53 protein-coding genes and 3 pseudogenes (1 of these 56 running past the window's edge) are annotated in these 57,671 nt (G+C 37.3%); 17 read left to right on the top strand and 39 right to left on the bottom strand.

Annotation, left to right across the window (positions count from 1 at the left end; translation table 11 throughout):
• The 9 genes and pseudogenes from uvrA to BAU28_RS00890 form a co-directional block, all read right to left on the bottom strand.
• Positions 1–26: the start of an excinuclease ABC subunit UvrA gene (gene uvrA / locus BAU28_RS00925; protein WP_071717450.1), read on the bottom strand. 2,845 nt of this gene lie to the left of the window's left edge; 26 of the gene's 2,871 nt are visible here — the first part of the coding sequence; the start codon lies at positions 24–26; its stop codon lies beyond the left edge, outside the window.
• A gap of 5 nt (positions 27–31) precedes the next feature.
• Complete coding sequence (uvrB, locus tag BAU28_RS00920; RefSeq protein WP_071717449.1) at positions 32–2,008, bottom strand: excinuclease ABC subunit B; 1,977 nt, start codon at positions 2,006–2,008, stop codon at positions 32–34.
• Positions 2,009–2,159: 151 nt separating this feature from the next.
• A pseudogene (locus BAU28_RS31650) lies at positions 2,160–2,258 on the bottom strand (DUF4362 domain-containing protein); the annotation flags it as partial.
• Positions 2,259–2,341: 83 nt separating this feature from the next.
• A complete protein-coding gene (locus BAU28_RS00915) occupies positions 2,342–2,962 on the bottom strand; it encodes a hypothetical protein (RefSeq protein WP_048370286.1) in 621 nt (206 codons plus the stop codon).
• Complete coding sequence (locus BAU28_RS00910; protein ID WP_071717448.1) at positions 2,959–3,720, bottom strand: MerR family transcriptional regulator; 762 nt, start codon at positions 3,718–3,720, stop codon at positions 2,959–2,961. The genes BAU28_RS00915 and BAU28_RS00910 overlap by 4 nt, the downstream gene beginning before the upstream one ends.
• 100 nt (positions 3,721–3,820) lie before the next feature.
• Positions 3,821–4,048: a hypothetical protein gene (locus BAU28_RS00905; RefSeq protein WP_048370283.1), complete on the bottom strand. Its 228-nt coding sequence runs from the start codon at positions 4,046–4,048 to the stop codon at positions 3,821–3,823.
• Positions 4,049–4,072: 24 nt separating this feature from the next.
• A complete protein-coding gene (locus BAU28_RS00900) occupies positions 4,073–4,330 on the bottom strand; it encodes a hypothetical protein (protein ID WP_002174194.1) in 258 nt (85 codons plus the stop codon).
• Positions 4,331–4,341: 11 nt separating this feature from the next.
• Positions 4,342–4,530 (bottom strand): helix-turn-helix transcriptional regulator, encoded by a 189-nt coding sequence (locus BAU28_RS00895; RefSeq protein ID WP_071717447.1) that lies wholly within the window; start codon positions 4,528–4,530, stop codon positions 4,342–4,344.
• A gap of 74 nt (positions 4,531–4,604) precedes the next feature.
• Positions 4,605–5,627 (bottom strand): YeiH family protein, encoded by a 1,023-nt coding sequence (locus BAU28_RS00890; RefSeq protein ID WP_002174197.1) that lies wholly within the window; start codon positions 5,625–5,627, stop codon positions 4,605–4,607.
• Between the two features lie 152 nt (positions 5,628–5,779).
• On the opposite strand from BAU28_RS00890, the gene BAU28_RS00885 reads away from it, so the two are divergent.
• The 4 genes from BAU28_RS00885 (at position 5,780) to abc-f (ending at position 9,549) form a co-directional block, all read left to right on the top strand.
• Complete coding sequence (locus BAU28_RS00885; protein ID WP_071717446.1) at positions 5,780–6,673, top strand: LysR family transcriptional regulator; 894 nt, start codon at positions 5,780–5,782, stop codon at positions 6,671–6,673.
• A 51-nt stretch (positions 6,674–6,724) separates the two neighbouring features.
• Positions 6,725–7,093, top strand: coding sequence for a MerR family transcriptional regulator (locus BAU28_RS00880; protein ID WP_048370279.1), 369 nt, complete (start codon positions 6,725–6,727; stop codon positions 7,091–7,093).
• A 4-nt stretch (positions 7,094–7,097) separates the two neighbouring features.
• Positions 7,098–7,643 (top strand): flavodoxin family protein, encoded by a 546-nt coding sequence (locus BAU28_RS00875; RefSeq protein ID WP_071717445.1) that lies wholly within the window; start codon positions 7,098–7,100, stop codon positions 7,641–7,643.
• 271 nt (positions 7,644–7,914) lie between these two features.
• A complete protein-coding gene (abc-f, locus tag BAU28_RS00870; RefSeq protein ID WP_071717444.1) occupies positions 7,915–9,549 on the top strand; it encodes a ribosomal protection-like ABC-F family protein in 1,635 nt (544 codons plus the stop codon).
• A gap of 298 nt (positions 9,550–9,847) precedes the next feature.
• Here abc-f and BAU28_RS00865 read toward each other — a convergent pair whose 3' ends face one another.
• The 9 genes from BAU28_RS00865 to secA all read right to left on the bottom strand — a co-directional run bounded on the left by BAU28_RS00865 (position 9,848) and on the right by secA (position 21,513).
• Complete coding sequence (locus tag BAU28_RS00865; RefSeq protein ID WP_002068307.1) at positions 9,848–10,159, bottom strand: heavy metal-binding domain-containing protein; 312 nt, start codon at positions 10,157–10,159, stop codon at positions 9,848–9,850.
• Between the two features lie 65 nt (positions 10,160–10,224).
• Positions 10,225–11,940 carry an ABC transporter ATP-binding protein gene (locus tag BAU28_RS00860; protein ID WP_071717443.1) on the bottom strand — a complete coding sequence of 572 codons (1,716 nt, stop codon included), beginning with the start codon at positions 11,938–11,940 and terminating at the stop codon, positions 10,225–10,227.
• Positions 11,941–12,168: 228 nt separating this feature from the next.
• Positions 12,169–13,353 (bottom strand): PDZ domain-containing protein, encoded by a 1,185-nt coding sequence (locus BAU28_RS00855; RefSeq protein WP_208610956.1) that lies wholly within the window; start codon positions 13,351–13,353, stop codon positions 12,169–12,171.
• Positions 13,354–13,461: 108 nt separating this feature from the next.
• On the bottom strand, positions 13,462–14,898 hold the full coding sequence (locus BAU28_RS00850; RefSeq protein ID WP_083594444.1) for a S41 family peptidase: 1,437 nt from the start codon (positions 14,896–14,898) through the stop codon (positions 13,462–13,464).
• A 118-nt stretch (positions 14,899–15,016) separates the two neighbouring features.
• Positions 15,017–15,910: a permease-like cell division protein FtsX gene (gene ftsX, locus BAU28_RS00845; protein WP_002174205.1), complete on the bottom strand. Its 894-nt coding sequence runs from the start codon at positions 15,908–15,910 to the stop codon at positions 15,017–15,019.
• Positions 15,900–16,586 (bottom strand): cell division ATP-binding protein FtsE, encoded by a 687-nt coding sequence (gene ftsE / locus BAU28_RS00840; protein ID WP_033795390.1) that lies wholly within the window; start codon positions 16,584–16,586, stop codon positions 15,900–15,902. The genes ftsX and ftsE overlap by 11 nt, the downstream gene beginning before the upstream one ends.
• Positions 16,587–17,061: 475 nt before the next feature.
• The gene (cccB, locus tag BAU28_RS00835; protein WP_033719610.1) at positions 17,062–17,385 is read right to left on the bottom strand and encodes a cytochrome c551; all 324 of its coding nucleotides are present in this window, start codon (positions 17,383–17,385) and stop codon (positions 17,062–17,064) included.
• A 431-nt stretch (positions 17,386–17,816) separates the two neighbouring features.
• Positions 17,817–18,915 (bottom strand): peptide chain release factor 2 gene (gene prfB / locus BAU28_RS00830; protein ID WP_115610299.1). Its coding sequence is split into 2 segments (ribosomal slippage): positions 17,817–18,842 and positions 18,844–18,915, totalling 1,098 coding nucleotides; the frame shifts between segments, so codons are not numbered across the junction.
• 90 nt (positions 18,916–19,005) lie between these two features.
• A complete protein-coding gene (secA, locus tag BAU28_RS00825; protein WP_071717440.1) occupies positions 19,006–21,513 on the bottom strand; it encodes a preprotein translocase subunit SecA in 2,508 nt (835 codons plus the stop codon).
• Positions 21,514–21,796: 283 nt separating this feature from the next.
• Here secA and BAU28_RS00820 point away from each other — a divergent pair.
• Positions 21,797–22,000 (top strand): annotated as a pseudogene (locus BAU28_RS00820) (VOC family protein); the annotation flags it as partial.
• Between the two features lie 110 nt (positions 22,001–22,110).
• Here the strand turns inward: BAU28_RS00820 and hpf are convergent.
• The 7 genes and pseudogenes from hpf to BAU28_RS00785 all read right to left on the bottom strand — a co-directional run bounded on the left by hpf (position 22,111) and on the right by BAU28_RS00785 (position 28,385).
• Positions 22,111–22,653: a ribosome hibernation-promoting factor, HPF/YfiA family gene (hpf, locus tag BAU28_RS00815; protein WP_002174210.1), complete on the bottom strand. Its 543-nt coding sequence runs from the start codon at positions 22,651–22,653 to the stop codon at positions 22,111–22,113.
• A gap of 322 nt (positions 22,654–22,975) precedes the next feature.
• Positions 22,976–23,173, bottom strand: a complete 198-nt coding sequence (gene cspC, locus BAU28_RS00810; protein WP_033719670.1) for a cold shock protein CspC — start codon at positions 23,171–23,173, stop codon at positions 22,976–22,978.
• 126 nt (positions 23,174–23,299) lie between these two features.
• The gene (locus tag BAU28_RS00805) at positions 23,300–24,004 is read right to left on the bottom strand and encodes a ComF family protein (RefSeq protein WP_071717439.1); all 705 of its coding nucleotides are present in this window, start codon (positions 24,002–24,004) and stop codon (positions 23,300–23,302) included.
• A complete protein-coding gene (gene comFA / locus BAU28_RS00800) occupies positions 24,004–25,353 on the bottom strand; it encodes an ATP-dependent helicase ComFA (protein WP_071717438.1) in 1,350 nt (449 codons plus the stop codon). The genes BAU28_RS00805 and comFA overlap by 1 nt, the downstream gene beginning before the upstream one ends.
• Before the next feature lie 127 nt (positions 25,354–25,480).
• A pseudogene (locus BAU28_RS00795) lies at positions 25,481–26,924 on the bottom strand (C40 family peptidase).
• 131 nt (positions 26,925–27,055) lie between these two features.
• A complete protein-coding gene (locus BAU28_RS00790; RefSeq protein ID WP_025148190.1) occupies positions 27,056–27,370 on the bottom strand; it encodes a winged helix-turn-helix transcriptional regulator in 315 nt (104 codons plus the stop codon).
• Positions 27,371–27,542: 172 nt separating this feature from the next.
• Entirely contained in the window at positions 27,543–28,385 is an 843-nt protein-coding gene (locus BAU28_RS00785) for a DegV family protein (RefSeq protein ID WP_048370257.1), read from the bottom strand.
• 239 nt (positions 28,386–28,624) lie between these two features.
• On the opposite strand from BAU28_RS00785, the gene BAU28_RS00780 reads away from it, so the two are divergent.
• On the top strand, positions 28,625–29,260 hold the full coding sequence (locus tag BAU28_RS00780; RefSeq protein WP_071717436.1) for a YigZ family protein: 636 nt from the start codon (positions 28,625–28,627) through the stop codon (positions 29,258–29,260).
• Positions 29,261–29,334: 74 nt separating this feature from the next.
• Positions 29,335–30,462 carry an LCP family protein gene (locus BAU28_RS00775; RefSeq protein ID WP_071717435.1) on the top strand — a complete coding sequence of 376 codons (1,128 nt, stop codon included), beginning with the start codon at positions 29,335–29,337 and terminating at the stop codon, positions 30,460–30,462.
• Positions 30,463–30,570: 108 nt separating this feature from the next.
• Here BAU28_RS00775 and wecB read toward each other — a convergent pair whose 3' ends face one another.
• Both wecB and BAU28_RS00765 read right to left on the bottom strand, forming a co-directional pair.
• Positions 30,571–31,686: a non-hydrolyzing UDP-N-acetylglucosamine 2-epimerase gene (gene wecB, locus BAU28_RS00770; RefSeq protein WP_002174219.1), complete on the bottom strand. Its 1,116-nt coding sequence runs from the start codon at positions 31,684–31,686 to the stop codon at positions 30,571–30,573.
• A gap of 75 nt (positions 31,687–31,761) precedes the next feature.
• On the bottom strand, positions 31,762–33,132 hold the full coding sequence (locus BAU28_RS00765) for a UDP-glucose dehydrogenase family protein (RefSeq protein WP_071717434.1): 1,371 nt from the start codon (positions 33,130–33,132) through the stop codon (positions 31,762–31,764).
• Between the two features lie 452 nt (positions 33,133–33,584).
• On the opposite strand from BAU28_RS00765, the gene BAU28_RS00760 reads away from it, so the two are divergent.
• From BAU28_RS00760 to BAU28_RS00750, 3 genes are all read left to right on the top strand, one after another.
• The gene (locus BAU28_RS00760) at positions 33,585–34,658 is read left to right on the top strand and encodes a glycosyltransferase family 4 protein (protein WP_048370249.1); all 1,074 of its coding nucleotides are present in this window, start codon (positions 33,585–33,587) and stop codon (positions 34,656–34,658) included.
• 219 nt (positions 34,659–34,877) lie between these two features.
• Complete coding sequence (locus BAU28_RS00755) at positions 34,878–35,615, top strand: polysaccharide deacetylase family protein (RefSeq protein WP_048370247.1); 738 nt, start codon at positions 34,878–34,880, stop codon at positions 35,613–35,615.
• Positions 35,616–35,719: 104 nt separating this feature from the next.
• Positions 35,720–38,398 carry a sigma-54-dependent transcriptional regulator gene (locus BAU28_RS00750; RefSeq protein WP_071717433.1) on the top strand — a complete coding sequence of 893 codons (2,679 nt, stop codon included), beginning with the start codon at positions 35,720–35,722 and terminating at the stop codon, positions 38,396–38,398.
• A 92-nt stretch (positions 38,399–38,490) separates the two neighbouring features.
• On the opposite strand, the gene exsM is transcribed toward BAU28_RS00750, so the two are convergent.
• Complete coding sequence (gene exsM / locus BAU28_RS00745; protein WP_071717432.1) at positions 38,491–38,904, bottom strand: exosporium regulatory protein ExsM; 414 nt, start codon at positions 38,902–38,904, stop codon at positions 38,491–38,493.
• Between the two features lie 189 nt (positions 38,905–39,093).
• Between exsM and BAU28_RS00740 the strand changes: the two genes are divergently transcribed.
• Complete coding sequence (locus BAU28_RS00740) at positions 39,094–40,275, top strand: chromate transporter (RefSeq protein WP_071717431.1); 1,182 nt, start codon at positions 39,094–39,096, stop codon at positions 40,273–40,275.
• Between the two features lie 191 nt (positions 40,276–40,466).
• On the opposite strand, the gene chbG is transcribed toward BAU28_RS00740, so the two are convergent.
• From chbG to BAU28_RS00700, 8 genes are all read right to left on the bottom strand, one after another.
• On the bottom strand, positions 40,467–41,171 hold the full coding sequence (chbG, locus tag BAU28_RS00735) for a chitin disaccharide deacetylase (RefSeq protein WP_071717430.1): 705 nt from the start codon (positions 41,169–41,171) through the stop codon (positions 40,467–40,469).
• A 50-nt stretch (positions 41,172–41,221) separates the two neighbouring features.
• The gene (gene celF / locus BAU28_RS00730; protein WP_071717429.1) at positions 41,222–42,547 is read right to left on the bottom strand and encodes a 6-phospho-beta-glucosidase; all 1,326 of its coding nucleotides are present in this window, start codon (positions 42,545–42,547) and stop codon (positions 41,222–41,224) included.
• Between the two features lie 3 nt (positions 42,548–42,550).
• On the bottom strand, positions 42,551–42,874 hold the full coding sequence (locus BAU28_RS00725) for a PTS lactose/cellobiose transporter subunit IIA (protein WP_025148178.1): 324 nt from the start codon (positions 42,872–42,874) through the stop codon (positions 42,551–42,553).
• A 182-nt stretch (positions 42,875–43,056) separates the two neighbouring features.
• Positions 43,057–44,364, bottom strand: coding sequence for a PTS cellobiose transporter subunit IIC (gene celB / locus BAU28_RS00720; protein ID WP_071717428.1), 1,308 nt, complete (start codon positions 44,362–44,364; stop codon positions 43,057–43,059).
• A gap of 16 nt (positions 44,365–44,380) precedes the next feature.
• A complete protein-coding gene (locus BAU28_RS00715) occupies positions 44,381–44,683 on the bottom strand; it encodes a PTS sugar transporter subunit IIB (RefSeq protein WP_048370233.1) in 303 nt (100 codons plus the stop codon).
• 396 nt (positions 44,684–45,079) lie between these two features.
• Positions 45,080–45,397, bottom strand: a complete 318-nt coding sequence (locus BAU28_RS00710; RefSeq protein WP_002174231.1) for a PTS sugar transporter subunit IIA — start codon at positions 45,395–45,397, stop codon at positions 45,080–45,082.
• Between the two features lie 9 nt (positions 45,398–45,406).
• Entirely contained in the window at positions 45,407–46,708 is a 1,302-nt protein-coding gene (gene celB / locus BAU28_RS00705) for a PTS cellobiose transporter subunit IIC (RefSeq protein WP_002174232.1), read from the bottom strand.
• Positions 46,709–46,722: 14 nt separating this feature from the next.
• Positions 46,723–47,025, bottom strand: coding sequence for a PTS sugar transporter subunit IIB (locus BAU28_RS00700; RefSeq protein ID WP_033719674.1), 303 nt, complete (start codon positions 47,023–47,025; stop codon positions 46,723–46,725).
• 224 nt (positions 47,026–47,249) lie between these two features.
• On the opposite strand from BAU28_RS00700, the gene BAU28_RS00695 reads away from it, so the two are divergent.
• The 3 genes from BAU28_RS00695 to BAU28_RS00685 all read left to right on the top strand — a co-directional run bounded on the left by BAU28_RS00695 (position 47,250) and on the right by BAU28_RS00685 (position 50,384).
• Entirely contained in the window at positions 47,250–48,467 is a 1,218-nt protein-coding gene (locus BAU28_RS00695; protein ID WP_048370231.1) for a dicarboxylate/amino acid:cation symporter, read from the top strand.
• Positions 48,468–48,655: 188 nt separating this feature from the next.
• Complete coding sequence (locus tag BAU28_RS00690; protein WP_071717427.1) at positions 48,656–49,813, top strand: acyltransferase; 1,158 nt, start codon at positions 48,656–48,658, stop codon at positions 49,811–49,813.
• A gap of 190 nt (positions 49,814–50,003) precedes the next feature.
• Positions 50,004–50,384 carry a VOC family protein gene (locus tag BAU28_RS00685; RefSeq protein ID WP_071717426.1) on the top strand — a complete coding sequence of 127 codons (381 nt, stop codon included), beginning with the start codon at positions 50,004–50,006 and terminating at the stop codon, positions 50,382–50,384.
• 57 nt (positions 50,385–50,441) lie between these two features.
• Here BAU28_RS00685 and BAU28_RS00680 read toward each other — a convergent pair whose 3' ends face one another.
• Positions 50,442–52,442, bottom strand: a complete 2,001-nt coding sequence (locus BAU28_RS00680) for a YhgE/Pip family protein (RefSeq protein ID WP_071717425.1) — start codon at positions 52,440–52,442, stop codon at positions 50,442–50,444.
• Positions 52,443–52,577: 135 nt separating this feature from the next.
• Between BAU28_RS00680 and BAU28_RS00675 the strand changes: the two genes are divergently transcribed.
• Positions 52,578–53,462, top strand: a complete 885-nt coding sequence (locus BAU28_RS00675) for a LysR family transcriptional regulator (RefSeq protein ID WP_071717424.1) — start codon at positions 52,578–52,580, stop codon at positions 53,460–53,462.
• Between the two features lie 88 nt (positions 53,463–53,550).
• Here BAU28_RS00675 and BAU28_RS00670 read toward each other — a convergent pair whose 3' ends face one another.
• Complete coding sequence (locus BAU28_RS00670; protein WP_071717423.1) at positions 53,551–54,636, bottom strand: transcriptional regulator; 1,086 nt, start codon at positions 54,634–54,636, stop codon at positions 53,551–53,553.
• 88 nt (positions 54,637–54,724) lie between these two features.
• Positions 54,725–54,874 (bottom strand): hypothetical protein, encoded by a 150-nt coding sequence (locus BAU28_RS30275; RefSeq protein ID WP_002174240.1) that lies wholly within the window; start codon positions 54,872–54,874, stop codon positions 54,725–54,727.
• Positions 54,875–55,145: 271 nt separating this feature from the next.
• Between BAU28_RS30275 and cydA the strand changes: the two genes are divergently transcribed.
• Positions 55,146–56,501 carry a cytochrome ubiquinol oxidase subunit I gene (gene cydA / locus BAU28_RS00660; RefSeq protein ID WP_048370217.1) on the top strand — a complete coding sequence of 452 codons (1,356 nt, stop codon included), beginning with the start codon at positions 55,146–55,148 and terminating at the stop codon, positions 56,499–56,501.
• Positions 56,494–57,519: a cytochrome d ubiquinol oxidase subunit II gene (locus tag BAU28_RS00655; RefSeq protein WP_071717422.1), complete on the top strand. Its 1,026-nt coding sequence runs from the start codon at positions 56,494–56,496 to the stop codon at positions 57,517–57,519. The genes cydA and BAU28_RS00655 overlap by 8 nt, the downstream gene beginning before the upstream one ends.
• Positions 57,520–57,671: the final 152 nt, after the last annotated feature.

The following is a 57,671-nucleotide window of genomic DNA, read 5'->3' as shown; positions in this document are numbered from 1 at the left end:
TTTACAACAATAAAATCTTTACTCACTCTTGTCACCCTTCCGCTTTTAATTCTAATAGTAAGTCTCTTAATTCAGCTGCACGCTCGAAATCTAACGCTTTTGCTGCTTCTTTCATCTCTGCTTCCATCTTTGCAATTGTCTTTTCACGTTCTTTTTTCGTCATCTTCTTAGCTGGTACTGCTTCATATGTTTCCGTATCCTCAGCTGCTGTTGTCGCACGAATAACGTCACGTACCCCTTTTTGAATCGTCTTCGGTGTAATACCATGCTCTTTATTGTAAGCTTCTTGCAACTGGCGCCGACGCTGCGTTTCTTCAATCGCAATTCCCATTGATCTTGTTATGCGATCTGCGTACATAATAACTTGACCGTTTTCATTACGTGCTGCACGACCAATCGTTTGAATTAACGAACGCTCTGAACGTAGGAATCCTTCTTTATCAGCATCTAAAATAGCTACAAGTGATACTTCTGGAATATCTAATCCTTCTCGTAATAAGTTAATACCGACAAGTACATCAAACTTACCAAGACGAAGGTCACGAATGATTTCAATACGTTCTAACGTTTTAACTTCAGAGTGAAGATAGTTCACTTTAATTCCTACATCTTTTAAGTAATCCGTTAAATCCTCTGACATTTTTTTCGTTAAAGTCGTAATTAATACACGTTCATTTTTTGCAATGCGATCTTGAATCTCTCCTAATAAATCATCAATTTGCCCTTCAATTGGTCGTATATCAATTGGTGGATCCAAAAGCCCTGTTGGACGAATAATTTGTTCTATTACCTCCGGTGACTGCTCTAACTCGTATGGTCCTGGCGTTGCCGAAACGTAAATAACTTGATTCGTTTTCTCTTCAAACTCATCAAACATGAGCGGTCTATTATCTAAAGCTGATGGCAGACGGAATCCATGATCCACAAGCACTTGCTTACGTGCTTGGTCCCCGTTATACATCGCTCTTACTTGCGGCACTGATACGTGCGACTCATCCATAACAATTAAGAAATCCTCTGGAAAATAGTCTAATAACGTATACGGTGTTGCACCCGCTGGACGAAGTGTTAAATGACGGGAATAATTTTCAATCCCTGAACAAAAGCCCATCTCGCGCATCATTTCTAAATCATAACGTGTACGTTGCTCTATACGCTGCGCTTCTAACAACTTACCGTTATCGTTTAATTCTTTTAAACGCTCTTCTAATTCTTTTTCAATATTTTCAATAGCGACCTTCATTTTTTCTTCACGTGTAACGAAGTGAGATGCTGGGAAGATTGCTACATGATCACGTTCTGCTAACACTTCACCTGTTAATGCATTTACTTCACGAATACGATCGATTTCATCACCGAAAAATTCAATTCGAATACAATGCTCATCAAGTGATGCCGGGAAGATTTCAACTACATCTCCGCGCACACGGAATGTACCACGCTTGAAATCAATATCATTACGTCCATACTGTACATCAACAAGTTCACGAAGCAATTGATTGCGGTCCTTTTCCATACCAACTCGAAGTGAAACAACTAACTCGCGGTATTCTTCCGGAGAACCTAAACCGTATATGCACGACACACTCGCAACGATAATAACATCATCTCGTTCAAATAAAGCAGACGTTGCCGAGTGGCGTAATTTATCGATTTCATCATTAATCTGTGCATCTTTTTCAATAAACGTATCTGTTTGCGGCACATACGCTTCTGGCTGATAATAATCGTAATAACTAACAAAATACTCAACAGAATTGTTAGGAAAAAAATCTTTCAACTCACTATATAACTGTCCAGCTAACGTTTTATTATGAGCCATTACAAGTGTTGGCTTCTGCACTTCTTTAATGACATTTGAAATCGTAAATGTCTTACCCGTTCCTGTCGCTCCAAGCAACACTTGCTTTTTCTTTCCACTATTAATTCCCTCTACAAGCTTCTCTATCGCTTCCGGTTGGTCACCTTGCGGGGAATACGCTGAGATAATTTCAAATTGATGTTCCAAGTAAAATCCGACCTCCTCATAAAAATCTGTATTATTATTTTAACACGAATACCCATAAAAAACCTAAAAAAACGAACAGATATTCGGTAAAGTTTTCGACAAGTTATACATAGAAAAAGGAAGGAGTAAACACTACCTTCCTCTATCAATTTTATTTTATAGGTACATATAATAAGTCATATCCATTGCGTCCATTTTCACTCGTACAATCTATTAACCTATAAACAACCTCTACTTCACGCGACTCTTTTTCCTATTGTCATCCTCTCCTATACAAACTGTTTGTATACCCTAAAAAGAAACCTATACTAAAATTACAAAAGCTACTTTCCTCTATGAAAGTAGCTTCTCTTTCCCTTTCTCCTTCTTAGGAAAAATCACATATGAAAATGAAATAACTGTATCCACTAAAAGAATAATCGCCCACACTTGGCTTACACGACTTGCTGCTTTATTTAAAACGATTCCTGACTCTAACCAATTTCCCCATTGTTCAAATGGGATAAGCCCATACACGAAGAAAAAGAACATATGAACAGCAACGAATAAAATAAGATGCAAAGCCCAATTTTTCATTTCCTGCTTCGCATAAGCCATGCCTGTCAATTCGATTTGTTCTTCAATAATAGGAATCGGTTCATTTCGCCATTTCGCAACTAGTTTCTGCACAAATATATCTAGTTTTCTCAAATCCTTTTTCCCATAAAAAACTGCATATAATAAGATGATTACCGTAATGATCTGGAAATTAGAGAACTTCCCTGTTTGATAATAATCCACTACCCCTAAAGTTAAAATAAATACTTCATTGACTAGCAGCACAATCCCCATAATAAAGCTCGCCTTTTTCAAGCGAAATCCATACCTTAGTAAAAAGAAACCGATAGCGGATAACCAAAATACAATCTCTGCCCCAATTAAAAAATACCATCGATATTCTGCGAGTATACTCATTTATCCTTCTCCCTTTCGTCATATATACGAAAAGCCTCATCCATATATACTAGAAGCTCTTCTTCAATTGGATACATACTCATTTTCTGCGAATCTTCTTTTGACTTTCTTACTTCCCACAATTTATCTAAAAATGCTTCATCACCATTTGCCATCTCTAAACATTTCTGCATTAATTTCTTTGTTGCCCCTTGTACTTCATCACAAGATGCTTCCTTATCGTCTTTCATAAAGTTACGTAATTGCTTTAATAAATCGACCCATTCTAAAACGTTTGGGTCTTCTTCACTCATGTTCGGTAAATTATGAAGCAACTTTTGTTCTTGCTTGGAAAAAACTTCATTTTGAAACATTTCACGTATACGAGGAGACTGTTTCGAAAGCTGAATGAGTTCAAACATAACTTTCCAATCCAGTTCCCCTTCCACATCCACTGAATAAACAACTGCCTGTAAAATACGTTCCATTCGATTGAACTTTTTCTGTTCTTCTTGCACAAACTTAAGTTGCTTTTCAAGCGATACTTTTAAATTGAGCTCACCTGTTATTAACATATTCGTAATCTCTTTTAATGAAAAACCCATTTCTTTTAAAAATAAAATTTGCTGCAAACGAATAACATCTCTCTCGCTATATAACCGATGTCCCCCATCCGTTTTCCCACTCGGATTTAATAAATCGATTTGATCATAATAGCGTAACGTTCTTACCGTAACCCCTGTTTCCTTCGTAAGTTCTTGAATCGAAATCACTGCCATCACCTCTTCTCTTTCATTATAAAAGATGACGTAACGTAACTTTCAAGTGATTTGTAAAAAAAATACAAAAAGCTGTTTATACTTTTTGTATAAACAGCTTTTATGGAAATAACACCTTTTGTATAGCGCACCCACACGATAATATAATCACTCCAATAACAACACTCGTTGCCGTTTTATGATAATGTGCTGAATTTAATAAATAGTACGATAAGCCTACAGTACCAATCATAATACATACACTTGGCACTGGATTACGAGAGAAATTTTGCATTCCCCAAAATAAAGCAAATATAGCCGTAGCGACACATAATATCGGTAATCCCATTCCACTTCCCCTTTATCTATCTATTTACTGGTCTTTGTTGCTAACACACTCGTTGATGCCATACTCATTATCAGCCTCTTTCTTATTTCTAAATTTCCACTTTGGCCAATAATTCACACCGTAATATACAAACTGTCCAACAACAAATAGAATGAACGGTGTTCCAGCGCTTCCGTAAACAATTAAATTATACAAACTCCATACAGCTAAACTAATCGCGAAAAATAACCCTACATATTTAAACGCTTTATCCGATTGAAATCTCTCAAACTCATCTTGCATTTTCTCTCTCCTTACTCCAGCGTAAATATTTCCTCCACTTTCATTCCAAAATATTTGGCGATTTTTAGGGCTAACTCTAGACTCGGGTTATAGTGATGGTTCTCAATCGCCACGATTGTCTGCCGTGTCACTTGCATCGCCTTCGTCATTTCAACTTGTGTTATATGATTTTGTTTTCGCAATTCTTTAATTATAAATATTTTCCAGTTTCAAGTGAAGATATCTTTACAAAAAAAGGTAAAAAAAGAGACATCTATAAGATGCCTCTTCGCTACTACATAAATCCTAACGCATATACAAGAACGTATCCAAGCACCGAAAGACAAACCGAGCCAATCAGCCCTGCCACAAATGCTCTACTTCCTAATTTGCGGAACGTTTTAAACTCTACATTTAAACCGAGCCCTGCCATCGCCATTGCGATAAGCATGTACGCAATTACTACAATATATCCGGCAACAACTTCTGGGATAATCCCAAGCGAATGCACCGCACTCATTGCTAAAAATCCGAAGATGAACCAAGGAATCGGAAGATCGCGCCACGACCCTTTTTCTTTGCTTCCCTCGCTCTTACCAAACCATAATCCAATTAATATCGCTACTGGTACAAGCATTGCAACGCGTGTTAATTTTACGATAACAGCAATATCAACTGCCGTACTTCCTCCTGGAGCCGCGGCCGCGATAACATGAGCGATTTCATGTAGTGTCGCACCTGAGAATACGCCGTAACCATACGGAGAAAAGCCAAGCACTGGATATAATAGCGTATAAATAAGTGTAAATATCGTACCTAAAATAGCAATAATCGCTGCCCCAACTGCTGTTTCCTCATCTTTCGCTTTCACTTGCGGTGCAATTGCCACGACCGCAGCCGCGCCACAAATTGCCGTCCCGCATGCTGTTAAAATTCCTAATTTCTTTTCTACTTTAAATACTTTCGTTAGTCCATAGACAACGAAAATTGTAAATGTAATAACAACCGCAGCGATGACCAATACTTTCGGCCCCGCCTTCGCAATATCTACAAGATTTAATCGCATTCCAAGTAAGATGATTCCGAAGCGAAGCAACTTCTTACTCGCAAAGTTCGTTCCCGCTATCGCTTCGTGAGGGATTCCAATCGCTGCTCGCCAAACCATCCCGATTAGAATAGCGATTACTAATTGTCCCATAATATTTAAAAATGGAAGCTCCGCTAAATATTTCGCAGCAATGGCGATTAATAACGTAATCCCAACCCCTTGCGAAAAACCAAGACGCTTCTTCTTTTGTATAACAAGTGTTTGTTCCACTTTGTACCACCCCAATAATCGTATTGGAACATGCATGTTCTTTCTAGTTACATTATAAGAGAGTTTTAATAATAAGTTTAATATCAATATTAAATCTCAATCATCAAAAAAACTTATGATAAAATGAAAGCAAAAATAAAGGAGCACATCCGATGAACGTCGACATTTTAAAGATTTTTGTGACCGTTGTTGAACAAAAGCATTTCTCGCGCGCTGCAGAGCTATTAAATCTTTCACAACCTGGTGTTAGTATGCACATTCGCAACTTAGAAAATGAGTTTGGAACTACACTTATTCAGCGCTCCCCAAAGCACGTCCAAGTTACAGAGGCAGGAAATATTTTATACATACACGCAAAGCAAATGCTCTCACTTTATGAAGATGCGAAACAAGAAATTAATGAATTGCACAACGTCGTAACGGGAACGCTGCGGATCGGCGCTAGCTTTACAATTGGTGAATACTTACTTCCCAAAATATTAGCGCGCTATGCTAATGAAAACCCGCACGTCGAAGTTCATACATTCATCTCCAATACAGAAGAAGTTTTGCAAAGCATTCGCTCTAATCAAATTGATATCGGCTTAGTGGAAGGCCAAGTCGTATACGCCGACGTAGATGTTGAAACTTTTATGCAAGATGAGATGAAGCTTGTCGTCCCGCCAAACCATCCATTGCTCCATACCGAGGAAATAAATGAAAATACTCTCCAAGATCAAGTCTGGGTATTAAGGGAGAGCGGTTCTGGCACACGCGCCTATAGCGATCGCTTTATACACCAACATCACTTAAAAATGAAGCGCTTCTTTACATTCAGCAGTATACAAAGTGTGAAGGAAGCCGTCGCTGCTGGGCTTGGCATCGCTATACTTTCGGATTGGACCGTGCGGAAAGAATTATTAGCAAAAGAACTATTCCACGTCCCCGTGCCTAACGAAAAGCTAATCCGCCCGTTCTCCATCGTACGCGGCAAATATTTCATCCCTTCTAAAGCCATTCAAGTCTTTTTAAATCATGTAGATTCTTTTGCAAAAAAACAGAGTTGACCTTCACATTAGTGTGAAGGTTTACAATACATGTAAAAGGAGTGAAATACAGTGCGAATTGGGGAGTTATCAAAAGAAACCGGGGTTAGCGAACGTTCACTAAGACATTACGAAGAAAAGGGATTACTCCCTTCAAACCGCCTCGAAAATGGTTATCGTGATTTTGATAAAAGTGCCATCGAAAAGGTAGCACTTATTCAAATGTACTTACAGCTTGGCCTAAATTTAGAAGAAACAGCACGAATGCTGCGCTGCCTTGAAATCGAGCCGCATTTATACGAAAATCCATGCAGTAGCATTCTCACACTTTACGAAGATAAGCTATGTGAAGTTACGAAACAAATCGAATTGCTCTCTAGTATTCAAGCCAACTTGCAAAAACACGTTTCACTCTTAAAACAAGCAAAAGAAAAGGAATGATGACATGTTTGTTATACACGGTAGTTCAAGAGAAAACGGAAATACGGAAGCCTTAACACATATGATGATTGACGGAACCGAAGCGGAGCAAATTTATTTGCGCGACCATACCGTTCATCCTATTACAGATCAGCGCCATGATGCGGAAGGATTCCAACCTGTAAATGACGATTACCAACAGTTAATTGAGCGCATGCTAGAACACGATACAATCATCTTTGCAACGCCGCTATACTGGTATGGAATGAGCGGTCATATGAAGAACTTCGTCGATCGCTGGTCTCAAAGTCTACGCGATAAATCCCTTCATTTCAAAGAAAAAATGAAAGGTAAAAAAATGTACGTTGTCATCGTTGGTGGAGATAATCCGAAACTGAAGGCATTGCCACTTATCGCCCAGTTCCAATATATCTTTGATTTTGTTGGTTCTTCATTTGAAGGGTATGTTATTGGTGATGCGAACGGACTAAACGAAATCCAAAATGATGCTGAAGCACTCGCAAAAGCACAATTGTATAATAATAAATTCAAAAATAGCAAACAGAAATGAGTTTGACAAATCCATTTGTATGCGCATACAATAAAAATAATCTTATGAAAGGAAGGTACTTTGACCAATGAAGTTCTAATTCTCTTATTTATTTCATCCATCACAAATAGTGAACAAAAATGATGAAAACTAGCAGGGGATTAGTCTGTCCATTTGTCGATACTTTCTTTCGAAACGATCATGTAAAAATATGTGCATCGCTTATTTATGTACGATTTTTACATTCAAGGGCGACGTTTATCCTCTCTAGTGAAACTAGGGAGGTTTTTTTATGACTATTTTATTCGCACGAAATATTGAAAAGAGCTTTGGTGATCGCACCATATTCACATTACCATCACTGGAAATTCAAGCACATGATCGCATAGGAATTGTCGGGGTCAACGGAGCGGGAAAATCTACGTTATTACAAATATTAAGTAAAGAAATAGAAGCTGACAAAGGTACAGTAACTCATCATAGTTCTATCGCCATCATTCCTCAGCTTAGCGTGGAAATACCGGAAAGCGCTTCTTCTCTCGCAAAAGGAAAATGGAGTATTTCAAACGTTGCAGATTCAATGAGCGGTGGTGAACGAATGCGCCTAAAGATTGCCCATGCTCTCGAACAGGATGCAGGCATTCTATTTGCTGATGAACCAACAAGCCACTTAGATATGTTCGGTACAGAGCAATTAGAAAAGGCACTTTTCTCTTATAAAGGTGCACTTGTTTTAATATCGCATGATCGCGATTTCCTAGATACCATATGTACCAAAATCATCGAAGTTGAAGACGGTACTATTCAAGAATATAAAGGGAATTATTCAAACTATCGAAAACAAAAAGAACGTGAGCGAATACAAAAACAAGCAGAATACGAGCAATATGTACAAGAAAAAAACCGTTTAGAACAATCAATTTTGCAAAGAAAGCAACGCGCTTCTAGCATGACAAAAGTCCCAACACGGTTCAGTTCATCTGAATCTAAACTTTATAAATTAAGTGGGGCTCATGGCCAAGAAAATGTTAGCAAAGCAGCGAAGGCATTAGAAACACGTCTCGAAAAATTAGAACAGAAGGAAAAGCCGAAAGATTTTTCTCAAGCCCGGTTTGACGTACAATACCATGCACCCATTCATAGTAAAGCGGTTGTACAGTTTAATAAAGCAACAAAGAAAATAGGGGACCGCACACTATTCCAAAATATGAGCGGAACTATCGCTCCCGGCGCAAAGCTTGCTATTTTAGGGGCAAACGGAAGCGGAAAAACGACATTGTTCAAAATGCTTCTCGCAAATGAGCATGGGATCCAGCTTTCGAAAAGTTGTAAAATTGGATACTTCGAACAAACATTATCTATTTTAAAAACGAATAAAACAATTTTGGAAAATGTTCTAGAAGAGACAAATTATACGGAATCGTTCGTTCGGACAATACTTGCTCGCCTTCTTTTTCGCCGTGAAGATGTTCATAAACCTGTGCACGTCTTAAGTGGTGGTGAACGGATGAAGGTTGCGCTCGCAAAAGTATTTTTAGGAAACTATAATATGCTTCTACTCGATGAACCGACAAACTATTTGGACTTAGCAACGCAAGAAGAATTAGAAAGCATGTTACAAGAGTATCCTGGCACTATACTTTTCATTAGCCATGACCGTGCCTTTATTCGTTCTGTTGCAGACCATATTCTACAAGTAGATGAAAACGAACCAAGAATCTTCCACGGCAATTACGAGCAATACACAAAAAGAACAACTCAAGCTTCTGTAAACGTTACTGAACAAGAATTATTACGATTACAAACAAAATTAACAGAAATCATCAGCCGGATTTCTATACCCAATCATCACGATGACATCACAATTCTCGAACAAGAATACGAAAAATTATTGGTTCAAATTCGAAAGTGTAAAGAAGCTCTCTAATGTCTTCCCTATATATCGACGGGACCTTCCGCATTTCCCAAGAAATATCCAGGCTTCGACATAGAATATCGACCTACCTATAATGTTAGACATGATAACAGCATCACTAATAACAAAAAGCCGTGCATCAGCACGGCTTTTCACTTTATCCCGCTATTTGTGGGCAGTAAGACTCCCACCTCAAAATTCGTCTTGAGCAAAGAAGTTAGGTGGGAGTCGGGCTGCCCGTAAACGCCCGATTGGTGCGGGCTGATAATCAGTGGGGATGAACAAAACCCCCACTGATTAAAGTTTCACTTTATATACGGACAGCAGTTCCACTCACCGCAACCATTAGCATCCCTTCGCGGACTACTTCGTAGTCCACGTCGATACCAACTATTGCGTTCGCATTTTTTTGTCTTGCGAGAGTTTTCATCTCTTCCATTGCAATGTCGCGCGCTTCTTTCAATTTACTTTCGTAAGCGCCTGCGCGACCACCGACAACGTCGCGGACAGAAGCGAAAAGATCACGAACGATATTCGCACCCATGATTGCTTCTCCATTGACGATATCGATATACTCAATAATTTCTTTCCCTTGAATTGTAGAAGTTGTTGTTACAATCATGCTTTATAGCCTCCCATATAAGGTTTCCACTTACTTATGGTGCACTAATTCAGCAGAAATTATATTTACGAACTAAACTGAGCTTCATATAATCGGCTATACCCCCCGCCCTGCTCGATTAATTCATCATGTGAACCTTGTTCTGCAATACCATCTTTATTTACAACGACGATGCGATCTGCATTTTTAATAGTTGCAAGTCTATGGGCGATAACTAACGTTGTACGGCCAACAGATAGTTCTGCAAGTGATTTTTGAATAGCAAGTTCCGTCTCTGTATCTAGCGCAGAAGTTGCTTCATCTAATATTAAAATTGGCGGGTTTTTCAAGAACATACGAGCAATCGCTAAGCGTTGCTTTTGCCCCCCTGAAAGTTTCACGCCACGCTCACCAATAACTGTATCTAAACCTTCTGGTTGCGAGTAAATCAAATCTTCTAACTGAGCACGCTTTACAGCTTGCCAAATTTCAGCTTCTGAAGCTTTTAAGTTTCCGTAAGCGATATTTTCACGAATTGTTCCAGAAAATAAGAAAACATCTTGCTGTACAATCCCAATTTGCTTACGAAGTGACGATAACGTCATCTCTTTCGTATCAATTCCATCAATTTGAATCGATCCAGATGATTGTTCGTAAAAACGCGGTAATAAACTACATAACGTTGTTTTCCCTGCCCCTGATGGCCCAACGAAAGCAACTGTTTCACCTGCATGTATTTTCAAGCTAATATCTTTTAAAATCGGTTCTTTATTTTCATATCCAAACGTAATGTTGTTATATTGAATATCGCCGTGTACATGCTTTACTTCGATTGCATCTTTAGAATCTACAATATCAGGCTCTGTTTCCAAAAGTTCTACATATCGTTTAAAACCAGCGATTCCTTTCGGGTAACTTTCAATAACCGCATTAATTTTTTCAATTGGTCGGAAGAAAATATTCGTTAACAAAACGAATCCAATGAATCCACCGTACGTTAATTCACCTTGCAATACAAACCATGTACCACATATTAATACAAAGAGCGTTACGAGACGCATTAGCATATAACTAATAGATGAGTTTAACGCCATAATTTTATACGCCATTAATTTTGTTGTACGGAAACGAGCATTATTTACAGCAAATTGCTCTTTCTCAAATTTTTCATTTCCGAATGCTTGTACAACGCGGATACCACCAACATTGTTCTCAATGCACGCATTGAAATCAGCAACGTCTGAGAATAAACGTCTAAACGTACCTGTCATTTTTTTATTGAAGTAAAGTGCCAACCATAATAGGAATGGAATGACGAAGAATGTTAATAGCGCTAACTTCCAGTTAATTATCATCATAAATGAAAATGCTCCGACTAAAGTCATAATGGCAATGAATAAATCTTCTGGCCCGTGGTGAGCAATTTCCCCAATTTCCATTAAATCGTTTGTAAGGCGCGAAATTAAATGACCTGTTTTATTATTATCAAAAAATCTGAATGATAGCTTTTGAATGTGATCAAATAATTTCTGCCTCATATCCGTTTCAATGTTAACACCAAGCATATGTCCCCAGTATGTAACGACATATTGCAAACCTGCATTTAAAATATAAACTGCGAGTAAACCGAAACAAGCCCATAAAATAAGCGTCCAGTTTTGTCCTGGTAATAGCTTATCAATAAATTGGTTTACGATAAGCGGAAACCCAAGTTCGAGTAAACCTGCGATAACTGCACAGGAAAAATCAAGTACGAATAAACCTTTGTACGGTTTATAATAAGAAAAAAATTTACGCAGCATATCTTTCCTCCCTTTTCCAAATTAAAAGACTCCCTAAATGATAACCATTATCAAATAATTATTCAAGTTATCCGTCTATGAAACTAAAATAGAGGCCACAGTTGTTATTGGGAAATCGATATCTCTTGTTGAATCGCTGATATAAATTTCATTTACTATCGCGCTGTTCCTAAAATAAAAAAGGTGTCACCTAGTCAATTTTTTGACTAGGTGACACCCTCATTTCTATCATATCGCTTCCGAATCCCAATCGTGCTCTTGCTGAACAAATACAACACCTAATTCATGATGGCCCCCGGCGTATAATGCCGTTTGAGCAAGACGAAGCTCACCATTTGTATCTAACACTTCTAATTTACAAAACGCTCCTGTCGTCTTCGTTTGAAGCGCATCATAAAACTCTTCGGTACTTCTTGGAATGATTCCATTTACTTTCGTAATAACTTCCCCAGGCTTTAAATTCATCTCTGCCCCAATTGTATTCGGAATTGTATCTAACACAACAAGTCCATCATTACGTGCGGCAAAGTATGCTGGCCTTGTCTCGTCTGCAATCTTCTCTTGCATCGAGATCGTGAAGCGTCCAAGCATTGCGACTCCCATCGCGATAATTGCGAGTACGTGCCACCAGTAACTTGCGATACCTAAAATAAGTACAATCCCTGCTAATCCATAGACACGTCTTCCTGTAAATAATAAAGCTTCCGTCGGCTCATAGCTTCTAATCTTTCTCATAAATCCAATTAAAAACGGAACGAGGAATAAAGAGTATGTAGTCGAACCAATTGAAACGACAGGCCACCAAGAAATAAAATCTGTCACCGCGTCTCCTGGTATAAGAATAAATACTGGTACAAGCCACAAGCGTTTTGATTCATGTAATCCAATTCTTAAACCACGCTTACCCTTTTTAATTTTCGGAGTAGAATAACGTACTGCATTTTTAGAGATTAATAAACCCTCTACAACGAGCATAACGCCTAGTAAAATAGCAAGTGATACAATCGTACCCTCCTCACCTTCTCCAAGCTGTAAGAAGGAAACTGACATCTTAGAAGATAATAAAACGAATGCAATCGCGATTCCAAACGAATAAGCTGCAGATAAATATCGATACATAGCAGTTAATCCGAATACTAGCGTCCAAATTAAAATCATCCATATACTCGCCTTAGACACAACAAGCCCAAGCCCAACCGTAATAATAGATACGATTAATCCGTATCCAACTCCTGCAAACAGAGATGTTCGCAGTTCAAACCAAATATCATATACTTTAAAAGAAAAGTCTTTTCGTTCTCGTAATATACGTAAGTATCCAACGAAGATACTACTAATTAAAAATACATAGACAGCAGGGTGTAAGAAAAAACGTCCAACTGCTCGTAGTATTTCAAAAAGCCATGCCTCCACGAATTCATTCACCACCATTTATCTCATTTTTTCTTTTTATCTTATCATAACTAAAGAAACGTGTGTTTAACACATAAAAAAATACAGGCACTAAAGTGCCTGTATTTCTTATTTCACTATTAATTTCAATGCTGTTTGTAATTGTAAATCATTTTCTCCAGAACGGATTTTTTCAATAATTTTAGTTTGAATCGCTTCAGCTGTCTTTTTATCAAGTTGTCCTGTCGCTTCCATCTCATTCGCATTTTGGAATGCTTTCAGTGCTGATTCTGTCTCTTTACTAAAGTATCCATCTTCACGGCCTGGTACATATCCTAAGCTCTTAAGCATTTCTTGCGCATGTTTTACTTGCTCATCATTTGAATTGTATGAAAGTGTCTTTTCAATTTGAATTGGTGTCGCATGATAATAATCTGGTTGCTTCACTTCTACAGTTGGTGCAATTCCTTTTTTATGAATCCAATTGCCGTCTGGTGTTAACCATTTAAACATCGTTAATTTAATGTTACTGCCATCTTTAAATGGAACAGCTTGCTGGACAGTACCTTTACCAAACGTTTTTTCACCAATTAAATCGTAGCCTTCTCCCTCTTTCAGCGCACCCGCTAAAATCTCTGAAGCAGAAGCACTTCCATTATCAATCAATACCGAAATTGGATAAGGCTTTCTCTCTTTAAGTTCCGTAGAGAATTTCTTCTTCTGACCATTTCGCTCTTCTACTTGTAGCATTGGCTTTTTATTCGTCATGATTTCCCCTAGTATATCTTCTACGCTATTTAAATAACCGCCAGGATTACCACGCACGTCAATAACTAAGCCTTTTATATTTTTCTTCTCTAACTCTTTTAACTGATCCTTAAATTCTTTCGCAGTATTTTCAGCGAAAGAAGTAATTTGCATATAACCGATATCTTTTCCGCTCTCTTGCTTTACAGAACTAAATACAGTAAAAATCGGAATCTTTTCACGCTTAATTTTAAATTCTATCGGATCAGCCACTCCTGCGCGCTTAATTTCAATTGCAACAATCGTTCCTTTTTTACCACGAATTTTTAATACTGCTTCTTCTCGTGATAAGTCTTTCACACTATTTCCATCTACAGATAAAATTTGGTCATTCGGTTTAATTCCTACCTTTTCTGCTGGTGAACCTTTAATTGGTGATACGATAATAAGCTTACCGTCCGTTTTGTTCACTTCAGCTCCAATCCCTTCAAGTTCAGGATCCAGTGACTGACTAAACTGTTTTGCCGTTTCTTTATCCATATACGTGGAATAAGGGTCCTTCAGCGTAGACAACATTCCTTGTATTGCACCTTCGACTAACTTGTCATCTTTCACGTCTTCCACATAACGTGAATCAATTAGTGCATACGCCTCATTAATCTTTGCCAAATTCCCTTGCGCTGTGCCAGCATTGCCATTCGATACCGTTTGCGTTACATACGCTGGGTTTATCCCAAACAAGTACATACCGCCAAACATACCGCCAGCACCAATTAAAAATGCAACAACCATTCCAATAATTGCAACTCTACGTTTCAATGCGGAATTCCCCTTTCCAGAACACACAGGTGGTGTAGCAAAAGGCATCACACGATGTGTGATGCCTTTACCTATTTCTACTATATGATAAGCTTGTACGAATTATGTTTGCAACTTTTTATACTTTTAAGAAGCGACGAATTGACATTACACTTCCCCACATACCGATTAATGCACCGATTAACACTAATAAACCAGCTAATTGGAATACGAATGGGTTGTATGGTAGAAGCTCAAAAATTGTTCCGCCAAGTTTTTCATTAAACACACCTTGTAGTGAATTATATATAACTAAAATTACGCCAATTGGAATAATTGATCCTAATACTCCTAGGAATAATCCCTCTAACAAGAACGGCCAACGAATAAACCAGTTTGTTGCACCAACAAGTTTCATAATTTCAATCTCAGTACTACGAGCATAAATTGTAATTTTAATTGTGTTAGAGATTAAGAACATCGCTGTGAATAGAAGACCAGCAATTAACAGGATCCCGATGTTACGACCAGTTTTTACAGTATCAAATAATTTTTCAACTTGACCTTTACCGTATTGAACATTACTTACAAACTGCATTTTCTCAATCTTTTTCGCAATTGTTGCCGTATCTGTTGGTTCTTTCGCCTTTACAACAAATACGTCTTTCAGTGGGTTATCTTGCTCAAATAACTCGAACGTTTTCCCACTATCGCCTAAGCTTTTAATTAAACGTTTCAACTCTTCTTCTTTAGAAGAATATTTAATAGAATCTACTTTTGAAATCTTACCCATATCTTCTTCTAATTTCTTTTGATCAGCTTCTTTTGCCGCTGGATCAATATGCACACGAATTTCTACATCTTGCTCTACTTTCGTCGCAAAATGGTTCATATTCATAATCGCTGTTAAAAAGACACCTACAAGTAATAATGTAACTGTTACTGCACTTACAGAAGCAAATGTCATCCATCCGTTACGGGATAGATTTTTTACACCTTCTCGCAAATGTCGACTAAGGGTATTAGTCTTCATATCCGTATCCTCCCTCAATCTCGTCTCGAACAATTTTTCCGCCTTCAATTGCAATTACACGATGACGAATTGTATTTACGATATCTGCGTTATGTGTCGCCATAACAATCGTTGTACCACGCTCATTAATGCGTGTGAAAATCTTCATAATATCAAGAGCCGTTTCAATATCTAAGTTACCTGTTGGCTCATCGGCAATTACAACCTTTGGTCTATTTACAATCGCTCTTGCAATCGCCACACGTTGTTGCTCTCCGCCTGAAAGTTCACTTGGAAGTGCATCTGCACGGTCATCTAGACCTACAAGACCTAACACTTCTGTAACACGTTCACGAATCGCATCTGGTTCTTCTTCAATTACTTCTAAAGCAAACGCAACATTCTCATATACCGTTAATTTAGGTAGCAATTTAAAATCTTGGAAAATCACGCCTAATTGACGACGGAAATACGGAACATCTCTTTCTGCTAATGTTTCAATTACAAGTCCATTTACATTAATTGATCCTGTAGATGGTTTCTCTTCACGATACATCATTTTAATAAATGTAGATTTTCCGGCTCCACTCGGTCCAACTACGTATACGAATTCACCTTGTTTAATGTTAACTGTGAGACCAGCAATGGCTTTCATACCATTCGGATACTCCTTATAAACATTCGTCATTTTTATCATTATTTATCACCCAATACTTAATGATTTTTTTTCGAAATACTTTTCTGTACATTTGAAAATAAAATAAAAACTTTTATTCTCTGTTTACCATTCTTGTTGAAGGCAGCTTTCTTACATGCCTTTTATTAGCAACGCTGCTCTATGTAATATATTTCATCAAAATTCTACAAACCTCATTGTAACATCAATCGGTTTCCAGTTCGGATACATTTTTGTTACAGTTATGTTACATCCTGATAAAGTGAAACTTTAATCAGTGGGGGTTTTGTTCATCCCCACTGATTATCAGCCCTCACCAATCGGGCGTTTACGGGCAGCCCGACTCCCACCTAACTCCTTTGCTTTACAGCTGAATTTTGAGGTGGGAGTCTTACTGCCCGCAAATAGCGGGATAAAGGGAAACGAGCTGACATAGTTCTTAACCTATATCGTTTTTAGGTAAGATCATATAATCAACTCGTCTATTTCACCTTTTTTATTTATGTCCAGCTAACCATTCAGCTACTTTTTTTGCGTCCTCACCTTGAATAAGTCCAGGTGACATTGCGCCGCGACCTTTTTTAATAATTTCTTCGATATCTGCAGCTTCATACTTACCGCCTACTTTTCTTAAATCAGGTCCAGTTGCTCCTGATAAATCTTTCGCGTGACAACCTGCACAACTTTTTTGGAAAATTTGTTCTGCACTATCTGTACTTGCAGATTGATTTGAAGACTTAGTCTCTTCTTTATTTCCACATGCTCCTAAAGCAAAAACGACTGATGTCCCTAACGCAATAGCCAACAATTTCTTTTTCACTTCTATCGCTCCCCATTGTTGATATTCTTCATACACACTCATTATTCATTATAAGCATTATCTTTATATAGAAAAACTAAGGTATATTTCATATTTTTCACAAATATAGTGAGAAGCCTAATAAAATAAAGCTTTCACAAATTGTTTCAATTCTGTGAACACCTTAGAAAGTTCTATAAAGAACCTCTTTCTCCAAACCAAATCAGAGAAATCCCATATAAAGTCCTACTCCATTACCGCTCTGTTTTACTATTCTCTACTTTTTACAAAACAATATACGGCATTATATGCTACATATAATCTCATCAAAAAGAGAAGTTGTCGTTTCCAACTTCTCTCCCTCTTTATTTCATCAATATAAATAAGATAAACCTCTTTATATCCTCTTTTACCTCAGCATGCGCCAACAATTCTGTTGGCTTTTTTTCTTATTAAATGCGAGAACGTAAATAAGCATCAATAAATGGATCAATTTCTCCATCCATAACTGCCTGTACGTTACCCACCTCTGTATTTGTACGGTGGTCTTTCACAAGAGAATACGGGTGAAATACGTAAGAACGGATTTGGCTACCCCATCCGATTTCTTTTTGCTCCCCGCGGATTTCATCTAATTGTGCTTGTTGCTCTTCTAGTTTCTTTTGATATAACTTCGCTTTCAACATTTTCATTGCGTGCTCACGGTTTTTAATTTGAGAACGCTCTGACTGACATGTTACAACCGTATTTGTCGGTGTATGTGTAATACGAACTGCTGAATCTGTCGTATTAATGTGCTGTCCACCTGCACCACTTGCACGGTACGTATCTATTTTTAAATCTTCTGTACGCACTTCAATTTCAACTTCATCATTAAACTCAGGTACAACTTCACAAGATACGAATGATGTATGACGACGCCCTGAAGAGTCGAACGGTGAAATACGTACAAGACGATGTACACCTTTCTCTGCTTTCAGGTAACCGTAAGCATTATGCCCTTTAATTAATAGTGTAACACTCTTAATACCAGCTTCATCGCCCGGTAAGTAGTCAACAGTTTCTACTTTAAATCCACGTTTTTCAGCCCAGCGCGTGTACATACGTAATAACATAGAACCCCAGTCCTGTGACTCTGTTCCACCTGCACCTGGGTGTAATTCTAAAATGGCGTTATTTTTATCATAAGGATCGCTTAGTAATAACTGAAGCTCATACTCATTCATTTCTTGAATTAAAGTTTTCACTTCAGATTCTAGTTCCTCATGTAAATCTTCATCGTACTCTTCTTTAAGTAATTCATGCGTTACTTCTAAGTTTTCGAACGTCTCATCTAACTGACGGAACTTTCCAACCATGTCTTTTAACGCATTAGCCTCGTTGATTACAGTTTGTGCGCCTTGTTGGTCATCCCAAAATCCTGCGCCCATCATCGTTTCTTCTAATTCTGCAATTTGTTTCTCCTTAGTAGGAAGGTCAAAGAGACCCCCTAAAAGCCGCTAATCTCTTAGCCATTTTCTCTAATTCTTGTCTAATTTCTACTAATTCCATTTCCTTCACCTCTATGTAATTGCTGTTACTTTCATATGAAAACAAGGGAAACTCTCTCCGCTTATTGCGGAGAGAGTTTAATCCTTTTTATTATTTCCCAATACCACAGCAGTTTTTATATTTCTTGCCACTACCGCACTTACATAAATCATTACGGCCTACTTGATCACCTTTTACAACCGGTTTTTTCTTCGCCTCTTCGCCATCGCTTGATGGATGAATAGCTTCACCTTGAACAACTTCTTGGCGCTCTAGGTTTTGCTCAATTTCAGCCTTCATGATGTAGCGAGAAATTTCCTCTTCAATAGAAGCAATCATCGATTCGAACATTGCGAATCCTTCCATTTGGTATTCACGAAGTGGATCGATTTGTCCATAAGCACGTAAATGAATACCTTCACGAAGGTGGTCCATTGCATCAATATGATCTGTCCATTTCGTATCTACAACACGGAATACAACAACCTTTTCGAATTCACGCGTCTGCTCTTCAGGTAGAAGTTTTTCTCTTTCGTTATAACGCTCTAATAATTTCGCGATGATTAATTCGCTCATTTCTTCTGGAGCAAGGCGACGTAACTCTTCTTCTTTTACATCTCCTTCTTCAAGAAGGTTTGTATTTAAGTAATCGACAAGACCTTTAATGTTCCAATCTTCCTCGATTTCTTCTTGCGTATGAAGTGCAACAGCACGTTCTATCGTAGATTTCATCATACCTTCAATAATGCTGCGTAAGTTCTCTGAATCCATTACTTCTTGACGCTGCTTGTAAATTACCTCACGTTGTTGACGAAGTACATCGTCGTATTGTAGCAATTGTTTACGTGCATCATAGTTATTTCCTTCTACACGTTTTTGTGCAGATTCTACAGCACGAGAAACCATTTTACTTTCGATTGGCTGCGAATCATCCATACCAAGACGATCCATCATCGCTTTCATATTGTCAGAACCGAAGCGGCGCATTAGTTCATCTTCCATTGATAAATAGAACTGTGTTACACCAGGGTCCCCTTGACGACCAGCACGACCACGTAACTGATTATCAATACGACGGCTTTCGTGACGCTCTGTACCGATAACTGCTAGACCAACGTTTTTAATATCGTCGCCTAACTTAATATCCGTACCACGACCAGCCATATTCGTCGCAATTGTTACAGCGCCTTTACTACCAGCTTCTGCAATGATATCTGCTTCACGCGCATGGTTTTTTGCGTTTAAGATGTTATGACGTACACCTTTACGTGTTAACATTTTTGAAATAAGCTCTGACGTTTCAATTGCAACTGTACCAACAAGAATAGGTTGTCCTTGTTTGTGACGATTTACAATATCCTCAACAACTGCATTGAATTTGCCTTCCATTGATTTGAAAATTAAATCAGCACGGTCATCACGAATAATATCTTTATTCGTTGGAATTACGATAACATTCATATTGTAAATACTACGGAATTCTTCTTCTTCCGTTTTCGCTGTACCAGTCATACCAGATAACTTTTCGTACATACGGAAGTAGTTTTGGAACGTAATTGTTGCAAGCGTCATACTTTCATTTTGAATTTCTACGCCCTCTTTTGCTTCAATAGCTTGGTGTAAACCTTCGCTATAACGACGACCTTTCATAAGACGACCAGTGAATTGGTCTACAATTACGATTTCGCCTTCTTGTACAACATAATCTGTATCACGGTGCATAACAACGTGTGCACGCAGCCCCTGATTAATATGGTGAAGAAGTGCGACATGTTTTAAATCGAATAAGTTATCAATATGGAAAGCTTTCTCAGCTTTCGTAATACCATCTTCTGTTAACATTACATTTTTCGTTTTCACATCAAATGAATACTCTTTTTCATTTTCTAATGTACGAACGAATGCATTTGCAAACATGTATAGCTCTGTTGACTTTTGAGCTTGTCCAGAAATAATAAGCGGCGTACGTGCTTCATCGACTAAAATAGAATCGACTTCATCGATGATAGCAAAATGAAGCGGACGCTGAACGCACTGCTCTCTATATAACACCATGTTGTCACGTAAGTAATCGAATCCAAGCTCATTATTTGTGCTATACGTAATATCAGCAGCATACGCAGCTTGCTTCTCCTCACGTGACATACTGTTTAAGTTAATTCCTACTGTTAAACCAAGGAACTCATGAAGCTGTCCCATTTCACTCGCATCACGTTGTGCTAAATATTCATTGACTGTAACAACGTGAACACCTTTTCCTGTTAAAGCATTTAAATATACAGGTAAAGTAGACGTTAACGTTTTACCTTCACCCGTTTTCATCTCAGAGATATTTCCTTCATGTAAGGCAATACCACCCATTAGCTGCACACCATATGGACGCATTCCAAGAACACGGGTTGCGGCTTCACGAACAACTGCAAAAGCTTCAGGAAGTAGATCATCTACTGTCTCACCTTTTGTTAGACGTTCTTTAAATTCAAGCGTCTTCCCTTTTAATTGCTCATCAGTTAGTGGCTTAATAGATGATTCTAATGCATCAATCTTCTCCACTGTCTTCTGCATACGTTTAATTTGGCGTTGGTTGACATCAAACACCTTTTTTAAAATACCGATCATAGGAAATACGCTCCTCTTTTTATTAAAATAAAACTTCTGATTGCTTTCTTTTTCTCTTTACAATCAGTCGTTATAAAAATCAAATTTATGTTATGCCAATTTTTCTCCTAATTAAAAAAACTAAAATGTATAAACCTAATGATAATTGTAACACTTGTCTTATAACTATGACAACAATCGTCCAAATGTCGGGCCTAGTTTCAGGAATTTTTTTCAGCTACAATCCCTACTATTTTATTTAAGCTGTTCAAACAAACTAAATCTTGCTATTACAAATTGTTCATTCAATCTCAGTAACAGCTTATCTTTATGTATTCAATCTAAAGATTTCCAAACCATTGAAGCACTCTATCACAATCTAATTCAACATGATGAAGTTCATATTTTAACACCTTTTTAAAAAAACTCCTTCAGCCCTGGTTATGCCATTATTCGAGATCCTTTTGGAATAGTAATACAATTGACAGTAACGAGACATAACTTCTAAATCTCATTACGAATGAGCTGTTTAAATTCATATCGATATTACGAAATACGAAAACAAAAATATAGAAAAAAGAAAAAAGCGCAGCCCCTTTCGGCTGCGCTTTTGAATTATTATTTTGTTTCGATTAAACCATATTTTCCGTCTTTACGGCCATATACAACATTAGTTTCATTTGTATCCGCATTTGTGAAGACGAAGAAATTATGTCCTAGCATATCCATTTGTAAGATCGCTTCTTCAACGTCCATCGGTTTTAAATCGAATCGTTTTGTACGTACAAGTTCTAATTCATCCTCTTCTACCTCATCCAGAACAGCTACTGCTTCTGGAAGGATAAAGTTGTTTTTAACAGAACCCTTTTCACGTAATTTACGGTTTACTTTTGTTTTATGTTTACGAATTTGTCGCTCAATTTTATCAACTACTAAATCAATTGCAGCGTACATATCGCTATTTGTTTCTTCTGCACGAAGTAATAAATCTGTAAATGGAATTGTTACCTCGATACGTTGCTTGTCAGAGTATACTTTTAAATTAACCTTAATCTCTGGGAATGTATCAAAATAACGCTCTAATTTACTTAGCTTTTTCTCTACATATTCCTTTAATGCTGGAGTTACTTCAATATTTTCACCACGAATGTTGAATTTCATAGATGAATTCCTCCTTTCAAGCCTATGTACTATAATTTCGACACTGGCTTAAAAACTCCTTCTAACTTTTTTAAAAAAATTAGTGGAATTGCGATTTTTTTATCATTTTTTGTTGAAATGAAAAGATGCATCGTTTCTATCTTTATTTTATCCTATTAACATCGTGAATAACGAATGTAACTGTGGACAATTCGTTACAGAAAAGAAACAACTTTTTGACAACTCTCCCTACAACAAAAAAACCCTTGTTACAAACAAGAGCTTCCATAATTTATAAAATGCTGCCACAAATACAGCTCTATCTTTTCCAAAAACGTAATTTTTACAACTTCACAACATTAGCCGCTTGTGGTCCACGTGCGCCATCAACAATATCAAACTGCACTTGTTGCCCTTCTTCTAACGACTTATATCCTTCTTGTTGAATAGCAGAAAAATGGACAAAAACATCGTCACCATTTTCACGCTCAATAAACCCAAATCCCTTTTCTGCATTGAACCATTTTACTCTTCCTTGCATGTTCATTCCATTCCCTTCACTCTAAAAATCAGGGCATTCGCCCCATAGTCTGACTATAACGAATGACAAGATCGTAAGTCAAAGAAGACCTGTCGTCTTTTTATTACCCCTTTCGACATTCACATATTAGCCTCTACAAAGTGTCAAACAAGAAACCTCCCTCGCTCCTCTATCATACAAAAGACTTCCAATTTGCCTAACTGTAATTCCTGTCGTATACACATCATCAACGATTAAAACATGTTGCCCATGAAACATCTCTTCTCCCTGAAAATAAAAAGGATTACTTCCCGACATCCTTTCTTTGCGCTTCTTCTTACTTTGCTTTTCTGTTTCTATCCTTCTTAATGATGTACAAGACATTTTGACAGGCAAACAAGAAGCTAGTAACTCGGCTTGATTAAAACCACGTTCGTATTCTCGTTCTTCACTAAGCGGAACAGAAATAACAACTGAAACATTCGCAAAATATTTTTGAAAAAGCCTTCGAAAAGACTGATAGAAAATATGAACTAATTCAGCATCTCCTCGAAACTTAAACTGTGCTAATATTTCTTTCATCCCTTCATTGTACACACACAACGAACGATTTATGAGAGACGGAAACCTCTCCTCGTCCATCCATCTTATGCAATCCGTGCAAATATCACCGTTTTTATATTCAGCTGGCACAAGTTCTAAAAGCCGACCACACTCTCTACAAATATCTCCTATAATATAGGAAAGTTTTTGTTCGCATCTATCACATATATACTCTTTATGAAGCTTAACAAAAAAAGTGTACCAACTAATCGCGTATGAAATATACTCATCACAAAGTAGACAATGCATTAATCTATCAATCCTTGTTCTTTAGCATTTTTATTCATGCTTTGAATATGTTTTTTCGCGCGTACCATCGCCTCTGTCTTTCCATAATGAAAATAGATGACCTCTCCATGAGGTTCATCAAAACTTCTACCAGCACGCCCTGCAACTTGAACGAGAGCACTTTCTGAAAATATTTCTTCTTCTGCCCCTAAAACTGCTACTTGCAAATTCTTCACAGTTACCCCTCGTTCCAAAATCGTCGTTGTAACTAATAAAGGAATTTCTCCTTTTCGAAAAGCCGCTACCTTTTCTTTTCTCTTCGGATCTTCTGCATGCACACCGTCAATTTGGCTGTTTATTGATTTTAATAACAAGCTGATTTCTTCTACGTATCGCACATGGGGAACAAATAAAAAAATGGGATATTGTTTACCTAAGTACATATTTAGCCATTGCAATAAAACACGAGGGATCTTTTTACGCACGAGGTCTTTTTTCCAATTTCCACACCACCGAAACACCGGAACTGGCAAGGGATGACGATGATAGCGTCCTGAAATAATAACCCCTTTTTGCTTACCACTTCGCAACTTCCGCTTCCACTTTTCATCTGGAGTTGCTGTTAAATAAATACGTGCTGCTTTCTCTTTCATTGCTTGTTTTACTGCGTAATGTAACATCTTATCCGCATGATATGGAAAAGCATCTATCTCATCTACAATCATGACATGAAACGATTTATAGTAACGCAACAATTGATGCGTAGTTGAAACGACTAACATTGCATCTTTTTCACAATCTAAACTCCCTCCGTACAAAGCTGCTACATTTATATTTGGAAACGCTTCTTGTAACCTTGGCGCTAATTCAAGTACAACATCTGTTCTCGGCGTTGCGATACAAACTCTCTCTCCCTTTTGAAGTGCCTCTGCAATTCCATGAAACAACATTTCCGTCTTCCCAGCCCCGCACACAGCCCAAATAAAGAATGATTCTTTCCGTTTAACAGCTTCAGCGACACCTTGTGCAGCCAATTCCTGTCCAGCAGACAAAACTCCTGTCCAACGTAACGGATGCAAGTAATTTTCTCCTTTTATTTCAGCTATCCCGCGAACAAGTACAGCACATTCGCTCACACGCCCCATCGTTACGCACTTTCGGCAATACGTACAGTCCCTATTGCACCTTTTACATAAAAATGACGCAAATAGTCGCTGCTCTATATTTCCGCAACGCTGACACATATATTTTGAAGACTTCTTAATTACACCTTGTACACAAACGACTTCTCGCTTCCTTTTCAAATGATTTAATTCACCCTGCAAATCTGAAGAGAGTTCTTCTAATAGTAACTGTTTCCCGGCTAACATCCTAAACCACCTCCAGCACTACTATAAATCCTTCTCATAATCTCGTAAAAACTCAAAAAAGCCGATAACCTACTTATAAAATAGTAAGCTATCGACTTTATACACGTGTTTTATTAAATTATAAATCCTAGAATCGACCGTATCCTAAGAAATGTTTCTGGTTGTAAGAACTGTTAATATCACCGTAAGCAATCCCTTTATCACTCGCATGAATCATTTGGCCATTCCCAACGTAAATACCGATGTGAGATGGACCTGCTTTATAAGTACCTTGGAAGAATACTAAATCTCCAGGTTGTGGGCTACTTACTTTAGAAACTGAGTTCCAGTAACCTGCAACGTCTTGACGACCTACACCAAAGATGTAAGAGATGAATCCACTACAGTCAAAACCGCCGTTTGATGGAGATGCACTTCCCCAAACATATGGTAAACCTAAGTAGCTTTGTGCTTTACCGATTACGCCACCCGCATTTGGTGCTGGTGTAGATTCTTCTTTTTTAGGCTGTTCTTTCTTAGGTTGCTCTTTTTTAGGCTCTTCTTTTTGAGCTTGTCCACCATTGTTTGCTGGTGCCGCTGGTTGAGCAGGCGCTTGTGCCGGCTGAGCTTGTGCCGGCTGAGCTTGTGCTTCTTTTGCTTTAGCAGCTTGCTCTGCTTGTTTTTGAGCAGCAGCTTCTTGTGCAGCTTTTGCTTGTGCCTCTTCTTCAGCAATACGTTGTAATTGTAACGCTTGTTTCTCAAGATCTTTCAATTGACTTTCCGTACTTGTCATTGTAGTTACAACGGTATCCATTTTGCCGCTTAAATCATTCACTGCAGTTTCTTTTTTCGCTTTTTCAGCGTCAAGTTCTTTCTTAGCAGTTTCAATTTGAGCTTGTGCTTCTTTTAATTCTTTTTGTTTTTCTTTTACTGTTTCAACATCTTTTTTCACGTTCACTTGATCTTCTTGTTGTGTTTTCATGATATCTTCGTCAGACTCAAGAATTTTAGACATAGAATTGAAGCGATCAACTAGATCTGCAATGTTTTTAGAGTTTACAAGAACTTCTGTTACAACGTTCGTGTTTGGTTGTTCTTGAAGTGCAACTAAACGTTTTCTCAATAACTCTTCACGTTTTGCAATTTTTGTTTGTAGTTCTGCAATATCTTTATTTTTCTTCTCGATTAATTGCTCGGTATCAGCAACTTTTTTTGTTGTTTCATCAAGTTTTGAAGCGTTCTCTTGAACAGACTTATCTAAACCTTGAATTGTTTTGTTTAAGTCATTCATTTGTTTTTGTAATTCATCACGTTCTTGTTGTTGTTTATGTAAAGTGTCATTTTGTGTGTTAATTTGTGATTTCACGTCAGAAATTTTATCTTCTGCAAATACATTTGGTGTTAGCCCTGAAAACATTAACCCTGCAACTAACGCGCAAGATGCCATTTTTAGCTTTTTCATTTTATTTTTTACACCGCTTTCTTTTTTCTTTTTCCGTACTTAACCTATTAAAATTTATACCATAATTCGGGAGTTTTTTCGCCAATGTTACGGTTTTGTAAAATAAATGTAATATTACATTTGTCTCTATAGCAAAGTATATCTAATTTTGTATATATATGTAGAATTTTAAGAACGTTTCGCCATTTTTATACAAATAGAAAAAACGTAAGGGACTCCCTTACGTTTTGAAATTATACCAACATGAATGAGACTGAAACGTTACTTCATCCATTTCTCAGCCCAATTTTGGACTTCATTCATAACACTTTCCAACGCCTTCCCTTTATCAGTTAAACCATACTCGATTCTAACTGGTACTTCTGGGTAAACGTCACGAACTACGATACCTTCGCCTTCTAATTCCTTTAAACGTTCTGACAACATACGATCGCTCATATTAGGTATAATATCTGCGATTTCTCTAAAGCGTTTCGGCTCTTCCAACAAAGATTTAATAATTAAGCCAGTCCATTTCTTACTAAGCAATGTAAAAGCTGACTCAAATTTTGGACATAAACATGAATTATGCTCCATATATTTCACCTCTCCTCTATTATAAGATAGTTTCTTGTAAAAAGTAAGTAATAAAACTTTCCTCATTATTTAATTTTACGTACATTTTACCATTTCCAAATATTAACTTGTCAAATTTTTATAAAACATCCGTAAAAAAACCCTCTTCAAAAAGAGAGCTTTTATATCTTTATTACTTCGTATACCAGCCTAAACCAAGTGCACCTTCACCCAAATGCGTGCCAATTACAGCTCCGAAATAACTCGTACGAATTATAACATGAGGGTATTGCTCTTCTAATTCTTTCTTCCATTCCTCAGCTTCCTCTTCACGATTTGCATGAATAATGACAGCTTCCATAGGTACACCTTTATTTGCCTGTTCATCAAAGATTTCAATGATACGCTTCAACGCTTTTTTACGCGTACGAATTTTTTCGAATGGAATAATTACTTTATCTCTAAAATATAACACTGGTTTTACTTGTAACAAACTACCGATGAAAGCTTGTGCGCTATTTAATCGTCCCCCACGTTGTAAATGATGTAAATCATCCACTACAAAATAGGCATCCATCGTTTGCTTCATTTCATCGAAGCGAGCGATAATCTCTTCTGGCGTCTTGCCTTCACTTGCTAATTTCGCACCTTCACGTACGTAAAACCCTTGTACTTCACAACTAATTTCAGAGTCGTACGTATATACATTAATACCATCTACCATCTGTCCAGCTGTCGTTGCTGTTTGGTATGTACCACTAATTCCACTTGAAAGATGAATACTAATTACTGCATCATATTCTTTAGATAATTCTTCATATAACTCTAAAAACTTTCCAATTGCTGGCTGCGAAGTTTTCGGAAGTTCTTCCTGCTCACGTACTTTTACATAAAAATCATCTGCTGAAATTTCAGCTTCTTCTTGATAAGATTCCGTTCCAAACACAACGTTTAATGGAATCATATATATATTTAGTTCGTCACGAATATGCTTCGGTATATACGCTGTACTATCAGTAACAATAGCTGTTTTCATTTTCGTACCTGCCTTATAAAAAAAATTTTATTCCCTAATTTTACACGAAAACCAAAAAAGGTGCACCAATACATGAAAATGCAGGTTAGAAATTATAATCACCATCTCGACAAATTACAACAAAAAGATAAAATAATCATCAAAAATTTCAACATATTTATAAAAAATGTTTGAATATAAAAACGCTCGCTTTTAAAATATAAAGTACTAGTCATTTTGAAGGATAGGGGCGTATACCATTGTTATTACAATATTTAACAGTTAAAGGCTACGGTGAGCACGAAATTGTTATTCAAAAATCCAGATTCATTTGCTATGTAAATCGAGCCACAACTGAAGAGGAAGCCCAAGAATTTATACAAAAAATAAAAAAACAACATTGGAATGCAACACATAATTGTTCCGCATATTTAATCGGTGAACAAGATCAAATTCAAAAAGCAAACGATGACGGTGAACCAAGTGGTACCGCTGGTGTACCTATGTTAGAGGTATTAAAAAAACGAGGTCTAAAAGATACTGTCGTTGTCGTCACGCGCTATTTTGGTGGCATTAAGCTTGGTGCTGGTGGATTAATTCGTGCATATGGAAAATGTACAAGTGAAGGACTTAATCACGTAGGCATTGTTGAGCGGAAACTAATGCGCGTTATGCAAACAGAAATTGATTATACATTGCTTGGCAAAGTTGAAAATGAATTACGCAATTCAGAATATGCCATTAAAGATATACATTATCTCGAAAATGTCACATTTGATACGTATGTAGAAGAAAATCGAAAACAAACATTTACGAATTGGATGATTGAATTAACAAACGGGAAATGTACAATTAAAGAAGGAGATATGTTGTACTTAGAACAAGACGTTAACTAAGAATAGCTAACTTATCCCCTTTAAAGATTAATGTAGTGAATTAATTCCCTACAAATGAACTAAGGAGATTATATATGGAAGAACGTTATTATCATCTCCAAAATAGCAGAATAAAAAAGAAACGTAGAAGAAAACTTTTCTACTTTCTTATTTTCGCATTTGTATTTGGTAGCGTAGGACTTTATATTTTAAATTCCTACTCTTCTCTCATGGGGATGTACAGTGGATTTAACCGTGAAAAATCGGATTTAAGAACCGAAGATGTAGCAATTACAAAGGAACCTTTTACAATCCTCATTATGGGAATAGAGGATTATGCAACAGACGGTCAAAATGGTCGTACAGACTCATTAATGTTTGCGACAGTCAATCCGAAAACTCAAAAGGTTTCGCTTATGAGTATTCCTCGTGATAGTCGAGTTCCAATTGTCGGAAAGGATAAAGAAGACAAAATTAACGCCGCGCATGCTTACGGTGGAGAAAAAATGGCAATCAAAACTGTAGAAGGTTTTCTAAAAGTTCCTGTAGACCATTATGTTAAAATTGATTTCCAAGGCTTTAAAGGTATCGTTGATGCTGTTGGCGGTGTTACAGTCGATGTTCCCTTCGATTTTTGGGAACGTTCTGATGTTGATTACGACAAAAAAATCCAATTTAAACAAGGCAAACAAGAGTTAAACGGCGAAGAAGCACTTGCTTACGTCCGTATGCGAAAGCAGGATCCAAATGGCGATTATGGTCGGGCCGCTAGACAAAGACAATTACTAGCCGCTGTTGCTCAAAAACTAAATTCCGCCTCTACTGTATTTAAAATTAAAGATTTAACGACTGTCGTTGGAAAATATATAAAAACCGACATTCCTATTTCAGACGGACTTGCTCTTTACAGTAAACTCTCTGGATTTGATCCTTCTACAATACAAACGTTAAAAATTGAAGGAGAAGACAGAAAAATAGGCGGTATTTATTACTTCCTTCCGGATCCAATCAGTGTAGAGACGGTACGTAACGAAATTGAAAAGGAAATAGGAGAAAAAACAAAAGCCCCAACAGAGGCTACGAAAGATGAGAATACAAATTCCGATTCAAATTCTAACTCCAGCGCAAAAGCAAAGAAGGAGCCGAGTGAGAACAAAACACCACCGCCTCCTCCCCCTTCTACAAATGCTCATGCAGAGTGGATTATGAGGAATCACCAATAATAAAAAAGAGCCAAATCACATACGATTTGGCTCTTTTTTCATTTATCCCGATTGGTGCGGGCTAATAATCAGTGGGGGATAAACACTCCCACTGATTAAAGTTTCACTTTACTTCTTGAAGTGTTGTAAAATCGCTTCTACAATACGCTCTGATGCACGGCCATCGCCGTAAGGATTAGATGCTTTCGCCATCTTATCATGAGCTTCTTTATTAGATAGTAATTCGTCAGCAAGCCCAAAGATTGTCTCTTCATCTGTTCCTGCTAATTTTAACGTACCTGCTTCAATACCCTCTGGACGTTCCGTCGTGTCACGAAGGACAAGAACTGGCACACCTAGTGATGGTGCTTCCTCTTGTACACCACCAGAATCAGTTAGCATTAAGTATGAACGAGCTGCAACGTTATGGAAATCAATTACATCTAGCGGCTCAATTAAATGAATGCGGCTATGCTCGCCTAAAATATCATTCGCTGTTTCACGAACAACAGGATTCATATGAACAGGGTATACAACTTGTACATCTTCATGCTTATCAACAAGACGCTTAATTGCACGGAACATATTACGCATTGGTTCACCTAGGTTTTCACGACGATGCGCTGTCATAAGCACAAGACGATCATTTCCAAGTTTCTCTAGTACAGGATGACTATATGTTTCTTTTACAGTCGTTTTCAATGCGTCAATCGCTGTATTTCCTGTTACGAAAATGCTTGACTCATCTTTATTTTCTTTCTGTAAGTTCGTTGCTGATTTTGTTGTAGGTGAGAAATGGAGATCCGCCATTACACCTGTTAATTGGCGATTCATCTCTTCTGGATATGGAGAATATTTATCCCATGTACGAAGTCCTGCTTCAACATGTCCTACTGGAATTTGATTATAGAAAGCAGCTAAACTTGCGATAAATGTCGTCGTTGTATCACCATGTACAAGGACGATATCTGGCTTCGCTTCTTTCATTACTTTATCCAAACCTTCTAAACCACGTGTTGTAATATCGATTAAAGTTTGGCGATCTTTCATAATATTTAAATCGAAATCTGGCGTAATCCCAAAGATACTTAATACTTGATCTAACATTTGACGGTGTTGTGCTGTTACAGTCACAATCGATTCAATCTTTTCTGGGTGCTTTTGCAACTCTAATACAAGAGGTGCCATTTTAATTGCTTCTGGACGTGTCCCGAAAATTGTCATTACTTTTAAACGTTCAGTCATTTCATTGCCTCTTTTCTTTCACTAGTTACAACTTCTATTATGACATATCAGAATAGGCATGGGGAAATAGACTTTTTAACGAATAATAGAAATATTACTATTACAAATGTTTTTTCGCCCAACAGAGTAATAATCTATCCCATGCTTCTTAGCATCCTCATTAGTATAACAATTTCTCCCATCAAATAGAATAGGTTCCCTCATAAGCTGTACATACTTTTCTAACGGATAAGTTCGGATTGATTTCCATTCTGTTACGATAAAAACTGCATTCGCTTCTCTAATCGATTCATCTATACATCCAGCGTATTGTATAGCCTTCCCAAATAAATCTTTTACATTTTGAATTGCTTGCGGGTCATATAGAACCACATCCGCACCCATATTAATTAATTCTTGTATTATAATAAGGGATGGCGCTTCCCTAATATCGTCAGTATTCGGCTTAAACGCTGCGCCAAGAACTGCAATCCGCTTCTTATTCATATCCATTACTTTCTTCGCTTTTTCAACCAATAACAACTGTTGTTTATTATTCACTTCAATGACCGCTTTCAACAAACGAAAATCATGAGAAACATCCCCTGCAATTTGCACGAGTGCTTTCGTATCTTTCGGAAAACAAGATCCTCCGTATCCGATACCCGCTTTTAAAAAAGATGCACCAATTCTCTTATCCATCCCCATTCCTGTAGCTACCTCTAATATATCTGCACCCACTTGCTCACATATATTCGAAATCTCATTAATAAAACTAATTTTCGTAGCTAAAAAAGCGTTAGATGCATATTTAATCATCTCTGCACTTCTAATATCTGTAATATACGTTTTCAAACATAATTCACTATATAAATTCTCTACTTTTCGTGCAACTGCCTCACTATTTGCTCCAATTACAATACGATCACCATGAAAAAAATCATACATACCAGAACCTTCTCGTAAAAACTCTGGATTCGATACGATATGTAATTCATGTCTGCCTTGTAACTTCTCCTCGATCCATCCCTTCATTACATCATTCGTACCTACAGGAACCGTACTTTTCGTAACAACAATAATATCGTTATTCACATATGTTCCAACATCATCACAAGCACTACGAATATACGTTAAATCTGCTGTGCCATCTAATAAAGATGGCGTTCCAACTGCAATAAATATAAATTCTGCCTTATTAAAAGCCTTCGATTTACTTGTTGTAAAAGTTAAATGGTTATTCTCATATGCTTCATTTATTAATTCATGTAAGCCACATTCATAAATAGGTAACTTCCCTTGTTTTATCCGTTCAATTTTTTCGTCATTTATATCAAAACATGTAACCGAATGTCCTAATCTCGCCAATCCTACCCCTGTAATCAATCCAACATATCCGGCACCTATTATCGTAATTTTCATTTTCCTTTCGCACAGGAATATACAAAAGAAAATATACGAATACATAGAATTCTCCCTGTGCTTCCCCCTCTCACAACAAGAATGAGAAAACTCTTTTACTTCTTTATTATATGAATTATCTTTTTTATTCTTTTTTAAGATTTTGTAAAGTTAAATGATGCAATCTATCCCAAATATAAATTTCCATATTTTAACACGAAACTTACTCATTTTTACGTGCAACACTTATAATAATACTGAAGTAAAAATACTCTTTATAGACGAAGCAACTACAATGTCATATTACAGGTCACAATATGAATAACCTTCTCAAGCGACTCAATATTCCATATACCATTGTCATATATTTTATTCACTTCCACTTACCGCTAAAAGAAAAAAAGATTGAATTCTAATCTTTTTGTGATACCATATGTTATGAGCCTGTAAATAAACATCATAATTTTCAGATAAATACACTAAAAAAATTACGTTAAACTATAAAGGGTGGGGTATTAATGGACTCACAAGTGATTTATGCCATTTTGGCATCTTTCATCACTGTACTCGTCGTTACTCCTTTAGTTATTAAATTAGCTTTTAAAATAGGAGCAACAGACAAGCCAAACGCGCGTAAAGTACACCAAAAAATTATGCCTCGTCTTGGCGGGTTAGCAATTTTCATCGGTGTAGCCGTAGGATTTGTTGTCGGTGGATTATACGAACAAAGAATGCTATCGATAACTTTAGGTGCTATCATCATTGTTATCATCGGGATTTTAGATGATATGTACGAACTATCTGCGAGGGTAAAATTCGGTGGACAACTACTAGTTGCCATCATGATTGTAAAAAGTGGATTATTAGTGCAAGTATTATATATTCCAATCCTTGGAGATACTGAACTCGGATGGCTCGCTTATCCAATTACAGTATTTTGGATTGTAGGTATTACAAATGCCATCAACTTAATTGATGGATTAGATGGATTATCCGCTGGGATTTCATCTATCGTACTTGCAACGCTAGCATATATGGCCTTCACTAGTCCGTGGGGCACTGGAGCGGCTATTATATTACCTCTAGCGCTGATTACATTAGCAAGTACAATTGGATTTTTATTCTATAACTTCCATCCAGCAAAAATTTTCATGGGAGATACAGGAGCACTATTTTTAGGATACTGTATTTCTGTTATATCGTTACTTGGATTATACAAAAGCGTAACGCTATTCAGTTTTATCGTTCCAGTTATCATTTTAGGTGTACCTGTATTTGATACGACATTTGCAATCATCCGCCGTATCGTCAATAAAAAACCTATTTCAGCACCAGATAAATCGCATTTACATCACCGCTTACTTGCAATGGGATTCTCTCATCGTAAAACGGTACTAATTATTTACGCATTTGGTATTTTCTTTAGTATAAATGCAATCCTTTTCACTAGTGCGACATTATGGTTATCCATTATTCTTCTTTTCGTTTTAATCTTCTTTACAGAAATCATTGCTGAAGTAATCGGTCTTGTACACGAACGTTACAAACCAATTATTTCCTTCTATAAAAAAGTAAAAAAACGCGAAGACTAATTGTAGTATAGCCTTTACTATTATGAAATATTCAAATAGCATCCTCTTTCTTGGAAGAGGATGCTATTTTTTTGTTTTTTACTCCTTATTCCCTATTTCCAAAATATAGATTGTTTGAGAGTCCCTCTATTGGAGAAAGATATACGTATAGCAATGATAATGAGGAAAATATCAAAATTTCTTTTTTACATCTTGATTGTCAAACTGAGGGTGAATGTTATGATCAAGCGAGTATTTCAATGTATAATTTTATTTTCAACTATTACTATGTACGCATCATCGAATACAGAAGCGACTATGGCCATTCCAGCAGAACATCACCAAACTACTCAAACCAACTCTCCTATACAAAAGATTGCGTACTTAACATTTGATGACGGCCCCAACAAATATACAACACAAATTTTAAACATTTTAAAAGAGAAGAATGGCAAAGCAACTTTCTTCGTCATCGGTGGGAAAGTACCACATTATCAAAAAACAATGCATCGGTTGATTCAAGACGGACATTATATCGGACTTCATAGTATGTCACATGATGTAAAACGTCTTTATACTGGCGATCCCTCTGTTTTAATTGCAGAAATGGAGCAAGCTCAAAATATCGTCCAGCAAGTTACGAATTTAAACACACATCTCGTTCGTGTCCCGTACGGTAGTATGCCTTATTTAAAAAAGAATTACCGCGACGCACTCGTATCTGCCCAGTACAAAATGTGGGATTGGACAATTGATACATACGACTGGAAAAGCTATGATAATCCTTCCGCAATACTAGAAAGAGTACGAAATCAAAGCGATGAACAAGTGGAGGTTATTTTAATGCACGATTCTAGTGTCACAGTACAAATACTTCCAGCAGTAATTGATTATTTGCAATCACAAGGGTATAAACTACTTCCATACAATCCATCTTCCCATCTTGAAGTGAATTTTTGGAAAGACACAAGATTGTAACAGCTTTAGTGCCTATGTACTAAAGCTGTTTTATTTTTCTCTTCCCACACTTCCCATTTTTGTGTAAAATTTTAAATAGTGATGAAGTTTCGAGGTGAATAGAAATGAAACGAATAGATCTCATTTTTAACGCAATACAAAAAGGGAATTATACAGAAGGTGTAACAGCATCAGAACTCGCTACACTTCTACAGTTAGACCGTGCAAATGTTAGTAGCGATTTGAACAAGCTTGTGAAAGATGAACGTTTATTAAAAACGAGTACACGCCCTGTTCGTTTTTATATAGAAACGAATACTTCATTGGAAACGCATTCAACAAATGGCACTTCACTAGATACATTTGCAATTGAAAATACAAGCCTAAAAATTGCAATTGAAAAAGCGAAAGCTTCTATTCTCTATCCTCCAAACGGTATGCACACTTTACTACTTGGAGAAACAGGTGTCGGGAAATCTATGTTCGCTTCTTTAATGCACGAATACGCAATTGAAGTAGAGCAACTCCCAAAAGGAGCACCTTTTATCGTCTTTAACTGTGCTGATTATGCAAACAATCCACAACTACTACTTGGACAGTTATTTGGGATAAAAAAAGGAGCTTACACAGGTGCCAGTGATCAAAAAGGGTTAATTGAAAAGGCACATGAAGGTATCCTCTTCTTAGATGAAGTCCATCGCCTGCCTCCAGAAGGACAAGAAATGCTCTTCACATTTATTGACCGCGGAGTATACCGCCGCCTTGGAGAGACAGAGAACGAGCGTAAAGCACAAGTATTAATCATTACTGCAACAACAGAAGAACCAAACTCATTTTTATTAAAGACATTTACAAGACGTATTCCAATGACCGTTACGCTTCCACCACTTCGTGAGCGAACGCATAAAGAACGCTTTGCTTTACTACAGCTATTTTTCACAAATGAAGCGATTCGTCTCCGAAAAGAGATTCATGTTAGTCCAAATGCAATGCGGGCTTTCGTTTTTTACAATTGTCCAAATAACATTGGCCAATTGAAAACAGATGTACAAATTGCCTGCGCGAAAGCTTATTCTGATTTCGTAACAAAGAAACGTGATTCTGTCGGTGTTTCAAGTACAGATTTACCTTGGTATATGAAAGAAGGATTATTTATTGAAAGAAAGAGCCGTCATCTATATCAAATACCAAATGAAACATTTGTATTTACAGGTGATGAAGGTTGGAGTAAGCATAAAACAGAACCTGAAGGAAGCCGTTCTTCCATTTACGATTATATCGACCATAAATACGAAGAACTTCAAGCACGCGGCATTGAAGAAGAAGAATTAGAATTACTAATAGAAAATGATATTCAAAGCTTTTTCGTCCAATATTTTAACCAAATGTCTAAAAAAACAAGCCATGAAAATGTTTTTAAAATTGTGGATCGTAATATCGTTTCCGTATGTGAAAAAATTGCGGAACTAGCTGAAAAACATTTATCTAAGACTTTTGATGAAAAAGTATTTCTCGCTTTAAGTTTACATGTACAGACAACTCTACAACGTTTACAAGGTGGGAAACAAATTCACAACCCACAATTAAATCAAATTCGTACGAAATATAAAGAGGCTTTTTCCGTAGCTATGCAATGTATTCAGCTGTTAGAGGAAGAATTACAAATAACAATGCCTATTGATGAAGCGGGCTTTTTAACAATGTTCTTCGTTGTTGATCCAATTCCTGCCTCACAAACAGAAGTAAAAGTATTAATATTAGCTCACGGTAATGGCATCGCAACAGAAATGGCAAACGTTGCAAACGAACTTCTCGGTATTGATGAAGTAACTGGTATTGATATGCCGCTTCATGAATCACCGAAAGATTTCTTAGAGCGTGTTAAGGTGTATATGAAAACACTTCAACATGTAAACGGGCTTCTCTTACTTGTTGATATGGGATCGCTCGCTTATATCGGTGATATATTAGAAACCGAGTTCAAAATTCCTGTACGTGTTCTTTCTATGACGAGCACACCGCACGCCCTAGAAGCTGCCCGAAAAGCTCAGCTCGGTTATTCATTAGATGCACTATATGAAACAGTGAAGAACTTAACACCGTTCTATTTAAACGTGCAGGAAGAAAAGAAACAGCCACTGTCGCCAATGAAATCCGTTATTTTAACAGCTTGTTTAACTGGTGAAGGAAGTGCTTTAGCAATTCAAAAAATGTTAGAGAACTATTTACGATTTGATAAAGATTTAATTGAAATTATTCCGATTAGCATCGTCCACGAAAAAGATTTAACGAAAATGATTGAAAACATTAAGAAAGAGCGCAATATCATTTGCATCGTAACGAATTTTAATGTACAAGTACCGTGCTTAACGTATCATTTCCAAGACATTGTGAACTACACAGCTATTCAGCCAATTCAAGAATTGATCACGTACGAGGAAACATATGCAAAAATGGCTGATATTCTTGAGCAACAAATGCAGCGTAATGATGGTGCATTGCTCATTAAAACAATTCGTTACGCATTAAATACAATTCAAGAACTCATCTCCTTGCAGCTAACCCCTGATAGTTTAATGGGTGTTATTTTGCATATGAGCTGTATGGTTGATCGTCTTCAAAAAGGAGAAAGTCTTCTCCCTCATCCTGAAAAAGACAAACGAAGACAAGATGAGTACTGGATGTATATGAAAGTGAAAAAAGCGTTGCAACCCATTGAAAATACATTTGAAATACAAATACCAGATGACGAAGTATTTTATGTAATGGACTTCTTTATCAAAAATCAACCTGTAAAAAATTAAACTAGGCGATTTTTTAAATATATCGATTTACCAACAGCACCCATTATAATTAGAAAAGGCTGTTCCAAAATGTTTTTGGACAGCCTTTTCGCTTACTTCTTTACTTCCCTTATTCTCCCCCTTATTTCTCCTTTTTTAAACGACTTTGTATCAACATTTACATACACATTTGCTTGCATTATTTCTTGAAGTAAGCTGTCAAATGCTCTCCCCTGTAAAGGCCCTTCAAAATCCTCCACTTTGGCTACACCAATAACGACTCCTTCATTCACACTAATTCCTTGCTTTAGCGGACCAAACAAACTTAAAACAACTGGACCAATTTGATCCTTTTTCCCTAAATGAATTTGGCATGATGTAACTTTTTCAATATTTTTCAATATGACCCGATATTGCAACTTCTTTAAATTCTCACTAAAAATGAACTCCGTTACACCATAAGCTTCTGTATTTACAGGAGGTATTTCCCTCTTCCCTGTTAACCTAGCAAAGAAATGTGTTGTCATACAGGCATTCTCCTTATATAAATTTCCCAGCACTACTTCTACTACTTTATGGTTTAGACATAATCATTTATGACTTTTTCAATTTATAATTACAATTAAAAGATTCACAAAATCTTTACATCAAAATCGTTTCTTTCACTTTACTGCCTCTTGTATAATGCACATAGAAAAACATTTTTGGAGGTTCTTTTGAAAAATAACAACTACTCTTTTCAAGCTCTTATAGAGATTTTTCTCGTATCATTTAAATTAGGACTTACTTCGTTCGGGGGCCCTGTCGCCCATCTCGGTTACTTTCATCATGAGTACGTACAAAAAAGAAAATGGATGGATGAACGAAGTTATGGGGACTTAGTGGCACTGTGCCAATTCCTTCCCGGGCCAGCTAGCAGTCAAGTTGGTATGGGGGTTGGATTATTACGCGGTGGATTATTAGGGGCCGTCATTTCTTGGATCGGCTTCACTCTACCATCTGTGCTCGTTTTAGTTTTCTTTGCTTCATTTCTTAACCAGTTCGAACTTGGTAGCACTGGCTGGATTCACGGACTGAAGCTTGTAGCAGTCGCAATTGTTGCTCATGCAATATGGGGAATGGCTCAAAAGTTAACACCGGACCGAAATCGGGCAACAATCGCAATTGTAACTGCCGCAATCGCCTTATTATGGCCAAGTAGCTGGACACAAGTCATTCTCATTATAGTATCTGGCTTTATCGGTTGGTTTTTATATCGCGATCAATCCGTTAGCCAAGCAAATAAAATAAACGTGCCTATTTCAAAAATGGTTGCAATTTCCTGTCTCATCTTATTCTTCGGACTATTAATACTACTACCAATATTACGACCGTACTCTTATTTTATCTCTTTATTTGACAGCTTCTATCGCTCTGGTGCACTCGTATTCGGAGGAGGGCACGTCGTACTTCCCCTTCTTGAAACTGAGTTTGTACAAAACGGGATGATGACTAAAGAACAATTTCTAGCCGGATACGGATTAACACAGGCAGTGCCAGGACCACTATTTACATTCGCCTCCTATATAGGAGCAGTGCTAAATGGAACAATGGGAGCTACGATTGCAACCATCGCTATCTTTCTTCCTGCCTTCCTGCTCATTATCGGCGTTTTACCATTTTGGGACAGTGTAAGAAGGTTAACTTACATACAAGGTGCACTACTTGGAGTGAATGCAGCCGTTGTTGGTATTTTACTAGCAGCCTTTTATGATCCAATTTGGACGAGTACAATTATGAATTCCGTAGATTTCGTTTTTGCTTCTCTTCTTTTTTGTTTACTCGCTTTTTGGAAAGCACCACCTTGGATTATCGTTATACTCGGAGCATTCGGTGGATATGTTCTGTCCATTTTATAAAGTGAAACTTTAATCAGAGGGGGTTTTGTCCATCCCCTCTGATTATTAGTTGAACCAATCGGGCTTTTACGGGCAGTTAATCTCCCACCTAACTTCCTTGCATTTGCCGAATTTTGAGGTGTGAGTCTTACTGCCCGTTAATGCGGGATAAACCTAAAAAACGACGGCCCTATTTAGCCGTCGTTTTCCTATTAAAACTTCACAAGCTCCATTCCCTCAGGCAACTCGCTCTCCGTTAAAATACGCAATTCCTTCACACGATCCATTACGTAAGAAGAACGTTTCACAAGCTCTGGATCAATATAAGCTGGATGCACCATAATTTCTACCGTTTGTTCGTCCTGTACTCTTTCTTTTAACTTCACAAAATAATCTTCCTTCACACCGTCAGCGTAAAAATCACTGTAAAACACATCGGAAAATGGGTGCACAGCTCGCTCTTTCTCACAACGACGAATTGGAACATTATATTTACTTGCTAATCGCTCAAGAACATCATGTAAAATCGGTAACCCATGCACATGATGATGACTATCCAAATGGGTTGGTGCTAATCCGTACGATAAAAGTTTCTCAATTTGAGCAGTCCATTCTCTTTCTACCTCTTCTGGATTTATATTGCCTCCCCATACGACGCTTTGTTTATGAAACAATCCATCGCTATTTACAAGTGATGGTACGTCCCCAAGAAGCGGTTCTCCTGCCGTTAATACAAGATGCACTCCTACCCCTAACGCTTTATACTCTTTCGCTAAACTTACAGCATGCTCTGTCCCTGGCATATTCATCATCATCGTCGTTGAGTTTACAAGCCCGTTTATATGTCCAGCAATAATTCCATAATTCGTCCCTTCCGTAAGACCGAAATCATCTGCATTTACAATTAATTTAATCACTTATATCCCTCCTACTAATATAAGAAAAAAGCGGGCTAAATAGCGCCGCTTTACTTCTCTACTTTCTTAAAGAACTGTGGAAGATGTTCTTTATGTGCTTCCAACATTTCATCTAAAATTTGTTTTGCAACTTTATCTGATGGTACAAGTGGATTAATTGTCATAGCAAGTAGCGCCTTATGATAATCCCCTGTAATAGCAGCTTCAATTGTTGTACGCTCAAATGATTTAATTTGCTGTACTAAACCGCGAACTGGTACTGGTAAATCTCCAACCGCAATTGGTTTTGGACCTTCCTTCGTAATAATACAGTTCACTTCAACAGCAGAATCATGTGGTAAGCTTGCAATTGCACCGTTGTTTCTCGTATTAACAGGTTGAATATCACCTTTATTATTGTAAATAGACGTAATTAAGCTACATGCTGCATCACTATAATAAGCTCCGCCGCGTTTTTCTAATTGTGGTGGTTTAATGTCTAAATTCGGGTCTTTATATAACTCGAATAAATCATTTTCTAATTGTTTTACTACTTCTGCACGTGTACCTTTTTCAATCGAAGCTTCTTTCTCTTCTTCTAACATTTCACGAGTTTTATAGTAGTAACGATGGTACGGACACGGAATAGCGCGTAGACCACGAATGAAATCTGGCTCCCAATTAAGCCCAGCGATATTTTCCATCGTAATTTGCTTTTCTGGATCTGTTACAAGCTCTAATACACGATCCATTACACTTACACCATCTAAGTATACGTCTAATCCATATACCATATGATTTAAACCAGCGAAATCAACGTGTACGCGACTTGCATCTACTTCAAGCAATCTCGCAAGACCCATACGAATTCCGATTGGAACGTTACACAGACCAACTACTCTTTGAATGTTCGTGTAGCGAAGTACAGCTTCTGTTACCATACCAGCTGGATTTGCGAAGTTAATAAGCCATGCATTTGGACATAGTTCCTCCATGTCCTTACAAATATCTAAAATAACAGGAATCGTTCTCAGCGCTTTAAATAAACCACCAGGACCATTCGTTTCCTGACCAATTACATCATATTTTAATGGAATTGCTTCGTCCTTTGCACGTGCTTCTAATAAACCAACGCGAAGCTGCGTTGTTACGAAGTCAGCACCCTTTAATGCCTCACGACGATCAAGTGTTAAATGAATATCAATTGGTAAACCTGATTTTTTCACCATACGTTTCGCTAAGTTACCCACGATTTCTAACTTCTCTTTTCCCGCTTCAATATCTACTAACCAAATTTCACGAACAGGAAGCTCATCATAACGTTTAATAAATCCTTCAATTAACTCTGGTGTATAACTAGATCCACCGCCGATTGTAGCAATTTTAATTCCAGTCATGCTTTATTCCCCTTTCGCTTCTAGCTTTTTATAAAGGTCGATAAATTCTGCTGCTAATTCTTTTACTGTAATAGAATTCATTAAATGATCTTGCGCATGAATTAGAAGAACACTAATTTCTGTTTTTTCTCCTCTTGCTTCTGATTGTATGAGCTCTGTTTGGAAATGATGCGCTTCATTAATCGCTTCTTTCGCCTTTACCATCGCCTCATCTGCTTCCGCCATTTTCCCCTGTTTTGCGAATTGCAATGCCTCCATTGCATAGCTTCTTGCATTACCACTATTTAAAATCAATTGGAATGGAATTTGTTCTGCTGTAGTCATCATAATTACCGCCCTCTCTATAAGGTTCAACCGATTTAAATACCCCTTCAGTTTGAACATGTCTATTAAATTATTATTTTATTAATCATAGTTTGGTGTTCTTGTAGATGTATTCCATCTTTTTGAACATGATATAAAGGTAATTGTTCTCACAGACAATATTGTCTGTGAGAACAATTTTTATGTTACATAGGTAGAGAATTATCATTTCCTTGTGCTGCTGCTTTTTCAGTACGAACAACAGAACGGTCGCATAATACAACGAATGGATAATAGATTACCATCGCAATTACAAAGTTGAATAACTGTAGAATTGCACCTGAAAGATGCCCACCTGTTACAAGATAACCACTAATAATTGGTGGTGTTGCCCACGGAATCATCACAACTGTTTTTGGTACCCAACCAATAGATATAGCTGTATAAGAAGTAATTACTAATACAATTGGTGTTATGATAAACGGTAAGAATAAAATTGGATTTAAAATAATTGGTGTACCAAAGATTACTGGTTCGTTAATATTGAATGCACCTGGTCCAATCGATAAGCGAGATACACCGCGTAATTGTGCACTTTTCGCTACAAGTAATACCACTACTAAGAATGCTAATGTTGCACCAGAACCACCAAGATATACGAAAGTATCAAAGAATGGTTTTGTAACAATGTTTGGAACATCAAATGCAGATGTGCCACCTTTGAATAAATTAATATTTTTCTCTAATGCCGGTAAGTATAGTGGCTCAATAATACCACCAACGATATTCGGGCCATGTAAGCCGAAGAACCAAAGAAGATGAACAAGGAATACAATGACAATTGCACTTGGTAATGTCCCTGCTAAACTTTGCAATGGTAATTGAATCGTATTAAAGATGAATTCATGAACACTTGTACCAGCTAATTTCACTGCCAATTGAATACCTGCAACTGCTGTTAAGATAACAAATGCTGGCACTAAAGCTGCGAAAGATCTTAAAACTGCCGGTGGTACTCCATCTGGCATTTTAAAAGTAATTTCTCTTTGTACAAAGAAACGGAATACTTCAGTAACAAGAAGTGCCACGATAATTGCTACGAATAACCCTTGTGCACCTGTCCAAGCTAAGTTCAATCCGCCTTCTTTCGGTGTTGTTGGTGTAAGAATAATTAACGCACCAAATGAAATAATACCTGCTGACAAACCATCAACGCCGTAAGATTTTGCTAAGTTATAACTTGTTGTAAATGCTATGATTAGTGCTAGAATTGCGAAAGAACCGGTCCACATTCCACCGCCAACTTGTTTCCATGTTTCACCAAACAAACCTTTCATGAAATCTTGGAAAGCTTCAGATGGAAAACCATTAATTAGTGATGCAAGTGCACCAACTAAAATAAGTGGCATAACTGCAATAAATCCATCACGGATCGCAGCTAAGTGACGTTGCGATCCAATTTTACCAGCGACAGGAACAATATATTTCTCCATAAATGCAATAAACTTTTGCATTTCGCTTCCCCCCTAATTATTTTTTAAGTGTTAATGCGTGATCTAAAACTGCTTCTCCATTCATCATGCCGTAGTGCATTGGGTTAATAACATCGATCCCAACATTTTTCTCATCAGCAAGCGTTTTCATTGAAGAAAGCATGTAACGAACTTGTGGTCCTAGTAATAATACATCTGCTTCATCGATATTGTTTTTTACTGCATCCCCAGATACAGCCCAAATCTTTCCATCTAGACCGCGAGCTTTTGCAGCTGCTTCCATTTTTGTAACTAGTAAACTTGTAGACATCCCTGCTGAACAACATAATAAAATATTCATTTCTGAATCCCCCTTGTGTAGTATAAAAAATTTATGTTTATTTATTTATTTTTCTTTACGCTATTTATTAATGCAATTAGCGTGCCAACTTTTTAAAACGCCCAAAATCAGCGTTTTTTCGAGCAATTCTTTTGTGTGTTACCGCTTTCAAATAGTGTGTTATCGAAAAAACACACAGTGTGTTATAAAACAACACGCTTTTAACACATAACTGTATGAAAATAGATTAGTGTTTAGTTGTCTAGTTATGTTTAAAACAAAAAAACACCGAAAAAATTTTTTCAGCGAAAATTATTTCTTTATTTTAACCCACTATTTAGTGATGTAATGTTTCTCTTCCAATATAATGTGGTCTTCGTTTCTTAAAAACATAAAAAAACCTTGCATAAGCAAGGTTCATTCAGCTACTGACATCTTCCTATATAATTCTACAAACTCACTCGCCAATTCCTTCACTGTAATTGCGTTCATTAAATGATCTTGCGCATGTACCATCAGCAGGGTAACCTCTGTCTTTTCCCCGCCAGCTTCTTTCTGTATGAGCTCCGTTTGTAAGCGGTGCGCCTCTTGCAATTCATTTAAAGCTTCTTGTAGTTTAGCTTCCGCTTCCTTAAATTCACCGCGCTTAGCGCAATCAATTGCTTCCATTGAACAACTTCTCGCATTTCCTCCATGCAAGATTAAATGAAAAACTTTCATCTCTATCGTATCCATTTCAGTTATTTACTCCCCCTTTTCTTCCGCTACTTTTTGTTTATCCCATATTTTTAAGAATGGCAAATAAATAAAGAATGCAAGTGCAAAGTTAACGAGCTGCAAAACAACTCCTGAAATTTTCCCACCTGATCCTAAATATCCACTAAAGAGAATAGGTGTAGTCCAAGGTACAGCAGCTCCGCTCGGACGTGCAACCCATCCCCATTCCATTGCAAAATAAGAAACAATCGTTAATACGACTGGCACCAATATAAATGGAATAAGTAAAATTGGATTCATTACTATCGGCATACCAAAAGTCACCATTTCATTAATATTAAAAATACCTGGTGCAATCGACAATCGGCCTATACTTTTTAATTGCTGACTTCGCGCAAATAATAACATTCCTACAACTAAAGCAAGTGTTGCACCAGAACCGCCCATATAAATCCATAAATCAAAAAACTGCGCAGTAATCGTATTCGGTACGTCTTGCCCAGCCTGAAATGCAATTCGATTTTGATCCATTAATGACAACCAAATCGGACTCATTACACCACCAACAATTGCAGCGCCATGAATTCCGCACGCCCAAAGTACATGGACAACGATAACTGCGATTACTGCACCCCAAAGGCTAGCTCCCAGTACGCTAAGAGGCTCCTGTAGAAGCTTCCCTACAACATTATGAATGCTACCGAAAGTCGTATGTTCAAAAATCAATCTAATTATCCAAACAACCGTCACAACAATAAAACCTGGAATAAGCGCAGCGAATGAACGCGTTACTGCCGGCGGAACTGTCTCTGGCATTTTTATAATCATCTTTTTTTGAACAATAAATCGATAAATTTCAGTAGATATAATTGCAATAATCATCGCCACAAACAAACCTTGGCTTCCCATTAGTGCAGCTGGTATAACTCCATCTACAAGTACACTTTCCTTTGTATTTGGTATCATATACATAACTTGGAACGGTGTTGCAAGCAAAAACGATACAAGTGACAATGCACCAGATGCTAAAGCATCCACTTTATAATACTCACCAAGCCTGTAAGCGATTCCAAAAACAGCTATTAAAGACATTATATTAAAAGTTGCACTGACTGGGTACCCCAAAGCTTTCTGCCAATTCTCCCCAAACAAGCCTGCCATAAAATCATTATATCCTGGTATTGGTAAAGCACTAATTATAAGAAAAAAAGATCCAATAATCAAGAAAGGCATCGTCAAAATAATTCCATCACGAATCGCCTGCAAATGTCTCTGCTCGGCAACCTTTCCTGCTACTGGCATCACATATTTCTCTAAAAACCCAATCATCTATCCCACTCTCCTCATGGTTTCATTGACAAAGCTGCTTGCAAGATAGCTTCTCCATTACAAAGTCCGTAATGGACGGATTGAATGACATCAACAGGTATTCCTTTTTCCTTACATAACTCTTTCATTTTCGGTAATAAATAACGTACTTGTGGCCCAAGTAAAAGTACATCTGCATCATCAATATGATTTCGCACTTCTGAACCTGATACAGCCCAAATTTTCACCTCTATCCCCATTCCCTGTGCCGCTTTCTCCATTTTCGTAACAATCAAACTGGAAGACATTCCCGCTGCACAGCAAAGCAAAATATTCATTCCACTTCCCTCCCCTTTTTCTAAACCTAAGTTATGGCCCATCCCTTACCACCACTAGGTTACAAATATATATGTCTAGATTTCCTGCTGTATGCCGAGCTTAAAAACAAAAATTTCTCGGTTTTCACGCTATTCTATCTATCTGTATTTTCCTAGTAAAGAGGACCCTAACTCGCTATAATAATTCCGTATGATTTTTTTACAATCGATAGGAGGGTATATTAATGAAGGCATATCGCTTTCCACTTATTTTATTATCTTCCATCCTAATTGGTGGTTTCATTGGTTATTTCATGGGTGCCGATGCAGTTGCTTTAAAGCCGCTTGGTGACATTTTCTTAAACTTAATGTTTACGATTGTTGTACCCCTAGTTTTCTTTAGCATCGCGTCATCTATTGCCAATATGGATGGACTAAAACGTTTTGGTAAAATTATGTCTAGTATGGCTGGAACTTTCTTATTTACAAGTATTTTAGCTGCTATTTTTATGATTATCATCGTGAAAGTATTCCCGCCAGCACAAGGTGTTGTATTAGAACTAACACAGCCTGATAAAGCTGAAAAAGCTGTTAGCGTCGCTGATCAAATTGTCGGTATCATAACAGTATCAGACTTTTCAAAGTTACTATCTCGCGAGAACATGTTAGCACTTATTTTCTTCTCTATCTTAATGGGGATCGCAACTTCAGCAGTTGGCGAAAAAGGAAAACCATTCGCTACGTTTCTACAAGCTGGTGCAGAAATTTCAATGAAAGTTGTATCTTTCATTATGTACTACGCTCCAATCGGACTAGCTGCTTACTTCGCAGCATTAGTTGGTGAATTCGGACCACAACTTCTTGGAACTTACTTCCGAGCGGCAATGGTATACTATCCAGCTTCTCTTATTTACTTCTTTGTATTCTTTACATTCTATGCGTACCTTGCAGGTCGCAAACAAGGTGTACAAGTTTTTTGGAAGAACATGGTTTCTCCTACTGTTACCTCACTTGCAACTTGTAGTAGTGCCGCAAGTATTCCCGCGAACTTAGAAGCAACGAAGAAAATGGGGATTTCTTCTGACGTTCGTGAAACAGTTGTCCTTCTTGGATCTACACTTCATAAAGACGGATCTGTTTTAGGTGGCGTATTAAAAATTGCTTTCTTATTCGGTATTTTCAACATGGAATTCGAAGGACCGAAAACATTAGCAATCGCACTTGTCGTTTCTCTATTAGTAGGAACAGTAATGGGTGCAATTCCAGGCGGGGGTATGATTGGTGAAATGTTAATCGTTTCTCTATACGGCTTCCCTCCAGAAGCGTTGCCAATTATCGCAGCAATCAGTACAATCATCGATCCTCCTGCAACGATGTTAAACGTAACAGGAGATAATGCTTGTGCCGTAATGACAGCTCGCCTTGTAGAAGGTAAGAACTGGATCAAAAATAAATTTGCTTAATATATAGAAAGAGGATGCTCGTTTTGAGCATCCTCTTTTTCGTTGTGATTTGTCGAAACGCCGATATATTTGATTTTGCATCGATATAATTCCATCCCGCCACAATTTTGTTACAATCTTCACAAATATTCCACATCTCTCATCCCTTCTCCGTACTATAATCATGTATGGAAAAGGAGATGGACATGATGACACAAAGCGCACCAGAATTTAAAGTTTTGCAAAGCATTGCATTTCTTGCTGTCGTTTTGCAAAGTTCCTTATTATATACAATGAATCAAGGGAACATCTTACTTGAGCAATCCCTCATTATGGGTATGTTATTTAATCTCGTAAAGTTTTCAGCACCTGCATTCATATTTATCGTCGGATTTCACTTAATTCGGCAATATACGAAACAACTCGTTTATACAGAATATATTTATGAAAAAGCCTCACATTTACTTATTCCTTATTTCTTCTGGTCTATTCTTTACCTATTAACAACAAATGAAATCGTTACAATGCAAAGTGGAATAAAAAGTTTATTACTCGGAACGGCCGCACCTCATCTTTGGTACGTAATTATGATGTTCCAAATTCACTTATTGTTCCCTTTACTATGCACACTATTTTATTGGTTTCAAAAACGAACAGAAAATAAAAAAGACATATATAAATATATGACCATTTTCGCTTGTCTATATTTTCTTTTAATGTGGTACTCTTCCCACTACATTTTCAATGGAGAGAAATTGACTAACTCAACCATTTTACATTACACAGATCGTTCTTTCTTCTTCTATTCATTCTATTTCGTTATGGGAGGAATAGCAGCTGTAGCATTAAAAACTTGGCGCTTATTTGTAATGAAACATATCCCACTTGTGACAATCTTATTTTTCGTTTTATTTTTATTTATCAATTATGAGTTATTTAGTTTTTACGGTGCAAACTCTATTCATTTAACTGTTTCTACCTATTTAAAACCATCAATGTTTCTATATATTGTATGCGAAATTATCATACTATACGTGCTATCTATTACAATTGTACAGCGACGTGGTTTCTTATATAAAGCTTTACGATTTATCGGGAATTACACGTACGGTGCTTATTTAGCTCATTTTTTCTTCTTGCAACTATGTACAAAATTTCTTTCCTTATTCGCACTGCAAGAAAACACAATATTATATAGCCTATTACTATTTATAGTAACGGCCACAATTTCTCTTGCAACTATGTTTATTGTTAGCATACTACCATTTCACACGTGGATTACAGGACCTTCGCCTACAACGAAGATGAAATGGACGAGGATTTCACTCCGAAAGAATCATGAAAAAGTATTTAAACAATATCTCTGATATAATAAAGTGAAACTTTAATCAGTGGGGGCCCCATCCCCCACTGATTATTAGTTGAACCAATCGGGCTTTTACAGGCAGTTGATCTCCCACCTAACTTCCTCGCATTCGCCGAATTTCAAGGTGGAGGTCTTACTGCCTGTTAATGCGGGGTAATATTTCATATGAGAAAAGAAAGTGAGAGACAGCTATGATCAATCAAGTTGGACAAATTATGTTATATGTAAACAATCAAGATGAGGCAGTACAATTTTGGACAGAAACAGTAGGATTCCAAATCATTGCTGAAGAAAATAATGGACAAGGATTTCGCTGGATTGAACTCGCTCCAACAAAAGAAGCAGCAACAAGTATTGTCCTTCACGATAAAGCGTTAATCGCGAAGATGCAACCTGAATTAAACTTAAATACCCCTTCATTAATGTTCTTCTCTAATAACCTAGATCAACTCTATAAAGATCTTTCTGAGAAAAACGTGACAGTTGGGAAAATTATGGACTTACCTACAGGTAGAGCATTCAACTTTGCTGACAGCGAACAGAATTACTTTGCAGTTATGGAAAAGAAATAAGAAAAAGCTATCCGAAAAGGTCGTAATGAAACCTTTTGTACGGATAGCTTCTTTATATTATGAAACTTGCTCTGCATTCGTTTCCTTATGCTGTATATGACTCGTGATCCAGGCAATTCCACCAGCGACAACAAGGTAGCATAATAAAATTAAAATTTGCATTCGTAATTGCGACCAATCCCCTAACGAGATAACATCTTGTAATCCTCTAAGAGAATGAGACATTGGGAGAAACTGTCCAATTTTGCTAAGCACTGCTATATTTAACTCTCCTGGGAAAGTACCTCCACTCGTCGCTAATTGAAGGACGAGAAGCGTTACCGCTGCAAATTTCCCAACAATGCCGAATACCGTTACTAACATAAGAATAAATGTCATGAACGTAAAGGAAATAATAATACTTGATAACACGAACAGTGGTACACTTGCGACTTCTAATTTCATAAATCCAAGCACAACCGTATCTACAAGGAATGCTTGAATTAATCCAATTAAATATACTAAGCCTAATTTATTTATAAAATGTACCGTCCCGCTTACCTTCATATTTTGCCTACGTCCAAGAGGTAAAATATTCGATGCCATAATTCCACCGACATAGAATGCCAGTGATAAGAAATATGGCGCGATTCCTGAACCGTAGTTAGGTACGTCAGAAACGGTTGACTTCACTAATTGAACTGGCTCTGAGAACATCGCATTACGCGCATCATCATTACGAACATTCGCTATCTTCTCTGCGCCTTCTCCCAATTTCGTAGAAAGTTCCTTCGCACCATCGTCGAGCTTAACAAGTCCATCTGTTAACTTTCCAGCGCCATTATTTAACTCCGTTCCGCCACTCGCAAGATGATTTACACCTTCTTGTAATGATGTAAATCCATTTCCCCACTTCGTGAATCCATCAGCTAAATTTGCCGCACCATCTGCTACTTTTTTTGTTCCACTCGTCGCTTCATTTAATTTAACTCCGAATGTATTCATACCTTCTTCAATCTTATGCTGCCCGTCAGTTAACTTCCTCGCACCTTGCGTCAATTGTTGTTGACTAGCATTTAATGTATTTGTTGCTTTAGCTAATCCGCTAGAAGTAGCAACAATTTGCTGAAAGGCAGGGTCTTGCTGTACTTCTGGATGATTTTTCGCGTACTCTTCTAATTGCTTTTTGACCGCATTTGCCGCTTCATCTGCCTTAGCCTGTCCTTCCGCTAACTTTTCATTTCCGCTTATCCATTCATTTGTTCCAGCACTTAAATTACTAACTCCTTCTTGTAGCCCTTTCTCACCTTCCGTTAGCAACTCCATTCCATTATGAAGAGATGTTGCTCCCTGGCTCAGTTCATTCGCTCCTCCGGTTAACGCCCCTTGGCTAGCCGCAAGCTTATCGCTACCTTCTTTCAACTGATTTGCGCCATCACTTAAACGGTTAATACCACTAGAAAGCTCATTAATTCCGTTTTTCGCGTCTGTCGTTCCCTCATGCAATTTTCCAGCACCATTACTTGCATCATTCAAACCTTGCGCCAAATCTTGAAACTTTGAAAAGACACCTTCTGTATAAGACTTTGTAATGCTATTTGAGATTTTTGTTTTCATATTTTCAACAGCTGTCGTTCCAATTTGAGCTGCTACAAAGTTTTTACCTGGATTTACTTTATATTGTAGCTGTGCCGGCTCTGGTTTCTCATCCATTAGTGTACTTACCTTTTTCGAGAAATCTTCTGGAATTGTAACGACCATATAATATTTGTCTTCTTTTAACCCTTCATCGGCATTTTTTTCTGATACGAAATGAAAAGCTAGTTCCTTGTTTTCTTTTAAATTTTTTACAAAATCGTCTCCAGCGTGGATCGCTTTTTCATCCATCACAGCACCTTTATCTAAATTAACAACCGCAACAGGTAATTTATCTAATCGTCCGTATGGATCCCAATATCCAGCTAGAAAGAATCCCGCATAAATTAAAGGAACAATTAGTAAAAAAATTAAAGCGATACGTCCATGTTTATGATTCCACATCGCCTTCCAATCTTTAAATATAAGTTGAATTCCCTTCATGAAAAATACTCCTTCTTCTAATTTAACACTCTTCGAATGGTTTAACAGATTTACTATACACGTCACCTTTCATACTGTATAATACATCTTTAATTATCAATTCATTCCTTTTGGTCTATAGAAAGGAGATTCAAAATGGAACTTCTTCAATTAAAATATTTTCAAACTGTTGCACGGTTAGAACATATGACGAAAGCTGCCGAAGAATTGCACATTGCACAACCTTCACTCAGCAAAACAATCGCTAGACTAGAAAAGGACTTAGGTGTCCCTTTATTTGATCGCCAAGGTCGAAAAATTACACTAAACTCTTTCGGAAAAGTATTTTTAAAGCGAGTAGAACGTATTTTTCATGAATTAAGTGAAGGAGAACGAGAAATTAAAGATTTAGCAGAATTACAACAAGGCTCTATTACACTAGCCGTTTCTATCCCGAGAATATTACCGGAACTCCTCGGTTCTTTTTTATTAGAACATCCTAACGTACGATTCCAACAATTCCTCGCATCTACTCCTTCTATGAAACGGCAACTAGATGATAAGGAGATTGATTTTTGCATTTCCTCTGTGCCAATTGAAGGAGAAGAAATTGTTTGGGAACCACTTATCACAGAAGAAATTTTCTTAGTCGTCCCTTCAGACCATCGATTATCAAACCGCGAAAGCATTCATCTGCATGAAGTAAAAGACGAGCCATTCATTAGTATGAACACTGGTTACGGATTCCGACACTTAACAGATGTATTTTGCAAAGAAGCTGGTTTTACTCCGCATATCGCGTTTGAAGTAGATGAACCAACCGTTATTAGCGACCTTATTAAACAAGGTCTTGGCGTCGCCTTTGTCCCAAGCTTAACTTTATTGAAAAACTCTACTTTAGCATCAAATAAGCTACGTATTATTGAACCCAATTGCGAAAGAACAATCGGCTTAAGTTGGTCAAAGAAACGTTACTTATCAAAAACTGCCCAGCAATTTCGTAAGTTTGTTATCAAGTACTTTTCTACTATTAGTACATGAAATTATATCGACGTTTTGACAAGGAATATCGACTTATCAACAAATAACGACAAACATAAAAAGGCGCCATCCCCTAGGATGGCACCTTCTATTTCTTACTCTTCTCCAGTTCCATTTCAGCTAGAAGTGGCAATACATTATCGAATATATGTGTATTATTATTTTCACCTGTTACATATCCACCGTAATATCTACTAAATACATTATCATTTCGGAATGTAGTCATCCGTTCATACAATTCCTTAGCAAACTTTGTATCACCTGTTTGTAGTACATACAAAATAGTTAAACCGTAAGAGGCTGGTGATTCATAATTCACAGCTTGTTTTCCCGTTTCTAAGTTATAGCGACCGTATAACTTTCCATCCTCGTGGAATTTCTTCTTTATAAATTCCAAATAAGCATCTGATGAAAGACCACCTAGACTACGATGGTAAGCAACGTACGATTGATCAATAAGATTCACTTCTTTATCATACGTAAATGTACCATCTTCTTTATACTCTTTCGGAAATGCCCAACCGTTTCTCGGATAATTAGCTAAAAACTGAACAACTTCCTGATATTGTTCAGCAGAAATTTTTCCGTACCTTTTCATATAAGAGAATGCATGAGGATTTATGTAAGATGTTGTTGTAAATTTATTTTGTCTACCTGCATCTACGTCATAATAATCAACGTAATAATTATCTTTTTTATTATACCGAAGTACAGCATCGCTCAATTGATCTGCCAAATGTTTATAACGCTCTTCCTTGTACATTTCATAAGCCCGATATAATTGTTCAATAATACGAAGGTCATCTATAAGTGCATTTGTGGCTGACTGCATTTCCCCTTTTTCAGAGATTTTCCATAAAACGATATGATCCTTATGTACAAAATAATTTTGAATGACCTTTACTTGTTCATCGAATAATGCTTGATCATCTTTATCCAGCGTATACTGTAACCATAATCCTGCCGATTCCGATAAAGCTTCGTGGCCTTTCGCCTCACCTGTTCCTGCCTTTGTATCTGCTAAACGGTACGTTGCAAGTGTCCCATTTTCATTTACCATATGCCTTAAAATAAAACGTTCCGTACGATTTCCTTGTAAAGCCGCCCAAAACACAATTCCTCCTAAAGCAAGTAAGACAATAATTCCAATCCCTATATATACACGTTTTCGCAAACTTTTCACCTCCCTAGTAAGACTAACCTTAATTTTACTAGAACATACACAAATATAAAAAAGACAATCCTTTAGATTGTCTCCTCCATTATCCTTCACAAGCTTCTTTAGAAGGTCTATATAGCGATTCCACAAGTCGATCGTATTCACGACGCGTAATTTCTTTATTATACAACTTTAATAATAAATCTCTATGCTCTTTTGAAAATGCCATCTTTTTAATGACTTCAGGATACATAAGACACCCTCTCCATTTCACATAAACTTCTTCATTCTATAAACGTAACACGCCTAAATAGAACTTATGTTCGCATAAAAGATTATAAAATATTACCTGCTAAAAAACAAACAAAATATTACCGATTTTTATATTTCTTTCTCTTTCGAATATTTCAAAATCATATTACCATACTCACTTTTTAAATACACACATATTTTTGGTAGTTTTTTTGAATAAATCTTCCAATTCAATCAGAAAATAATGGCAAAAAGAGAAGAGGAGCATACATATGGATACTGTAACATTAGCAAGGGCCTTTTTCGGTTCTTCACTAGCATTCCACATTATCTTTGCAACGCTTGGAGTCGGACTGTCTTTAATGATTTTTATAAGTGAAATATTGTATCACTGGAAGAAGGATTCTGACTATGCCATTATGGCAAAAAGATGGACAAAGGCTTTTGCCATCCTTCTCGGTGTAGCAATTCCAACTGGAACAATTGTTGGTGTGCAAATTTCACTTCTTTGGCCTGGCTTCGCCAAAATTGTTGGTCAAGTTATTTCCGTTCCCTTTCAAATTGAGATTTTCGCCTTCTTTTTGGAAGCTTTATTCATGTCTATTTACGTATATGCAGCTGATAAACTACCTCCATTTATGAGGTTAGTCTCGCTCTTTTTCGTTATGCTTGGTGCCACTGCATCCGCCGTGCTTATTACATCAGCAAATACATGGATGAATACACCAGCGGGCTTTTCAATGAGTCCGGATGGCTCAGTTTTTAACGTTGATCCGTGGAAAGCTTTCTTTAATCCGAGCTTTGGTACAAGTGCATTCCACGTTGTTATTACGGCATATGCAACTGGAGCAGCAGTTATCGCCTCTATCGCCGGATTTAAATTATTGAAACGAAATATAAGCGCACGTGAAATTGCTTATCATAAAAAAGGATTACTTTTAGGACTTGTCGTTACTTTCATTACTGGTGCTACGATGTGGCTTTCAGGGCACGAGTCTGCTATCGCCTTACATAAACATTCACCCGAAAAACTAGCATCTGCTGAAGCTTTATTTGAAACGACATCACATGCTCCTTTATCAATTGGCGGGGTTGTTGATCCTAATACCCTTGAACTAAACTATGCACTCGAAATTCCAAACATGCTCAGCTTATTAGTCGGACTCGATCCTAGTACCGTCGTAAAAGGGCTAAATGAATTCCCGCAAGAAACGTGGCCACCATTTTATACACATACGCTTTTTAATTTAATGGTCGGCTCTGCTACATTTACCTTTGCTGTCGCAGCTATTGCCCTTATGTATTGGTACTTTGTTTATCGAAAAAAAGGAGCGGAGTTACCGAAATGGCTTCTTTGGGCGACTGCTGCATGTGGACCTGTTATGATGCTCGGTATTGAATTCGGATGGATTTTCAGTTGTAGTGGTCGCCAACCATGGACAATTTATGGTATGCAACGTACGTTAGATGCTGCTACACGTGCCGATTTCGTCGGTCCTTTATTTGTCCTATTCATCATTTTATACATCGGACTCGCTATTTTAACAGTCTTTGTACTACGGACATTCTTTAAGAGACATCCGCTAAAGAACGATTTACATCAACAAGGAGGCGATTCTCGTGCATGAGGAAAGCATTGCAATCATCATCTTATGGGCTCTTATTTTCGTATATAGTATATTAGGGTCCATTGATTTTGGAGCTGGTTTTTGGGGCATGGTATACGCTAAACATCCGACACTCGCTGCAAAGCTTGCCAATCGGTACTTATCACCAACTTGGGAAGTAACAAATACGTTTCTCGTCTTTGTCGTAGTCGCTTTTCTCGGTTTCTTTCCAAAAGCAGCCTTTACCCTTGCAACGGTTATGTTCGTACCAGTTATGTTAATTTTAGTACTCGTTGCGATTCGAAGTACATTTATGGTATTTGCTTACTCTTTGCCGAAATACCAACATCTTCTTCGTATTATTTCAGGTATTACTGGACTCTTAATTCCAGCTCTATTAATTACCGTTCTACCCGTCACAGAGGGCGCCTATATTACAATGTCTGAAGGAAAAGAAGTGCTCCTTTATGGAAAGCTTCTTTCTAGCCCCGTTATATATTGTTATATGCTCTTCGGACTAACATCGGAACTATTTCTCTCTTCTCTCTTCCTTGCTGATTTTGCGAGAGAACAAGGTTCTGAAGATACGTACCGAATTTATAGAAGAAATGCCATCATACTTGGTCCCGCAACGCTTGTTACTGCTATTATTGCTCTCGTTGTAATGGACCCTAAAACACACTGGCTTATGCAGGGATTAATAAAACAATTCCCATGGTTTACAGTTTCTATCGTTTTATTTGTTATCGGCTATTCCTCCCTTTGGTGGACAAATAAAAAATACGGTACACTAGGCTTCCCTCGTATTGCAGTTTTAGCTGTTGTCGCTCAGTATGCATTTGCAAGCTACGCTTACGGCGTCGCGCATTTACCATATATCATTTACCCAGATGTAACTGTATTTACCAGCTTTACGACGACCGAAACATTTTATGCATTGCTTATTCTTTACGCAATCGGGATTGCAATTTTACTACCAGGATTTATTTTCTTCTGGAATTTATTCTTGAAGGATCGAACTTTTTTGAAGGAAAAATAATAAAGTGAAACTTTAATCAGTGGGGGTTTTGTTCATCCCCCACTGATTATTAGTTGAACCAATCGGGCTTTTACGAGCAGTTGATCTCCCACCTAACTCCTTTGCTTTACAGCCGAATTTTGAGGTGGGAGTCTTACTGCCCGTTAATGCGG

Source organism: Bacillus paramycoides (genome assembly GCF_001884235.1).
GTDB classification, from domain to species: Bacteria; Bacillota; Bacilli; order Bacillales; family Bacillaceae_G; genus Bacillus_A; species Bacillus_A paramycoides.
This window is presented reverse-complemented; position numbering and strand designations above follow the sequence as displayed.

Bases quoted from the DNA above. Each gene is read 5' to 3' on its own strand.
- hpf (WP_002174210.1), bottom strand. From the start codon at position 22,653: ATGAAATTCAACATTCGTGGTGAAAATATTGAAGTAACTCCAGCATTA.
- BAU28_RS00875 (WP_071717445.1), top strand. From the start codon at position 7,098: ATGTTTGTTATACACGGTAGTTCAAGAGAAAACGGAAATACGGAAGCC.
- BAU28_RS00805 (WP_071717439.1), bottom strand. From the start codon at position 24,004: ATGCATTGTCTACTTTGTGATGAGTATATTTCATACGCGATTAGTTGG.
- BAU28_RS00690 (WP_071717427.1), top strand. From the start codon at position 48,656: ATGACACAAAGCGCACCAGAATTTAAAGTTTTGCAAAGCATTGCATTT.
- BAU28_RS00885 (WP_071717446.1), top strand. From the start codon at position 5,780: ATGAACGTCGACATTTTAAAGATTTTTGTGACCGTTGTTGAACAAAAG.
- cydA (WP_048370217.1), top strand. From the start codon at position 55,146: ATGGATACTGTAACATTAGCAAGGGCCTTTTTCGGTTCTTCACTAGCA.
- BAU28_RS00915 (WP_048370286.1), bottom strand. From the start codon at position 2,962: ATGAGTATACTCGCAGAATATCGATGGTATTTTTTAATTGGGGCAGAG.
- abc-f (WP_071717444.1), top strand. From the start codon at position 7,915: ATGACTATTTTATTCGCACGAAATATTGAAAAGAGCTTTGGTGATCGC.
- celB (WP_071717428.1), bottom strand. From the start codon at position 44,364: ATGCAAAAGTTTATTGCATTTATGGAGAAATATATTGTTCCTGTCGCT.
- ftsX (WP_002174205.1), bottom strand. From the start codon at position 15,910: ATGAAGACTAATACCCTTAGTCGACATTTGCGAGAAGGTGTAAAAAAT.
- BAU28_RS00710 (WP_002174231.1), bottom strand. From the start codon at position 45,397: ATGGATACGATAGAGATGAAAGTTTTTCATTTAATCTTGCATGGAGGA.
- BAU28_RS00680 (WP_071717425.1), bottom strand. From the start codon at position 52,442: ATGAAGGGAATTCAACTTATATTTAAAGATTGGAAGGCGATGTGGAAT.
- BAU28_RS00700 (WP_033719674.1), bottom strand. From the start codon at position 47,025: ATGAATATTTTGCTTTGCTGTGCAGCGGGAATGTCTTCCAGTTTGATT.
- comFA (WP_071717438.1), bottom strand. From the start codon at position 25,353: ATGTTAGCCGGGAAACAGTTACTATTAGAAGAACTCTCTTCAGATTTG.
- cspC (WP_033719670.1), bottom strand. From the start codon at position 23,173: ATGCAAGGAAGAGTAAAATGGTTCAATGCAGAAAAGGGATTTGGGTTT.
- celF (WP_071717429.1), bottom strand. From the start codon at position 42,547: ATGACTGGAATTAAAATTGCTACAATCGGCGGTGGATCTAGTTATACA.
- BAU28_RS00750 (WP_071717433.1), top strand. From the start codon at position 35,720: ATGAAACGAATAGATCTCATTTTTAACGCAATACAAAAAGGGAATTAT.
- BAU28_RS00775 (WP_071717435.1), top strand. From the start codon at position 29,335: ATGGAAGAACGTTATTATCATCTCCAAAATAGCAGAATAAAAAAGAAA.
- BAU28_RS00760 (WP_048370249.1), top strand. From the start codon at position 33,585: ATGGACTCACAAGTGATTTATGCCATTTTGGCATCTTTCATCACTGTA.
- BAU28_RS00910 (WP_071717448.1), bottom strand. From the start codon at position 3,720: ATGGCAGTGATTTCGATTCAAGAACTTACGAAGGAAACAGGGGTTACG.
- wecB (WP_002174219.1), bottom strand. From the start codon at position 31,686: ATGACTGAACGTTTAAAAGTAATGACAATTTTCGGGACACGTCCAGAA.
- BAU28_RS00790 (WP_025148190.1), bottom strand. From the start codon at position 27,370: ATGGAGCATAATTCATGTTTATGTCCAAAATTTGAGTCAGCTTTTACA.
- BAU28_RS00905 (WP_048370283.1), bottom strand. From the start codon at position 4,048: ATGGGATTACCGATATTATGTGTCGCTACGGCTATATTTGCTTTATTT.
- BAU28_RS00725 (WP_025148178.1), bottom strand. From the start codon at position 42,874: ATGATGACTACAGCAGAACAAATTCCATTCCAATTGATTTTAAATAGT.
- BAU28_RS30275 (WP_002174240.1), bottom strand. From the start codon at position 54,874: ATGTATCCTGAAGTCATTAAAAAGATGGCATTTTCAAAAGAGCATAGA.
- BAU28_RS00715 (WP_048370233.1), bottom strand. From the start codon at position 44,683: ATGAATATTTTATTATGTTGTTCAGCAGGGATGTCTACAAGTTTACTA.
- BAU28_RS00860 (WP_071717443.1), bottom strand. From the start codon at position 11,940: ATGCTGCGTAAATTTTTTTCTTATTATAAACCGTACAAAGGTTTATTC.
- BAU28_RS00695 (WP_048370231.1), top strand. From the start codon at position 47,250: ATGAAGGCATATCGCTTTCCACTTATTTTATTATCTTCCATCCTAATT.
- BAU28_RS00900 (WP_002174194.1), bottom strand. From the start codon at position 4,330: ATGCAAGATGAGTTTGAGAGATTTCAATCGGATAAAGCGTTTAAATAT.
- BAU28_RS00685 (WP_071717426.1), top strand. From the start codon at position 50,004: ATGATCAATCAAGTTGGACAAATTATGTTATATGTAAACAATCAAGAT.
- secA (WP_071717440.1), bottom strand. From the start codon at position 21,513: ATGATCGGTATTTTAAAAAAGGTGTTTGATGTCAACCAACGCCAAATT.
- exsM (WP_071717432.1), bottom strand. From the start codon at position 38,904: ATGACAACACATTTCTTTGCTAGGTTAACAGGGAAGAGGGAAATACCT.
- BAU28_RS00785 (WP_048370257.1), bottom strand. From the start codon at position 28,385: ATGAAAACAGCTATTGTTACTGATAGTACAGCGTATATACCGAAGCAT.
- celB (WP_002174232.1), bottom strand. From the start codon at position 46,708: ATGATTGGGTTTTTAGAGAAATATGTGATGCCAGTAGCAGGAAAGGTT.
- BAU28_RS00755 (WP_048370247.1), top strand. From the start codon at position 34,878: ATGATCAAGCGAGTATTTCAATGTATAATTTTATTTTCAACTATTACT.
- BAU28_RS00865 (WP_002068307.1), bottom strand. From the start codon at position 10,159: ATGATTGTAACAACAACTTCTACAATTCAAGGGAAAGAAATTATTGAG.
- BAU28_RS00675 (WP_071717424.1), top strand. From the start codon at position 52,578: ATGGAACTTCTTCAATTAAAATATTTTCAAACTGTTGCACGGTTAGAA.
- BAU28_RS00765 (WP_071717434.1), bottom strand. From the start codon at position 33,132: ATGTATTCGTATATTTTCTTTTGTATATTCCTGTGCGAAAGGAAAATG.
- ftsE (WP_033795390.1), bottom strand. From the start codon at position 16,586: ATGATAAAAATGACGAATGTTTATAAGGAGTATCCGAATGGTATGAAA.